50 protein-coding genes and 2 pseudogenes (1 of these 52 cut by a window edge) are annotated in these 56,356 nt (G+C 72.2%); 31 read left to right on the top strand and 21 right to left on the bottom strand.

Annotated elements, in window-relative coordinates:
* Window positions 1–427 carry the 5' portion of an amino acid ABC transporter ATP-binding protein gene (locus EOT10_RS37480; RefSeq protein WP_127832866.1) on the bottom strand. The gene continues 350 nt to the left of window position 1, outside the view, so 427 of the gene's 777 nt are visible here — the first part of the coding sequence; it begins with the start codon at window positions 425–427; the stop codon falls past the left edge of the window.
* Between the two features lie 238 nt (window positions 428–665).
* On the opposite strand from EOT10_RS37480, the gene EOT10_RS37475 reads away from it, so the two are divergent.
* Both EOT10_RS37475 and EOT10_RS37470 read left to right on the top strand, forming a co-directional pair.
* Entirely contained in the window at window positions 666–1,352 is a 687-nt protein-coding gene (locus tag EOT10_RS37475; RefSeq protein ID WP_127832865.1) for a response regulator transcription factor, read from the top strand.
* Window positions 1,353–1,361: 9 nt separating this feature from the next.
* A complete protein-coding gene (locus EOT10_RS37470; protein WP_127832864.1) occupies window positions 1,362–2,771 on the top strand; it encodes a sensor histidine kinase in 1,410 nt (469 codons plus the stop codon).
* A gap of 9 nt (window positions 2,772–2,780) precedes the next feature.
* Here EOT10_RS37470 and EOT10_RS37465 read toward each other — a convergent pair whose 3' ends face one another.
* On the bottom strand, window positions 2,781–3,776 hold the full coding sequence (locus EOT10_RS37465) for a TAXI family TRAP transporter solute-binding subunit (RefSeq protein WP_127832863.1): 996 nt from the start codon (window positions 3,774–3,776) through the stop codon (window positions 2,781–2,783).
* Window positions 3,777–3,923: 147 nt separating this feature from the next.
* Between EOT10_RS37465 and EOT10_RS37460 the strand changes: the two genes are divergently transcribed.
* Complete coding sequence (locus EOT10_RS37460; protein WP_127832862.1) at window positions 3,924–4,382, top strand: nuclear transport factor 2 family protein; 459 nt, start codon at window positions 3,924–3,926, stop codon at window positions 4,380–4,382.
* A 101-nt stretch (window positions 4,383–4,483) separates the two neighbouring features.
* On the opposite strand, the gene EOT10_RS41540 is transcribed toward EOT10_RS37460, so the two are convergent.
* The 4 genes from EOT10_RS41540 to EOT10_RS37445 all read right to left on the bottom strand — a co-directional run bounded on the left by EOT10_RS41540 (window position 4,484) and on the right by EOT10_RS37445 (window position 7,008).
* Window positions 4,484–4,633, bottom strand: coding sequence for a hypothetical protein (locus EOT10_RS41540; RefSeq protein ID WP_189492605.1), 150 nt, complete (start codon window positions 4,631–4,633; stop codon window positions 4,484–4,486).
* Between the two features lie 65 nt (window positions 4,634–4,698).
* Window positions 4,699–5,625, bottom strand: a complete 927-nt coding sequence (locus EOT10_RS37455; protein WP_223281436.1) for an MBL fold metallo-hydrolase — start codon at window positions 5,623–5,625, stop codon at window positions 4,699–4,701.
* Window positions 5,622–6,167, bottom strand: coding sequence for a flavin reductase family protein (locus EOT10_RS37450; protein WP_127832861.1), 546 nt, complete (start codon window positions 6,165–6,167; stop codon window positions 5,622–5,624). The genes EOT10_RS37455 and EOT10_RS37450 overlap by 4 nt, the downstream gene beginning before the upstream one ends.
* 55 nt (window positions 6,168–6,222) lie before the next feature.
* Window positions 6,223–7,008 (bottom strand): SDR family NAD(P)-dependent oxidoreductase, encoded by a 786-nt coding sequence (locus EOT10_RS37445; protein ID WP_127832860.1) that lies wholly within the window; start codon window positions 7,006–7,008, stop codon window positions 6,223–6,225.
* Window positions 7,009–7,213: 205 nt separating this feature from the next.
* On the opposite strand from EOT10_RS37445, the gene EOT10_RS41535 reads away from it, so the two are divergent.
* From EOT10_RS41535 to EOT10_RS37430, 3 genes are all read left to right on the top strand, one after another.
* Window positions 7,214–7,705 (top strand): SRPBCC domain-containing protein, encoded by a 492-nt coding sequence (locus EOT10_RS41535; RefSeq protein WP_189492601.1) that lies wholly within the window; start codon window positions 7,214–7,216, stop codon window positions 7,703–7,705.
* The gene (locus EOT10_RS37435) at window positions 7,702–8,862 is read left to right on the top strand and encodes an acyl-CoA dehydrogenase family protein (RefSeq protein ID WP_127832858.1); all 1,161 of its coding nucleotides are present in this window, start codon (window positions 7,702–7,704) and stop codon (window positions 8,860–8,862) included. The genes EOT10_RS41535 and EOT10_RS37435 overlap by 4 nt, the downstream gene beginning before the upstream one ends.
* Before the next feature lie 172 nt (window positions 8,863–9,034).
* A complete protein-coding gene (locus EOT10_RS37430) occupies window positions 9,035–10,300 on the top strand; it encodes a cytochrome P450 (protein WP_127832857.1) in 1,266 nt (421 codons plus the stop codon).
* Between the two features lie 70 nt (window positions 10,301–10,370).
* On the opposite strand, the gene EOT10_RS37425 is transcribed toward EOT10_RS37430, so the two are convergent.
* Genes EOT10_RS37425 through EOT10_RS37415 form a run of 3 tightly spaced genes read right to left on the bottom strand, consistent with a single transcriptional unit; the run spans window position 10,371 to window position 12,551 of the window.
* On the bottom strand, window positions 10,371–10,940 hold the full coding sequence (locus EOT10_RS37425) for a hypothetical protein (protein ID WP_127832856.1): 570 nt from the start codon (window positions 10,938–10,940) through the stop codon (window positions 10,371–10,373).
* Complete coding sequence (locus EOT10_RS37420) at window positions 10,933–12,228, bottom strand: NAD(P)/FAD-dependent oxidoreductase (protein WP_127832855.1); 1,296 nt, start codon at window positions 12,226–12,228, stop codon at window positions 10,933–10,935. The genes EOT10_RS37425 and EOT10_RS37420 overlap by 8 nt, the downstream gene beginning before the upstream one ends.
* A complete protein-coding gene (locus EOT10_RS37415; RefSeq protein WP_127832854.1) occupies window positions 12,228–12,551 on the bottom strand; it encodes a 2Fe-2S iron-sulfur cluster-binding protein in 324 nt (107 codons plus the stop codon). Before EOT10_RS37415 ends, EOT10_RS37420 begins: the two co-directional genes overlap by 1 nt.
* Window positions 12,552–12,709: 158 nt before the next feature.
* Between EOT10_RS37415 and EOT10_RS37410 the strand changes: the two genes are divergently transcribed.
* Genes EOT10_RS37410 through EOT10_RS37400 form a run of 3 tightly spaced genes read left to right on the top strand, consistent with a single transcriptional unit; the run spans window position 12,710 to window position 16,935 of the window.
* Entirely contained in the window at window positions 12,710–14,203 is a 1,494-nt protein-coding gene (locus EOT10_RS37410) for an MFS transporter (protein ID WP_127832853.1), read from the top strand.
* 21 nt (window positions 14,204–14,224) lie between these two features.
* Complete coding sequence (locus EOT10_RS37405; protein WP_223281435.1) at window positions 14,225–15,652, top strand: alpha/beta fold hydrolase; 1,428 nt, start codon at window positions 14,225–14,227, stop codon at window positions 15,650–15,652.
* Between the two features lie 47 nt (window positions 15,653–15,699).
* Entirely contained in the window at window positions 15,700–16,935 is a 1,236-nt protein-coding gene (locus EOT10_RS37400; RefSeq protein WP_223281441.1) for a cytochrome P450, read from the top strand.
* A 66-nt stretch (window positions 16,936–17,001) separates the two neighbouring features.
* Here EOT10_RS37400 and EOT10_RS37395 read toward each other — a convergent pair whose 3' ends face one another.
* Genes EOT10_RS37395 through EOT10_RS37385 form a run of 3 tightly spaced genes read right to left on the bottom strand, consistent with a single transcriptional unit; the run spans window position 17,002 to window position 19,939 of the window.
* Window positions 17,002–17,547, bottom strand: coding sequence for a VOC family protein (locus EOT10_RS37395; protein ID WP_127832850.1), 546 nt, complete (start codon window positions 17,545–17,547; stop codon window positions 17,002–17,004).
* Window positions 17,548–17,599: 52 nt separating this feature from the next.
* Window positions 17,600–18,373, bottom strand: a complete 774-nt coding sequence (locus EOT10_RS37390) for an SDR family NAD(P)-dependent oxidoreductase (RefSeq protein WP_127832849.1) — start codon at window positions 18,371–18,373, stop codon at window positions 17,600–17,602.
* A 45-nt stretch (window positions 18,374–18,418) separates the two neighbouring features.
* The gene (locus tag EOT10_RS37385; protein WP_127832848.1) at window positions 18,419–19,939 is read right to left on the bottom strand and encodes an amino acid adenylation domain-containing protein; all 1,521 of its coding nucleotides are present in this window, start codon (window positions 19,937–19,939) and stop codon (window positions 18,419–18,421) included.
* Between the two features lie 207 nt (window positions 19,940–20,146).
* Between EOT10_RS37385 and EOT10_RS37380 the strand changes: the two genes are divergently transcribed.
* From EOT10_RS37380 to EOT10_RS37365, 4 genes are all read left to right on the top strand, one after another.
* Entirely contained in the window at window positions 20,147–20,989 is an 843-nt protein-coding gene (locus tag EOT10_RS37380) for an NAD(P)H-binding protein (protein ID WP_127832847.1), read from the top strand.
* A gap of 159 nt (window positions 20,990–21,148) precedes the next feature.
* Window positions 21,149–22,354: an NAD(P)/FAD-dependent oxidoreductase gene (locus EOT10_RS37375; RefSeq protein ID WP_127832846.1), complete on the top strand. Its 1,206-nt coding sequence runs from the start codon at window positions 21,149–21,151 to the stop codon at window positions 22,352–22,354.
* A complete protein-coding gene (locus tag EOT10_RS37370; RefSeq protein ID WP_127832845.1) occupies window positions 22,351–22,647 on the top strand; it encodes an acyl carrier protein in 297 nt (98 codons plus the stop codon). The genes EOT10_RS37375 and EOT10_RS37370 overlap by 4 nt, the downstream gene beginning before the upstream one ends.
* Window positions 22,648–22,660: 13 nt before the next feature.
* Window positions 22,661–23,704 carry a ketoacyl-ACP synthase III family protein gene (locus EOT10_RS37365; RefSeq protein ID WP_127832844.1) on the top strand — a complete coding sequence of 348 codons (1,044 nt, stop codon included), beginning with the start codon at window positions 22,661–22,663 and terminating at the stop codon, window positions 23,702–23,704.
* A 57-nt stretch (window positions 23,705–23,761) separates the two neighbouring features.
* On the opposite strand, the gene EOT10_RS37360 is transcribed toward EOT10_RS37365, so the two are convergent.
* The 5 genes from EOT10_RS37360 to EOT10_RS37340 form a co-directional block, all read right to left on the bottom strand.
* The gene (locus EOT10_RS37360; protein WP_223281434.1) at window positions 23,762–24,853 is read right to left on the bottom strand and encodes a winged helix DNA-binding domain-containing protein; all 1,092 of its coding nucleotides are present in this window, start codon (window positions 24,851–24,853) and stop codon (window positions 23,762–23,764) included.
* 117 nt (window positions 24,854–24,970) lie between these two features.
* Entirely contained in the window at window positions 24,971–25,993 is a 1,023-nt protein-coding gene (locus tag EOT10_RS37355; RefSeq protein WP_127832843.1) for an MDR family NADP-dependent oxidoreductase, read from the bottom strand.
* Window positions 25,990–27,264 carry a cytochrome P450 gene (locus EOT10_RS37350; RefSeq protein WP_127832842.1) on the bottom strand — a complete coding sequence of 425 codons (1,275 nt, stop codon included), beginning with the start codon at window positions 27,262–27,264 and terminating at the stop codon, window positions 25,990–25,992. The genes EOT10_RS37355 and EOT10_RS37350 overlap by 4 nt, the downstream gene beginning before the upstream one ends.
* Before the next feature lie 47 nt (window positions 27,265–27,311).
* Window positions 27,312–28,433: an epoxide hydrolase family protein gene (locus EOT10_RS37345; protein ID WP_127832841.1), complete on the bottom strand. Its 1,122-nt coding sequence runs from the start codon at window positions 28,431–28,433 to the stop codon at window positions 27,312–27,314.
* Between the two features lie 106 nt (window positions 28,434–28,539).
* Window positions 28,540–29,766, bottom strand: coding sequence for a cytochrome P450 (locus EOT10_RS37340; protein ID WP_127832840.1), 1,227 nt, complete (start codon window positions 29,764–29,766; stop codon window positions 28,540–28,542).
* A 135-nt stretch (window positions 29,767–29,901) separates the two neighbouring features.
* Here EOT10_RS37340 and EOT10_RS37335 point away from each other — a divergent pair, with 135 nt between their 5' ends.
* The 11 genes and pseudogenes from EOT10_RS37335 to EOT10_RS42945 form a co-directional block, all read left to right on the top strand.
* Complete coding sequence (locus EOT10_RS37335) at window positions 29,902–30,948, top strand: CaiB/BaiF CoA transferase family protein (RefSeq protein WP_223281433.1); 1,047 nt, start codon at window positions 29,902–29,904, stop codon at window positions 30,946–30,948.
* Between the two features lie 96 nt (window positions 30,949–31,044).
* Window positions 31,045–32,841, top strand: a complete 1,797-nt coding sequence (locus EOT10_RS37330; protein ID WP_127832839.1) for an MFS transporter — start codon at window positions 31,045–31,047, stop codon at window positions 32,839–32,841.
* 148 nt (window positions 32,842–32,989) lie between these two features.
* A complete protein-coding gene (cimA, locus tag EOT10_RS37325) occupies window positions 32,990–34,639 on the top strand; it encodes a citramalate synthase (RefSeq protein WP_127832838.1) in 1,650 nt (549 codons plus the stop codon).
* A 17-nt stretch (window positions 34,640–34,656) separates the two neighbouring features.
* Complete coding sequence (locus EOT10_RS37320; RefSeq protein WP_127832837.1) at window positions 34,657–35,709, top strand: ketoacyl-ACP synthase III family protein; 1,053 nt, start codon at window positions 34,657–34,659, stop codon at window positions 35,707–35,709.
* A gap of 116 nt (window positions 35,710–35,825) precedes the next feature.
* The gene (locus tag EOT10_RS37315; protein WP_127832836.1) at window positions 35,826–36,815 is read left to right on the top strand and encodes an aromatase/cyclase; all 990 of its coding nucleotides are present in this window, start codon (window positions 35,826–35,828) and stop codon (window positions 36,813–36,815) included.
* Entirely contained in the window at window positions 36,802–37,434 is a 633-nt protein-coding gene (locus EOT10_RS37310; RefSeq protein ID WP_189492597.1) for an antibiotic biosynthesis monooxygenase family protein, read from the top strand. The genes EOT10_RS37315 and EOT10_RS37310 overlap by 14 nt, the downstream gene beginning before the upstream one ends.
* A gap of 290 nt (window positions 37,435–37,724) precedes the next feature.
* Window positions 37,725–37,904 carry an acyl-CoA carboxylase subunit epsilon gene (locus EOT10_RS37300; RefSeq protein ID WP_189492594.1) on the top strand — a complete coding sequence of 60 codons (180 nt, stop codon included), beginning with the start codon at window positions 37,725–37,727 and terminating at the stop codon, window positions 37,902–37,904.
* A 127-nt stretch (window positions 37,905–38,031) separates the two neighbouring features.
* Window positions 38,032–39,777, top strand: coding sequence for a fatty acyl-AMP ligase (locus EOT10_RS37295; RefSeq protein ID WP_127832833.1), 1,746 nt, complete (start codon window positions 38,032–38,034; stop codon window positions 39,775–39,777).
* Window positions 39,774–41,510, top strand: coding sequence for an acyl-CoA dehydrogenase family protein (locus EOT10_RS37290; RefSeq protein ID WP_127832832.1), 1,737 nt, complete (start codon window positions 39,774–39,776; stop codon window positions 41,508–41,510). Before EOT10_RS37295 ends, EOT10_RS37290 begins: the two co-directional genes overlap by 4 nt.
* 46 nt (window positions 41,511–41,556) lie before the next feature.
* Complete coding sequence (locus EOT10_RS37285; RefSeq protein ID WP_127832831.1) at window positions 41,557–42,807, top strand: acyltransferase domain-containing protein; 1,251 nt, start codon at window positions 41,557–41,559, stop codon at window positions 42,805–42,807.
* Between the two features lie 109 nt (window positions 42,808–42,916).
* Window positions 42,917–43,513 (top strand): annotated as a pseudogene (locus EOT10_RS42945) (4'-phosphopantetheinyl transferase family protein); the annotation flags it as partial.
* Window positions 43,514–43,642: 129 nt separating this feature from the next.
* Here the strand turns inward: EOT10_RS42945 and EOT10_RS37275 are convergent.
* The 4 genes from EOT10_RS37275 to EOT10_RS37260 form a co-directional block, all read right to left on the bottom strand.
* Window positions 43,643–44,257 (bottom strand): response regulator transcription factor, encoded by a 615-nt coding sequence (locus tag EOT10_RS37275; protein ID WP_127832830.1) that lies wholly within the window; start codon window positions 44,255–44,257, stop codon window positions 43,643–43,645.
* A gap of 21 nt (window positions 44,258–44,278) precedes the next feature.
* Window positions 44,279–45,490, bottom strand: coding sequence for a sensor histidine kinase (locus EOT10_RS37270; protein WP_189492591.1), 1,212 nt, complete (start codon window positions 45,488–45,490; stop codon window positions 44,279–44,281).
* A gap of 90 nt (window positions 45,491–45,580) precedes the next feature.
* A complete protein-coding gene (locus EOT10_RS37265; RefSeq protein ID WP_127832828.1) occupies window positions 45,581–47,857 on the bottom strand; it encodes a TOMM precursor leader peptide-binding protein in 2,277 nt (758 codons plus the stop codon).
* The gene (locus EOT10_RS37260) at window positions 47,854–48,255 is read right to left on the bottom strand and encodes a hypothetical protein (protein WP_127832827.1); all 402 of its coding nucleotides are present in this window, start codon (window positions 48,253–48,255) and stop codon (window positions 47,854–47,856) included. The genes EOT10_RS37265 and EOT10_RS37260 overlap by 4 nt, the downstream gene beginning before the upstream one ends.
* Window positions 48,256–48,505: 250 nt before the next feature.
* Here EOT10_RS37260 and EOT10_RS37255 point away from each other — a divergent pair, with 250 nt between their 5' ends.
* The 7 genes and pseudogenes from EOT10_RS37255 to EOT10_RS43305 all read left to right on the top strand — a co-directional run.
* Window positions 48,506–49,300 (top strand): AfsR/SARP family transcriptional regulator, encoded by a 795-nt coding sequence (locus EOT10_RS37255; protein WP_127832826.1) that lies wholly within the window; start codon window positions 48,506–48,508, stop codon window positions 49,298–49,300.
* Window positions 49,301–49,352: 52 nt separating this feature from the next.
* Window positions 49,353–50,942 carry an acyl-CoA carboxylase subunit beta gene (locus EOT10_RS37250; RefSeq protein ID WP_127832825.1) on the top strand — a complete coding sequence of 530 codons (1,590 nt, stop codon included), beginning with the start codon at window positions 49,353–49,355 and terminating at the stop codon, window positions 50,940–50,942.
* Between the two features lie 260 nt (window positions 50,943–51,202).
* A complete protein-coding gene (locus tag EOT10_RS37245) occupies window positions 51,203–52,468 on the top strand; it encodes a beta-ketoacyl-[acyl-carrier-protein] synthase family protein (protein ID WP_127832824.1) in 1,266 nt (421 codons plus the stop codon).
* Entirely contained in the window at window positions 52,465–53,679 is a 1,215-nt protein-coding gene (locus tag EOT10_RS37240; RefSeq protein ID WP_127832823.1) for a ketosynthase chain-length factor, read from the top strand. Before EOT10_RS37245 ends, EOT10_RS37240 begins: the two co-directional genes overlap by 4 nt.
* 93 nt (window positions 53,680–53,772) lie before the next feature.
* Window positions 53,773–54,042: an acyl carrier protein gene (locus tag EOT10_RS37235; RefSeq protein ID WP_127832822.1), complete on the top strand. Its 270-nt coding sequence runs from the start codon at window positions 53,773–53,775 to the stop codon at window positions 54,040–54,042.
* A 133-nt stretch (window positions 54,043–54,175) separates the two neighbouring features.
* Complete coding sequence (locus tag EOT10_RS37230; RefSeq protein WP_223281432.1) at window positions 54,176–55,954, top strand: acyltransferase domain-containing protein; 1,779 nt, start codon at window positions 54,176–54,178, stop codon at window positions 55,952–55,954.
* Between the two features lie 58 nt (window positions 55,955–56,012).
* Window positions 56,013–56,356, top strand: a pseudogene (locus EOT10_RS43305) (hypothetical protein); the annotation flags it as partial.

Genomic DNA, 56,356 nt, shown 5'->3' with positions numbered 1-56,356 from the left:
CGACGCCCACCCGGTCGAGCAGGGCGCGCGCCTTGTCCTCGGCCACCTTCTTGTCGGCCTTGCGGACCTTGATCTGGCCCAGCATCACGTTCTCGAGCACGGTCTTGTGCGCGAAGAGGTTGAAGGACTGGAAGACCATGCCCACGTCCGCGCGGAGGCGGGCCAGCTCCCTGCCCTCCTGGGGCAGCGGCTTGCCGTCGATCGTGATCGCACCCGTGTCGACGGTCTCCAGGCGGTTGATCGTGCGGCACAGCGTCGACTTGCCGGAACCCGAGGGTCCGATGACGACGACGACCTCACCACGCGCGATGGTCAGGTCGATGTCCTGGAGCACGTGCAGCGCGCCGAAGTGCTTGTTGACTTGGTTCAGCACGACCAGCTCGTCGGCCGCGGGAATGGCGTCCTTGGTCACCGATACATCGGTCATCGGGGTCTTGCTCCATCCTCCTCGGTTGGGAGGAATGTAATGACGCGGTACGACCAGCGTCATTACATCTGAGCGGAACTTGAGCATAACGATCCGGCTGCGGGCCGACACGATGCGTGAGGCAGGTGGCCTCGCGCGTACCGGCTGGATAACGGAAGGCTTCGGTAACCGGAACGCTCTTGACGGCGTCCTTATGTTTCGGAGTGGATGCCCAGGTGCGCTTCAGAAAGGAGCCCGGATGAGACTGCTTCTCGTCGAGGACGACGACCATGTCGCCGCCGCTCTGTCGGCGGTCCTCGCGCGGCACGGATTCGTGGTGGCGCACGCCCGCAGCGGCGAGGAGGCGCTCCGCGCCCTCGTCCCCGAGCCCGACGCCTTCGGTGTCGTCCTCCTCGATCTCGGCCTGCCCGACCAGGACGGCTACGAGGTGTGCGGCAAGATCCGCAAGCGCACGTCGACGCCCGTGATCATGGTGACGGCACGCGCGGACGTACGCTCCCGCATCCACGGCCTCAACCTCGGCGCCGACGACTACGTGGTGAAGCCGTACGACACCGGGGAGCTGCTCGCCCGTATCCACGCGGTCAGCCGGCGCAGCGTGCACGACGAGAGCGTCACGCCCGCCGAGGACGGACTGCGGCTGGGGCCCGTGCGCATCGAACTGCCCACCCGGCAGGTCAGCGTCGACGGCTCGGCCGTCCAGCTGACCCGCAAGGAGTTCGACCTCCTGGCGCTCCTCGCGCAGCGGCCCGGCGTGGTGTTCCGCCGGGAGCAGATCATCAGCGAGGTCTGGCGCACCAGTTGGGAGGGGACGGGCCGCACCCTCGAGGTGCACGTGGCGTCCCTGCGGTCCAAGCTGCGCATGCCCGCCCTCATCGAGACCGTGCGCGGCGTCGGGTACCGGCTCGTCGCGCCGGCCGCCTAGAGGCCGCGGGTGCGAGCCCGGCTCCTGCCTCTGCTCATCGTCCTCATGGCGGGCGTGCTGCTCGCGCTCGGCTTCCCGCTCGCCGTGAGCGTGGCGGCCGCCCAGCAGCAGAAGGTCGTCGTCGACCGCATCGACGACACGGCACGCTTCGCCGCGCTCGCCCAGTTCGTCACGAAGCGCCCGACGGGTTCCCGGGTCCGCGTCACGGACGAACGCCAGCAGACCCTCCAGAACGAACTCACCCGCTACTACGAGGTGTACGGGATCCGCGCGGGCGTCTTCTACCGCAACAGCGACCCCATGGGACACGCCCCCGACGGCTGGCAGCTGCCCCGCGGCGGCGCCGTGCGCGAGGCCTTCGACGAGGCCCTGTTCTCGCGCGGCAGCCACGACCCCCACCAGGTGTGGCCCTGGCAGCGCGGCGGCCGGCTCGTCGTCGCGTCACCGGTCATCAGCGACGGTGACGTCGTCGCGGTCGTCGTCACCGAGTCGCCCACCGGCGGGATGCGTTCCCGCACGCTCCAGGGCTGGCTGCTCATCGCGGCGGGCGAGTTCGCCGCGATGCTCCTGGCCGTCGGCGCCGCGCTTCGCCTGACGGGCTGGGTCCTGCGGCCCGTACGCGTTCTCGACGCGACCACCCACGACATCGCCACCGGACGACTCAAGTCCCGGGTCGCCTCGGCGGGCGGACCGCCGGAACTGAGGCGCCTGGCCCGGTCGTTCAACGAGATGGCCGACAACGTCGAGGACGTCCTGGAGCAGCAGCGCGCCTTCGTCGCCGACGCGTCGCACCAGCTGCGCAATCCGCTCGCCGCCCTGCTCCTGCGCATCGAACTCCTGGCGTTCGAGCTGCCCGAGGGGAACGCGGAGATCGCCTCCGTGCGCACCGAGGGCAAGCGGCTCGCCCAGGTCCTCGACGACCTGCTCGACCTGGCCCTCGCCGAGCACACCGAGGCGGATCTGCGGCTCACGGACATCGGCGAGCTGGTGAGCGAGCGCGTGGGCGCCTGGCGGCCCGTCGCCGACGAGAAGGGCGTACGGCTGACCGAGGACTGCCCGGCGGTCACCGGGTGGGCGGACCCCGTGGCGCTGTCGAGCGCGCTCGACGCGGTGATCGACAACGCCCTGAAGTTCACGCCCGCCGGCGAGGAGGTCAAGGTGTCCGTCGCCCGCAACGGAGAGTCCACCGAGATCGTCGTCGCGGACCGCGGACCGGGCCTGCGCGAGGACGAGCTCGCCCGGATCGGCGACCGGTTCTGGCGCAGCACCGGCCATCAGAACGTGCAGGGCTCGGGCCTCGGCCTGTCCATCTCACGGGTGCTGCTCGCCGCCGGCGGCGGCTCCCTCACGTACGCCCCGCACGAGCCGCACGGGCTGCGCGTGACGGTGGCGGTGCCGCGGACCCACCGGGAAGGCTGAGCGCGGAGGCTACGGCTTCACCGAGCGGTAGTAGCGCCGGGCGCCCTCGTGCAGGGCCAGCGGGTCCGTGTAGAGCGCCGTCCGCAGGTCCACGAGCTGGGCCGCGTGCACCTCGCCGCCGATGTGGTCACGGCTGTCTATCACCGTGCGGGTCACCGCCTCGGTCAGCCGGGGGTCCGCACGGTCCGTGGTGACCAGCAGGTTCGCCACGGCGAGCGTGGGGACCGAGACACCCTGCAGAGCGTCCGGATAGGCGTCCGCCGGCATCACGGCGGCCCGGTAGTAGCGGGACGCGCCGCCCTGCTGGTGGAGCGCGTCGATGAGGCTGCCGAGCTCGACGAGACGGATGGGGTACCTCTCGGACAGCTCGCGTACATGGGTCGTCGGCAGGCCGCCCGACCAGAAGAAGGCGTCGATGGCGCCGCTCCTGAGCGCCTTGGGCATGCCGTCGATGCCGGTGGACACGGGCTTCATGTCCTTCTCCAGGTCGAGCCCGGCGGCCCTTGCGACGCGCTCCGCGATGAGCCGGACCCCGGACCCCTCGCCGCCGACGGCGACCCGGCGGCCGCGCAGATCCTGGACCGACCTGATCGAGGAGGAGCGGGGCACGACGAGCTGCACGTAGTCGTCGTAGAGCCGTGCGCAGCCGCGCAGCCGGCCGGCTCCGGCGCCGCCCTGCAGCTTGTACTTCTCCACGGCGTCGGCCGCCGCGATCGTGAAGTCGGCCTTGCCCGTGGCGACCCGTTCGACGTTCTCCTGGGAGCCCTCGCTGTTGGTCAGGCGCACGTCGAGGTCCGGCAGGTCATGGCCGAGCGCGGTCCGCAGGAGTTTGCCGTAGAGCTCGTACACCCCGGTCCGCTGGCCCGTGCTGATCGTCACGCTCCCGCCCGGCGCCGGGTCGTCAAGCGGCAGCAGCCACCACGCGAGCAGCCCGAGGACCACGAGGGCGGCGGCCGAGCCTTCGAGGGCGCGGCGCCTGCTGACACGGGGGAGGGCCTGGGACATGCGGGCGATCCTGCCACTGCCCTCGCCGTGAAGGCCAGGGGCGTCGGGCGGTCACTGCGAGCGACTCTCCAGTGCCGCTGCAGCCGCGCCCGGCAGGCTGGTGGTGACGCCGGGCGGCCGGAAGGGCCGCCGCGAAGGGAGTTCGCCATGTCTCAGTCCGTCGGGACCCTCCGTCAGCAGGTCACGGGTGACCTGTACGCCGAGGTGCAGACGTTCTACGCCCAGCAGATGCGTCGGGTCGACGCCCTGGACATCGAGGGCTTCGCCGACACGTTCACCGACGACGGGGAGGTCGTCCACGCGGGCGGACAGCGCCAGAGCGGCCGGGTCGAGATGATCGCCGGGATGCGCGCGAACCTGCCCCGCTACCAGGACATCGCCGTCCGGCACTGGTTCGGTCACCTCCTCATAGAGGCCGACCCGCAGGACGAGGACACGGTGCGGGTCTCGTACTACACGCTGGTCACCCAGACCGACCGGGAGGGGAAGGTGTCCTTCCAGCCGACGTTCACCGTCGACGACGTGCTGGTGCGCCGCGACGGCCGGCTGCTGACGCGCTCCCGCGTCATCCACCGCGACAGCCCGGCCGCCCCGGCCGCTTCCTGACCGGCCCGTACCCCCCGGCCTTCCGGCACATGGCCGAGGGGCCCCTGCGACAGGGGCCCCTCGGCCATGTGCCGGGCCGGTGACATGTCCCGGGCGGGCGCTCAGTCGATGCCCCGGCAGATGTGCGGTTCACTCCCGTCGTCGTCCAGGTCCCCGGCCAGCAGCAGAGGCATCCGGCACGGCACGCCGTGGAACTCGAGGTGCGACGGCGGTGCTCCTTGCGTCTCGCGGTCCAGCAGGATCGTCTCCATCGACGACTCCTTTCAGTGCGGCGGTTTCGGCTCGTTGCGGTGGCTTTGGCCTCTCGGGTGCGGGGTCAGGCATGGCAGGAGGGCAGCGCCCCGTGGAAGGCGACCATCTCCTTGAAGGACGCGGCGACGTCGATACGGGCGCCCGGCGCGAGGCCCTCCAGTTCGGCGTACGCGCGGTGCAAGTTCCCGACCAGGCGCTCGGAGTCCAGGAGCCCGGCGAACGCGCCGAGGTCCGCCTCCTGCGCCGCCCGCAGCGGGCCCACGCCGCGCCGCAGGCCGTCCCGCGCCAGGTCCTGGAGCCAGCGGAGGTACGCCTCCGTCGCGTCGATCAGCTCGGGGCCGCCCACCGGACCGTGCCCGGGGACGACGACGGACGCGCCGAGCGCCCGCATCCGCTCCAGGGCCCGCAGCGAGCCGGTGACCGAACCCATCAGGATGTACGGGGTCACCCCCGACCACACCACGTCCCCGGTGAACAGCACCCCGCGCTCCGGCACCCACGCGATCACGTCGTTCGCGGTGTGGGCGGGGCCCACGTGCAGCAGCTCGGTACGCGGTCCGCCGTCCGCGTGCAGGGTGAGCTCGTCCCGGAAGGTGAGCGTGGGCAGGGTCAGCGGGGTCTCGCCCCACTCGACGTCCGGCCACAGGTGACGCAGGCCGAGGCCCGCCTCCTCCGTGTCGGACCGGGTGCCCGCGTGCGCCACGACGGTCGCACGCGGGACGAACTGCCCGTTGCCGAAGGTGTGGTCGCCGTGGAAGTGGGTGTTGACGACATAGTCCGGGCCGCCCGGCACCACGCGCTCCACCTCCTCCCGCAGCCGGCGGGTACGGGACTCCGTCGCCGCCGTGTCGACGAGGACCGCGAGGCCGCCGCCGGCGACGAGGCCCGCGTTGTTCAGGCACCAGCCGCCCTCCGGCTGTACGAACGCGTGGACGCCGTCGGCGACTTGGTGCAGGGTGCCCTGGGCGGCCACCGTTGTTGTGGTCGTCACGCGGCCGCCCCCTGAGGCTCGGCCGCGGGCAGACGGCCGAACTTGCCCTGGTGGAACAGGAGCGGGTCCGGGTGCGACGAGCCGCCGGACAGGGCGACGACCCGCCCGATCAGCAGGGTGTGGTCGCCCGCCGTGTACTCCGCGTCGAGCACGCACTCGACGTACGTCTCCGCGGCGGGCAGCACGGCGTTGCCGGTGACACCCTCGCGCGCGCCGAGCCGCAGCATCGCGGCGCTGCCCTCCGGCCGGTCGGGCTTGCAGAACGCGACGGCGAGGTCCAGCTGCGCCTCGGTGAGCACGTTCACGGCGAAGCTGCCCGCGTCCGAGATCCGCGGACGCATCCGGCCGGACGCCTTCACGGACACGAGGATCAGCATCGGGTCGAGCGACACCGAGGTCAGGCTGTTGAGCGTCATCACGATCGTGTCGTCGCCGCTTCCCTGGGTGAGCAGGGTGACGCCCGTCGGGAATCGGCCCATCGCGGTCCGGAACGCGGCCACGTCGGGTTCGGCCAGCGTCGCGCCGGCGGTCACAGCAGTCATGTCAGGTACTCCGTTTTCTGCTCGTCCATAGGGCGTCAGGGCCGTCAAGGTGGCGTCAGTAGTTGCCGAGTCCGCCGCAGACGTTCATGGCCTGGGCGGTGATGGACCCGGCCGTGTCCGACGCGAGGTAGCCGACGAGCCCGGCGACCTCTTCGGGGGTGGAGTAACGGCCGAGCGGGATCTTCGCGTTGAACTTCTCCTGGATCTCCTGCTCGCTGACCCCGTAGTGGCCCGCGTAGCCCTGCCGCACGCGCTGCGCCATCGGCGTCTCGACGTATCCGGGGCAGACCGCGTTCACGGTGATGCCGGTCGCGGCGAGTTCCTTGCCGACGGCCTTGGTGAAGCCGATGACGCCGTGCTTGGAGGCGGAGTACGGCGCGGCGAGCTCGACGCCCTGCTTGCCGCCGGTGGAGGCGATGTTGATGATCCGTCCCCAGGAGCCCTCGCGCATCAGGCCCGCGCTGAGCACCTCGCGGGTGACCCGGAACGTGCCGTTCAGGTTGGTCTCGATCACGTCGTCCCAGAGCGAGTCCGCAAGCTCCGCGGTCACGCCGCCACCGCCCCGGCCCGCGTTGTTGACGAGGATGTCGATGCGCCCGTACTCCGCGACGGCGGCCGCCACGGCCTCCCTGATCTGCGTCAGGGACGTCACGTCGCACGCCGCGCCGGCCACCTCGTGGCCCTGCTCGCGCTGTTCCTTGACCATGGCGGCGACGTTCTCCGCGTCACGCGCCACTCCGAACACCGCGACGCCCTGCCGGGCCAGCAGTTCGGTCACGGCCAGGCCGATCCCGCTGGTCGCACCGGTGACGAAGGCCACTCGTCGTCCCGCGTCTGTCATCGTGCTCTCCCCATCGCTCGTGCCTTCCGGTCCATGTCGGCTCGACGGTGAGCCCGTCGCCTTGCGGGTTTCTCGTACGGGGGTGGAGCCGGGGTGGAGGCCAGGTGTTCGAGCCGTACTCGACAGGGGGCCTAGCGCGGCACGTCAGCTTGGGGGCATTCGATGCCGTGGCCGGGCGGATACCTGGCCGGAGCGAGGAGGCCCCGTGCCCGAGCAGACGCAGACCCTGCCCGACGTCAGGAAGTCGGTGACCGTCGCGGCGACGCCCGGCGAGTGCTTCAAGGTCTTCACCGAGCGCCCCGCGGACTGGTGGCCGCCGAGCCACATCCTCGTGCGCAAGGAGCGGGCCGGCCTCGCCTTCGAGGGCGGCGTGGGCGGGCGCTACTACGAGTGGGACGTGGAGGGCACCGAGATCGCCTGGGGCCAGGTCCTGGAGTGGGAGCCGGGCCGCCGTGTCGTCATGACATGGCGCATCGACCCCAACTGGCAGTCCCTGCCCACCGATGACGGCGCCAGCCAGATCGAGGTCGACTTCGAGGCCGTCGACGCGGAGCACACCCTGGTCACGCTCGCCCACGTGAAGCTGGACCGGCACGGCCCCGGCGCCGAGCGGATCTTCAAGGCACTCGACGGGCCGAGCCCCGGCGAGACGCTGGAGCGCTTCGCCCGTGCCATCGCGAAGGGGTCCGCGTCGTGAGCGTCGACGTAGGCGTGATCGCCGCCCCCGATACCACCCCCGACGCCGTCCCGGATTTCGCCGACGCCGGGCTCGTCCCCGCCGCCGGCCGGCTCCGTGAGCTCGCGGCCCGCCACGCCGCCGACGCCGACACCGGCCGCGGCCTGTCCCGCGAAGTCACCGACGCGATACGGGAGGCCGGGTTCGCCCGGCACTTCGTGGCCGAGCGGTTCGGCGGCACGGAGGGCTCGTTCGAGGACCTGACCCGCGCCGTCATGACCGTCGGCGAGGGCTGTGCCGCCTCCGCGTGGTGCGCCTCGCTCGCCGCGTACTCGGCGCGCTTCGCCTCGCACCTGCCCGAGCAGGGCCATCAGGAGCTGTGGGGCGCGGGGCCCGACACGGTCGTCGCGACCGGCCTGATGCCCGCCGGGCGCGCCCGGCAGGCCGACGGCGGCTGGCGGGTCACCGGCGAGTGGGCCTACGTCAGCGCCGTCGACTTCGCCGACTGGGTGATGGTCTGCGCGGCCGTCGCCGGCGGCGAGGGCCCTCCGCAGCTGCGCTTCTTCACGCTGCCGCGGGGCGCGTACACGGTGCGCGAGACCTGGGACAGCGTGGGGATGCGGGCCACCGGCAGCCACACGGTCGTCGTCGACGACGTCTTCGTGCCGGCGCACCTGACCTTCGACCGCGCCGACATGCTCACCGGCCGCAACGGCTTCTCCGGGGTGTCCGCCCACAACGTGCCCTTCCAGGCGGTGGGCGGCCTCACCTTCATCGCCCCCGTCGTCGGCGCCGCCACCGGCGCGCTCGCCGCCGCCGCGGGGTCGATCACCGGACGCCGCCGCAACCAGACGGCCGAGCTGACCGTCGTGCGCGCCTCCGGCCGGATCGACGCCGCCCGCCACCTCGTCGAGGAGAACGCCCGGGTCCTGGACCGGCGCCTTTTCACCCCCGAACACATGGCGCGCAACGAGCGCAACGCCACCTTCGCCGCCGAGATCCTCCGCGAGGCCGTGACGCTGCTGGTCGGCGCCGCCGGAACCGGTGGCCTCGGCGAGGGGCACGCGCTCCAGCGCTTCTGGCGCGACATCACGTCGGCGACGAGCCACGTGGCGCTGCAGTACGACACCGCCGCCCGCAAGAACTACTCGGCGGTGCTGCTCGGCCCGGAGGGCTGAGCTCGCGCACACCTGGCACAGGGGGCGTCCGGCACCACGGACGCCCCCTGTGCCATGCCCCGGGACATCCCTTGGAGCGTCCCCAACCTGCTCTAGTTCAGGGCGACTTGGCCTCCATCGGCCGTCCGTACCGTGAGATCCGACCCGTAACGTCCCAAGCGGAGGATCTATCGTGACAGTCACCCAGGAGACAGCCAGCCAGGAGACGGCGCCCCAGGGCGCCGGCTGCCCGGTGGCGGGCGAGTTCCCCTTCAGCGGTTCGAGTTACCGCGGCCCCGCCCCGGCGTACGCCCAGTTGCGCGCCGGGCAGCCGGTGGCGAAGGTGCCCACCGCGGGAGGTGTGGACGCCTGGCTGGTCACCCGTTACGAGGACGTGCGGCGGCTCTCCGCCGACCCCCGGCTCAGCCGGGCCCAGGCCTGCGGCGAGGGGGCGCCCCGCGTGGGCGGCACGATGCACACCACGCCGGAGATGATCATCTCCCTCGACGCGCCCGAGCACTCCCGGCTGCGCAAGCTGGTGGCCGGCGCGTTCACGATGCGGCGGGTCGAGCGGATGCGGGAGAACGTCCAGAAGGTCACGGACGAACTCCTCGACGACATGGCGGCCAAGGACGGCGTCGTCGACCTCGTGCAGCAGCTCTGTGTGCCGCTCCCGCTGACCGTCATCGGCGAGCTCCTCGGCGTACCGGCCAAGGACCTGCGGCAGTTCGAGCAGTGGGCGCGCGCCTTCGCCACCGTCGACGACCGGGCGGGCGGCGAGGAGTCCCTGCACGCGCTCGGCAAGCTCAGCGAGTACATCGTCGGGCTCATCGCCGACAAGCGCGCCAACCCCACCGACGACATGCTGTCCGAGCTGATCGCGGCCCGCGACGACGACGACCGGCTCAGCGAGCCCGAGCTGGTCACCTTCGGCTTCACGCTGATCGGCGCCGGCTTCGACACCACCGCGAACCAGCTCGCCAACTCCGTCCTCGCGCTCCTCGTGGACCACCACGACCAGTGGAACTACCTCGTCGAGGACCGCTCCCGCATCCCGCGCGCCGTCGAGGAACTCCTGCGCCACGTCAACCTGTTCGCCACCGACACCTCCGGCTTCCCCCGGATCGCCGCCGAGGACATCGAGGTCGGCGGCGTGACGATACCCAAGGGCGACGCCGTGCTCCTCTCGCTCGCGTCGGCCAACCGGGACGCGGAGGTCTTCGCCGAGCCCGACCGGCTCGACCTGGCCCGGGAGCGCAACCCGCACATCTCCTTCGGCCACGGCATGCACTACTGCCTCGGCAAGCACCTGGGCCGGATGGAGATGGAGATCGCCATCGACGGCCTGGTACGGCGCTTCCCCGACCTGCGGCTCGCGGCCCCCGAGAGCGAACTGCCCTGGCACGAGGGCGAGATCAACCACACGCTCACCAGCCTTCCGGTTGTCCGGGGCGCGTGAGTACGACAGACACACGGAAAAGGTCCCGGCCCCCCGAGGGGGACCGGGACCTTTCCCGTACGGGTGGCCGTCAGGAGGACGGCACCGGGGAGACCCAGTCGGCCGTCGTGTCGACGCTGATCGGACCCTGCGGGACGCCGCCCGGCTTGTCGGTGACGAACGCGTACGCGACCGTGCTGAAGCTCTTGCCCGATATCCGGCCCAGGTGCACGGCCTGCACGTCGCCGGGGACGGCGCCGCCGACCGGGACGCCGGGGTGGGCGATGTAGAACGAGATGGTGCCGTCGCTCCTCGCGTTCCAGAAGCCGCGCTCGGTGTACATCGGCTGGCCGTTCTCGTCCAGCGGGCCCGGGGCCGACAGCTGGTGGTCCGGGGTGAACGTGAACCGCGCGTTCACCACCGACGTACCGCCGTCGGGGGTGTGGATCGTCACCGTCAGGTCCCACACGCCGGCGAGCGAGACGTTCGTGCCGGGACGGGCGGTCTCGCCCGCCGAGGCCGAGGCGACACCGAAGCCGGCCAGCAGCGCGAGCACGGCCAGCCAGACGCCGATGACCCGCAGGGCGACCGGGCGCGAGAGCCGGGACGGCGCGGGAGAGGTGAGAGTCGTGCCCTCGGGCGCCGACGGGATTTCAGGCATGGACGGACTGCCTTTCCTGAGTGGTGGTGTTGGTGGAGCGGGAGGGTGACGCGGCCTGCGTACGGGGGAGCTTCTTCAGGTCGAAGCCCGGCTCCCGGGCCGTCGCCGGTGTCAGCTGTGTGCCGTTGGTCAGCAGCCGGCGGGCGATGCCGTGGTCCGCCGGACGGTTCATGGACTCGACGCCGATCAGCCGGCCGCCCCGGAAGCACAGGACGGAGAACCGTCCCTCGTCCGGGTCGCCGACGGTCACGGTCTCGTCGTGCGCGGCCGTGAGCCCGGCCATCTGGAGCCGCATCGCGTACTGCTCGGACCAGAACCAGGGCACGGCGGCGTACGGGTACGGCTCGCCGCAGATCCCGGCGGCCACGCAGCGCGCCTGGTCGGTGGCGTTCTGGACGGACTCCAGACGGATGTGGCGGCCGGCGTGCGGGCTCGGGAAACGGGCGGCGTCACCGACCGCGTAGATGTCCGGGTCCTCGGTCCGCAGCCGCTCGTCGACGACGATGCCGTCGCCGACGACCAGGTCGGCGCCGAGCGCGACGCCGGTGTTGGGCAGGACCCCGACACCGACCACGACGAGGTCGGCGGCGATCCGCTCGCCGTCCCCGAGCTCCATGACCTGGACCCGGCCCTCCGCGTCGCTGTACAGGGCGGACACCTCGCGGCCGAGCAGCACCCGCACCCCCTGGGCGCGGTGCTCGGCCACGACCCGGTCCGACATCTGGGGCGTCAGCGCGCGGGCCAGCGCCCTCGGCTGCGCCTCGACCACGGTCACCTCGTGGCCGAGGCCCCGCGCGGTGGCCGCCACTTCGAGGCCGATGAACCCGGCGCCGACCACGACGACACTGCGCGGCGGCCCGCTGAGCCGCAGCCGCAGGTCCTCCGCGTCGGCCAGACCGCGCAGCGTCAGCACGCCGGTCAGCGCGGCGCCGGGCACGGGCAGGGTGCGCGGGCGGCAGCCGGTCGCGAGGACCAGCGCGCCGTACGGCAGCCGAAGGCCCGACTCGAGGAGGACGGTGCGGCGCTCCCGGTCGACCGAGGTGACCCGGTCGCCCGCGAGGAGTTCGATGTCCTGCGCGGCGTAGAACGACGGCGGGCGCAGCGCGATGTCGGCGGCCGGCACCGTGCCGGCGAGATAGCCCTTGGACAGCGGTGGGCGGTCGCAGGGGCCGGACGGCTCGTCGCCGACGAGCGTGATCCGGCCTTCGTAGCCGCGGCCGCGCAGGGCCGCAGCCGTCTCCAGGCCCGCCTGGCCCGCGCCGACGACGACCACCGAGTGCGGCGCCATCAGCTCTGCGCCTCGGGCAGGTGGACAAGGAGGCCGTCCAGGTCGTCGGAGACCGGCAGCTGGCAGCTCAGCCGGCTGAACTCGGTGCGCTCGCACGCCGTGCCGTACAGCACGTCGTCCTCGACGGAGTCCATCTCCGGCAGCACGACGGTGCTCTCGGCGTCGACGTACACATGGCAGGTGCCGCACTGGGCGGAGCCGCCGCACTGGGCCTCGATGCCGTCGACGTTGTTGAGCTTCGCCGCGCGCATGACCGTGTTGGGCGCCTCGACGTCGAGGATGGTGACGGTGCCGTTCGGATGCTTGTAGGTGATCTTGGCCATGGCGAGCTCTCCTCGTGGAATATCGGCCATCCGTGCGGAGGTACCGCACGGACTGTGGCGAGCAGCCCTGCAATCGCGGTGGAGGCACTCTCGATCGCCTGTGCGGGCTCGACCGGGTCGCTACCGGCGGTCGATCGGTCCGGCGCAGCGTGCCCGCCATGACTGTCACCGATCGGACCGCGAAGACGGCCGCCGAGCCCGGCGGGGGTGGTGCGGGGCACCGGCTCACCCTCGTCCTGGCCGCCTGCTGCCTGGGCCAGTTCATGAACGTGCTGGACGCGTCGGTGGTGAACGTGGCGCTGCCCGTCATCGCCGCCGACCTGCACTTCACCCAGCACAACCTGCAGCTCGTGAACAACGCCTACACGGTGGTCGTCTGCGGCTTCCTGCTGCTCGGCGGGCGCCTCGCGGACCTGTTCGGCCAGCGCCGGATCTTCCTGTGCGGGGCCGGCCTGTTCACCCTGGCCAGCCTCGTCGGGGGAGCCGCGGACGCGCCGGTGACCCTGGTCCTCGCCCGCGCCTTCCAGGGGCTAGGCGCCGCCGTCATGGCGCCCGCCACCCTCACCGTGCTCGGCACGACATTCACCGAACCGGCCGCCCGCGCACGGGCGTTCGGCTGGTGGAGCGCCGTCTCGGGGGCCGCGGGCGCGATCGGCGTACTGGCCGGCGGCGTCATCATCGAGTGGCTGTCGTGGCGCTGGATCTTCCTGGTCAACGTCCCGATCGGGCTCGTGCTGCTCGCCGGCGTCCGCTGGGTCGTCCCCGAGACCCGCCCCCGCCGCACCGGCACGCGGGGCAGCGGGCTCGACCTGCCCGGCGCCGTGACCGTCACCCTCGGCCTGATGTCCGCCGTCTACGGCGTCTCCCAGTACGCCACGCACGGCTGGGGGTCACCACGGGTGCTCGGCCCGCTGCTCGCCGGAGCGCTCCTGCTCACCGCCTTCCTGGTGATCCAGGCCAGGTTCGCCCGGCACCCCCTGGTGCCGCTCGGCATCTTCCGCAACCGTTCGGTCGCCGCCGCCAACCTCGTGGCCTTCTTCGGCATCGCCGCCCTCTTCAGCACCTTCTACTTCTTCACGCTCGTCCTCCAACAGGTGCTCGGCTACAGCCCGTTGCGCACCGGACTCAGCTACCTGCCGCTCTCGCTCGGCATGGCCCTGGGGGGCTGGGGGATCGCGCCCCTCGTGCCGAGGACGGGCCCGCGCCCGATCCTGCTCGGCGGTCTCACCCTCGCCGCCGGAGCCCTGTTCTGGCTGTCCATGGCGGACGCGGGCGCCGGCTACCTCGCCGACGTGCTCGGCCCCTGCGTGCTCCTCGGCTCGGGGATGGGCGCGGTGCTCAACGCCACGACGAACGCCGCCACCGCGGGCCTCGCCCCGCACCAGGCAGGACTGGCCTCCGGGCTCCTCAACACGACCCGCCAACTCGGCAGCGCCGTCGGCCTGGTGACCCTGGCCGCCCTGTCCGCGGCCCGCGTCGACGCCCGGACCGGGGCCGGGGCGGGCATCGTCGAGGCGCGGGCCGCCGGCTACGGCCTGGCCCTCACCGGAGCCGCCGTGTTCGCCCTCGCCGGGCTGGTGGCCGCGCTCTTCGTCCCGGTCCGGAAGCAGTCCAGTACCCCTCAAGGCGACACCGAGAAAGTTGCCGCCTGACGAGAACGGAGGTTTGCGGTGGTGAGCACGTTCCACACTCGGCGGCCGAACTGGTCGCCCGCACCGGACACGGACCACGTCGAACACGCGACGATCGAGGTCCCCCGCGACTACGCCGAACCGGAGGGCGAGCGGATCACTCTCGCCCTCACCCGCCGCCGCGCCACCGACCCGGCCCGGCGGCGTGGCATCCTGCTGGCCGTCAACGGCGGACCCGGCGGCGACTGGGGCCGCGGCCGCGACCTGCCGGCCGCCTACGCCGGCACCCCGCTCCAGGAGGTGTACGACCTCATCGGCTTCGACCCGCGCGGCATCGGCGAGTCGACCAACCTGTACGCCGAAGTCACCGTCCCCAAGGCCCCGTTCGACTCCCGCCCGCCGGACGACGCCTTCGCGGCGCTCGCTGAGGACATGCGGCTGCGCGAGGAAGCCTGCGCCCGCGCCGGCGGCGACCTGCGCCCGCACATCAGCACCCGCAACACGGCCCGCGACATGGACGTGATCCGCGCCGCCCTCGGCGAGGAGAAGATCAGCTTCGTCGGGTACGCCTACGGGGCCTACGTGGGCGCCGTCTACGGCAGCCTCTTCCCGGCCGCCCTCGACCGGCTCGTGCTCGACTCCTGCGTGGGACCCGACTGGACCTGGCGCGAACAGTTCCTCCAGCAGGGCGACGCCGTCCAGCGCAATGTCGACCTGTGGGCCCGCTGGGCCGGCGAGCGGCACGGCACCTTCGGCGCGGGCAGCACCCCCGAGCAGGTGCTCAGCACCGTCGAGGAAGTGGTCACGGCACTGGAGGCGCTCCCGGAGGACGGGGTGCGGCTGCGGACCCTGTTCGACGGCGCCGTGGGCAACCGCGCCGCCGACCGCGGCCAGTGGGAGACGCTGGGCACGCTCGTGTCGGGGCTGCACCGCGCGGCCGGCGCCGGAGACCGCGACGCCTGCCGTGAACTCCTCGCCGAACAGGGCACCTGGCGCCCCGCGGACAGCGAGGGCGACCTGCGCGTCGGCGTCCTGGAGGCCATCACCCTCGAACACGCCTGGCCCGCCGACCTGGAGGTCTACTACCAGGACATGCGGGACTTCCGGAAGCGGTTCCCGTACGGCTACGGCGTGCTGCGCGCCCAGCCGTGGGTCGGCGCCTTCCGCGCGTTCGAGGCCCCCGAGGAGCCGGTCGCCCTCACCCGCGACGGCTACCCCGTGGGCCTGATCGTGCAGGCCGACGGCGACCCCATGGACCACTACGACGGCGGCGTGGCCATGGCGGAACGCCTCGGCCACCATCTGCTCACCGTCGAGGACTCGGGGGAGCACGAGGTGTTCGTCCTCGGCGGCAACCCGCACGTCGACGCCGTCGTCCACGCCTATCTCGTGGACGGCACGCTGCCCCCCGCCCGCTCCGCCTGCCCGGGCCGCACCCCGCGCCCGGACGTCCCCGCCGACGCCGCCTGAGACCGGCGTCGCCCAACCGTGCTCCCTGTGGAGGTGCTGTCTTGAACGTGACCGAAGAGGTCCAGGAGACACAGGTGTTCCCCCTCGCCGGTTCGTCCTACCGCTGCCCCGCTCCGCAGTACGCGCGGCTGCGGGCCGAGGCTCCGGTCGTCCGCGTGCGGACGGAAGGCGGCGTGGACGCCTGGCTCGTGACCGCGTACGACGAGGCCAGGGAAGCGCTCGCGGACCCCCGCCTCAGCCGCGCCGAGACCGTCAAGCCGGACGCGCCCCGGATCGGCGGGGCGATGACCTCGACGCCCGACATGATCATTTCGATGGACGGTGACGAGCACGCGCGGCTGCGCAGGCTCGCCGCCGGGGCGTTCACCGCCCGGCGCATCGAGCAGATGAGGCCGGGTATCCAGCGGATCGCGGACGAGTTGCTCGACCCGCTCGCCGCGTCCGCGTCCGCCTCGTCGGGGCCGGTCGACCTCGTCGAGCGGTTCACCGTGCCGATGCCGCTCACCGTCATCGGGCAACTGCTCGGCGTTCCTATGGAGGTGCTGTGGCTCTTCGCCGCGCACGCGCGGGACTTTGTCACGGTGGACGACCAGGGGGAGGACTCCGACTCGGTCAACGGCCTGGCGAAGCTGACCGAGTCCATGGTCGACGTCGTCGCGCAGAAGCGCGCCCACCCCGCCGAGGATCTGCTGTCCGACCTCATCGCTGCCCGGGACAGCGGTGACCGGCTCAGCGAACAGGAACTGGTGACGTTCGCCTTCACCCTCATCGGCGCCGGCTTCGACACCACCGCCAACCAGCTGGCCAGTTCGGTGCTCGCGCTCATCGCGCACCACCGCGACCAGTGGAACTGGCTCGCCGAGGACCGCTCCCGGATCCCGCGGGCCGTCGAGGAACTGCTGCGCCACGTCAACCTGTTCTCCACCGACTCGGCCGGCAACCCCCGGATCGCGGTCGAGGACCTGGAGCTCGGCGGGGTGCGGATAGCCAAGGGCGACGCGGTCGTGATCGCCATCTCGGCGGCCAACCGGGACGGGCGCGTGTTCCCCGACCCGGACCGCCTCGACCTCGCCCGCACCCCCAACCCGCACCTGTCCTTCGGGCATGGCATGCACCTGTGCCTGGGCAAGCAACTGACCCGCATGGAGCTGGAGATCGCCGTCGACGGCCTCGTGCGGCGCTTCCCCGACCTCTCCCTCGCCGTGCCCGAGAGCGAGGTCCCCTGGCACCTGGGCGGTATCAACCACGCCCTGGAGACCCTGCCGGTCAGCCTGCGCGGCTGAGCGGAACCGGAACAGCGAAGAGCCCCGCCTTCCTCGGAGGCGGGGCTCTTCGCTGTGCGCAGGGCGTCAGCCGATGGGCGCGTCCTGCTGCACGGCCGCCGGGTCCGCCCCTGCGATCCACGCGTCCATCGACGGCTTCATGAGCTTGTTCAGGAGCTCGATCCTGATGCCGCCGAGGCCCCGGTGGTAGACCCACATCAGCTTGCCGTCGGCCTCGAAGTCGTTGGAGGCCTCCACACCGAAGCCGAGCGCGTCGAGCGCCGCCGACATCTCCACGATGCGCTCGTCCTCGGCCCAGTACCCCACGTGGTGGGCGCCGTTGCTGCCGTCGGACACCCACACCGTCCCGGGGATGGCCTCCACGAGTTCGAGCCGGGGCTCGTCCAGGGACAGCGCGAAACGCTGCGAGGCGTGCTGGAGGACACCGTCCGCGGCGCGCGCCGTCACCTCCAGTTCCATGACGGTGGTCCAGCGGTAGCCGGCGAGTTCACCGAGCGTCTTCATCGCCAGGTCGAGGTCCTCCACCACCAGTCCGGTGTGGAACAGGTCCTGAGGGCTGAGGACCGGGGCCGCCGCCGGCCCGTCGTCGTGCCGGTCCGTGGTCTGCGGCATGAGTGTGCCGTCCTTTCTTCCGGGCTCGCTCTTGAAGGGGAGGTTGCGGGGGTTAGACCTGGCGGGCCCGTACGAGGTCGGCGCCGCCGTCCATCGTCAGGATCTGGCCCGTCATCCACGCGCTGCTCGGGGCCGCGAGCAGGGTGATCCACTGCGAGACGTCCTCGGGGACGCCGGTCACGCCCAGGGGCACGGACTTGGCCGCCTGGGCGAAGAGTTCGTCGACCTGCTCCGTGGTCATGCCGTGGCTCTCGTACACCTCGGTACGCACCCAGCCCGGGGCCACCGCGTTGACGCGGATCCCCTTCGGGGCGAGTTCAAGGGCCCAGGAACGGGTGAAGGTGTTCACGGCGGCCTTGCTCGCCGCGTACACGGAGGCCATCGGCGTCGGGTTGTGGCCCGCCGGGCTGGTCACGAACACGATGCTGCCGCCGGGCGAACGCAGGCTCGGCAGCAGCCGGTTGGTGAGGATGACGGTGCCCAGGACGTTGATGTCGAAGAGGTCGCGCGCGGCGTCGGCGTCGATCTCCCCGGCGGCGCCGATGGTGTGCACACCGGCGTTGTGCACCAGCACGTCGAGGGTGCCGCCCATCGCGTCCACCGCCTCGGCGACGGTGTCCGCGCCCTCCCGGGTGCTGACGTCGGCCTGGACGGGGACGAGGGCCGGGTGCAGCGCCGCCGCCTCGGCCAGTTTCTCGGCCCGGCGCCCGGTGATGATCACGCCGGCGGCGCCCTGCTTGGCGAAGTCGAGAGCGGTGGCCAGGCCGATGCCGGTGGCACCGCCCGTGACCACGACGTACTGGTTGGTGAACGGCTGGATGGTCATGCTCCGCCTTTCGGTTCGGACATATGCGACTCAAGCGTTTCGGTGTCAGACGTAGATGGACCTGGACGTCCAGTCGGGGGTGGGCAGTGCCTTGCGGTCGGTCTTGCCGTTGCCGGTGATGGGCAGTTCGGCCAGGGCGACGAAGGCGGCCGGGATCATGTGCTCCGGGACGCGCTCGCGCAGGTAGGACCGCAGCGCACGCCGGTCGAGGCCGTCGCCGTCCGGCACCACCCACGCCACGAGGCGGCGGTCCGCCAGATGGCTCTCACGCACGCCGACCGCTGCGCTGCGCACCTGCGGATGCCCGGCCAGGGTGCTCTCCAGCTCCCCGGGCTCGATACGGAAGCCGCGCAGCTTGAACTGGTCGTCGTTACGGCCGAGGAACTCGATGACGCCGTCGGGGCGCCGCCTGGCCAGGTCACCGCTGCGGTAGAAGCGGCCGGCCGAACTGTCCCAGGGCGCCGTGACGAAGGCCTTCGCCGTGAGGTCCGGTCGCCGCCAGTAGCCACGGGACACCCCGGCGCCGCCGATCCACAGCTCGCCCGCCTCGCCGTCGGGCACGGGCCGCCCCGCGTCCCCGACGATGCGGACGTCGACGTTCTGCAGCGGGGTGCCGATCGGCACGGACTGGCCGAGGTCCTCGTGCGCGCCGATGCGGTGACAGACGGCGAACGTGGTGGTCTCCGTGGGCCCGTAGCCGTTGACGATCACACAGCCGGGCACCGCCGAGCGCAGCTCGTCGATGTGCGGGACGGAGAGCACGTCGCCGCCCGCGAGCACCGCGCGCAGCCCCGCGAACGCCTTGACGTCCACGTCGATCTGCCGGTGGAAGAGCGCGGCGGTCAGCCAGAGCACGGTGATGCCCTCGCCGTGCAGCAGGGCGCCGAGCTCCTCGGCCGGGACCTGCTGGCCGGGAGCGAGCACGAGCCGGGCGCCGTTGAGGAGGGCGCCCCAGATCTCGAAGGTGGCGGCGTCGAAGGCGACGGGGGCCAGCTGCAGGACGCGGTCGTCCGGGCCCAGGTCGACGTAGTTGGGCTCCGTGACGAGGTTGGTGATGTTGCGGTGCTCGACCATCACGGCCTTCGGACGGCCCGTGGACCCCGACGTGTACATCAGGTACGCGAGGTCGTCCGGCCGGACGGTGTACGTCTCCGGGGGAGCGGCGGCGTCCGGCGCGGGGCGGGCGGGCACGTGCAGCACCGGCACCCCGTACGGGGCGAAGCGCTCCGCGTCGTCCGGCTCGCACAGCACGGCCCGTACGCCCGCGTCCTCGAAGACCTCGGCGACGCGCTGGGCGGGATCCGTGGGACCGATGGGCACGAACGCGGCGCCGGCGCCCAGGATGCCGAGCAGCGCCGCGATCAGCTCCGGCGAGCGGTCCAGGCAGACGGCGATCCGGTCGCCGGGCGCCGTCGAGAAGCCGTCCCCGTCGACGAGCCGGCGCGTGACCTCGCGGGCCCAGCGGTCGAGCCCGGCGTAGGTGAGGCGGTCGTCACCGGCGCAGACCGCCACGGTGTCGGGGGCGTCGGCGACCCGACGGCGAAACGCTGCGACTACCGATGTCATCGGTCTGTCTCCTCTCGAAGTCCCGGGGCGGCAGGGTCCTCCGGCGGGCTCGACTGCCGGTGGAACCGGACGTATGCGCACCCGGGTCGAGGCAGGCACGAGTACCGCCCGTTTTCATGAACTGCCGGCTCCGCTTAGGGCCTGACGGAAACCTCGCCGGGCCTCCCCACCGTCCGGACCGGCACCGCACTCGACGGGAGTACCTCCGTGACCATCCTTGTAACCGGTGCACGCGGCAATGTCGGACGCCGCGTCCTGGAGCGCCTGCACGCCGCTGGGCACACCCTGCGCGCATCGAGCCGCACACCTGAGGAGTTGAGCGTTCCGGCCGGTGTGGACGCCGTCCGGCTCGACCTGAACCGTCCCGCCACCTTCGACGCCGCGCTGAGCGGCGTGGACAAGGCGTTCCTCTACGCCGAGTCCGAGGGGGCCAAGGAGCTGTTCGCGGCCGCCGCCCGCGCCGGTGTCCGGCAGATCGTCCTGCTGTCCTCCTCCGCGGTCTCCGGGCCGCACGCCGGGACCGACGCCCTTGCGGTCGCTCACGCGGCGGTCGAGTCCGCCCTGGAGGCGTCCGGGGTGCCCCGCACGGTCCTGCGGCCCGGCGCGTTCGCGAGCAACGCGTTCGGCTGGAGCCACGCCGTCCGGGCCGGAGCACCCGTACGGATCCCCTTCCCCGACGCCCACACCGCGCCGATCCACGAGGACGACATCGCCGACGTGGCCGTCGCCGTGCTCGACGGCGACGCGTACCTCGGCAGGACGCTCGACCTCACCGGACCGCGGTCCCTCACGTTCCGCGAGCAGCTCGGCATCCTCGCCGGCGCCCTCGGCCGCGACATCCCTGTCCAGGAGCTGACGCGGGATCAGGCGGTTGAGGAAATGGGGCAGTTCGTGCCCGCGCCCATCCTCGCCTCGCTGCTCGACCAGTGGGCCGAGGGCGTCGGCCGGCCCGCCACGGTCCTCGACGCCGAGCGCGTCACGGGCCGCCCCGCCCGGACCTTCGAGCAGTGGGCACGCGAACACCTGGGCGCGTTCACCGCCCAGGACTGAGCCGAAAAGGCCCTCACGCAGCCCCGGCCGTCCGGTCGAGCGGGTCTCAAGAACAGGCTGCGAAGGTGCCCTCAGATTGCCCCGAACCCCGGTGGGCCGGGCGACACCGCCCGGCCCACCGCCGAACCGCGGGGCATGTCCGTGACTTGGAGGTCCGGAATGTACGACGTCATCGTGGTGGGGGCTCGCGTCGCGGGTGCCGCCTCCGCACTGCTCCTGGCGCGGGCGGGCCATCGGGTGCTGCTCGTCGACCGGGCGCGGTTCCCCAGCGACACACTGTCCACGCACTACATCCACCAGCCCGGCATCGCACGGCTCGACCGCTGGGGCGTCCTGGACGCCGTCCGTGCCACCGGGTGCCCGGCCCTCGACCGGACCGTCTACCAGGTCGGCGACGACGTCCGCCTCGACGGCGGCACGGTCCCCCACGAGGGCCAGTCGGCCGCGTACGCGCCGCGCCGCTACCTGCTCGACCAGATCCTGGTCGACGCCGCGGTGGCCGCCGGGGCGGAGTTCAGGGACGGCTGCTCGGTGTCAGGCCTCGTCTTCGACGGGGACCGCGTCGTCGGCGTCAAGTGCCGCTCCGCGGACGGCCGGCCGGTCGAGGAGCGGGCCCGCCTGGTCGTGGGCGCCGACGGGATGCGCTCGGCCGTGGCCCGCGCCGTCGAGGCCCCGTACACCGTGCAGGACCCGCTGATGTCCTGCATCTACTTCACGTACTGGCAGGGCATCAAGTCGCAGTTCGAGCTCTATGAGCGGCCCGGCCGCTGGATCGGCGCGATACCGACCAACGACGACGCCACCCTGATCGCCGCCTACTTCCCGCAGTCCGAGTTCAACCGGGTGCGCGGCGACGCCCTCGACAACTACCTGGAGAACATCCGCACCACCGCGCCCGGCCTGTACGAGCGCGCGATGGACGGCGGCGAGCGCGTCGAGCGGCTGCGCGGCACCGGGGACCAGCAGAACTTCTTCCGGCAGCCGAGCGGACCCGGCTGGGCCCTGGTCGGTGACGCCGCCCACCACAAGGACTCGATCACCGCGCGCGGCATCAGCGACGCCTTCCTCCAGGCCGACCTGCTCGCCGCCTCGGTCGCCGGCGTCCTCGACGACCCGGCCCGGCTCGCCGAGGGCCTTGCCCGGTACGGGGAGCAGCTCCAGGACGACCTCTTCGAGGGGTACCGCAACACCCTCTTCGTGAGCCGCCTCGAAGTGACACCCGACCGGCTCGCGATGCTCCGGATGATCCAGCACTCCCCGGACCTGACGGAGCGCTACTTCGCGGTGGCCGCCGGCGGCATGTCCGTCGACGAGCTGTACGACGAGGAACTGCACGACCGGCTCGAGACGGAGGCGGCGGCATGACGACCGCTCAGCCCCCGGCGCACGACCACCCCACCCCGCAGACGCGCGAGACGACGGAGGCCCCGATGACCGTAACGCAGTGGGAGAACGAACTGCGGCTGCTGTTCGCGGAGGTGCTCGGCATGCCGGACGTGGACGCGGACGACAGCTTCTTCGACCTGGGCGGGCACTCGCTCCTGGCGTCCAAGCTGACCCGGCGCGTCCAGGAGGCCTTCGGCGTCAAGGTCCCGGTGCGCCGCATCTACCAGGTACCCACCCCCGCCACCCTCGCCGCCTACCTGCACGCGGCCTGAAGGAGACACTCACATGCGCTGGAACAACCTGTACGTCGCCGGAGTGGGCGGCTACCTGCCCGAGCGGATCGAGACCGCGCAGGAGGCGATCGCCGCGGGCCGCTACACGGAGCAGAAGCAGTCCCTGAACGGATTCCGCTCGGTCCACATCGCCGCCGACCACGAGACGGGCCCCACGATGGCGGCCGAGGCGGGACGCCGTGCGGTGGCCAGGTCGGGGCACGGACACGACGAGTTCGGGCTCGTCCTGCACAGCTACATAGGCCACCAGGGCCTCGACTTCTGGACGCCCGCCAGCTTCGTGCAGCGCGAGACGGTCGGCGGCAGCGGACCGGCCTTCGAGATCAAGCAGGGCTGCAACGGCATGCTGGCCGCCTTCGAGGTCGCCGCCTCGTACGTGACCTCGCGCCCCGACGTCACCGCCGCCCTCATCACCGGCGGCGACGCCTTCCGGATGCCCTACATCGACCGGTGGGGCTCGGACGAGCAGAACGTCGACGGTGACGGCGCGGCCGCCCTCGTCCTGTCCTCCCGCGGCGGCTTCGCCCGGGTCCGCGCCACCTACTCGCACGCGGACCCGTCGCTCGAACCGATGGGCCGCAGCGGCGCGAGCTGGACCGACGCCCCGTTCTCGGGCGGCGCGCCGGTCGGCGTCAGCGAACGCAAGTCGGACTACCTCCTCGCCGAGGACATGGACTTCGACGACGCGATCGAGAAGATCTCCTCCAGCGTGCAGCTGTCCATGAAGCAGGCGCTGCACGAGGCCGAGGTGGAGCTGTCCGACGTCCGGTTCTTCCTGCACCAGAACCTGGCGCTCTCCATCGTGACCCACGGTCTCTACGGCCTGCTCGGCGTCGACCGGGACCGCACGACCCACGAGTGGGGCCTGTCGACGGGCATGGTCGGGACCGCCGACCCGGTCCTCGGCCTCAACCGCGTGATGGAGACGGGCGACCCGAAGCCCGGGGACCTCGTCGTCCTCCAGGCGGCCGGCGCCGGCTACGTCTGGACCACGACCGTCCTGGAGATCCTCGACGTCCCGGACTGGGCGAACTGAGCACGGACACGGCGGGGGAGAGGCCGAGGGCGGTCTCTCCCCCGCCGTGTCCGTGGCTCAGTCGAAGCGGACGTCACGCGACGTGGCGGACGCCGCCGCGAACGCGAGCAGCGCGCCCGCCTCCTCGGCGAGCGCGTCGCGGTCCTTGCGGGCCAGCGGGCCGAACGGCTCCATGACGAGCACCGCCTCCTTGCGCTTCTGCTCGATACGCCACATGCCCCGCACGAAGCCGTCGACGAGGAAGGTCGGCTTGATCAGGCCGTTGCGGGTGAAGACCAGCTTGCGCTGCTCCTCGGTGATGATGCGGCCGCGGTCGGCGTGCGACAGCAGGATGTTGTCGAAGTCCGGCAGGAAGCGCACCGGGACGGGCGTGTCCGGGCCGGGCCGCGGGGCGTCGGGCAGGTCGAACAGCTCCACCCCGTTCTCGTCGCGGAACGTCCGCAGACGCGGCCGGAGCCGCTGCACGGACTCGGCGAGCCGGGTCATGCCGGACCAGGCCTGGACGTCCCTGACCGAGGCGGGCCCGAAAGCCGCCAAGTAGCGCTCGACCATGGCGTCCGGCGACGAGCTGTCCGCGAGCGGCTGCCCGAGCCACGCCTCGGCGGTCGTGTGCACGGCCTGGCCGCTCTCGCCCCACAGGCCGCGCGGCGGCACCTGCACGAGCGGCACCAGGGTGCGGACCACGTTGGCGAGGGCGAAGGGGTCCCGGTCGGGCCACCGCTCCGCGAGCAGGCTCCCGATCCCGCCCAGCGTCAGCGGCTCCCGTTCGACCAGCTCCCGGCCCTCCGCGGCCACCTTCGCGGTGTCGAGCCCTTCGAGCTTGCGGCCGAACGTGCCCTTGAGGCCCTGGCGCAGGGAGGCGTCGAGCACGGGGCGCAGCGCCAGGCAGTCGCCGGCCGTCACCAGATGGATCGTGCCCCTCATCAGCGCGATACGGACCACTTCACGTTCCCTGACGAGAGCGGCCAGGTCCTCGATACGGAAGCCGGCGATCCGCGTCCACAGGCCGACGTAGGGCGGGTTGGGCGCCTGAGCCTGCATGCCCACCAGATGCCCGACCACCTCCGCGGCCGTCCTCTGTGTCCGTTCGAGCAGCAACTGCCGGGCCAGCAGGCTGCGGTTGAGCGCCCGCCGGTCAAGCACCGGCACGTCTCCTGTCACCTCTCCTGTCGCCACTGGGGGTTCCTTTCCTCAAGTCGTCTCCACGAAAACACGGTGGTGCCCCGGACCGGGTCCGGGGCACCACCGCGGCTGACCGAACCTCGCTCAGCTCATTCTCACCAGCACCGTGCCGCTGTACTTGCGGTCGAGCAGCGCGACGAACGCCGTCGGCAGCTCCGCGACCCCGCCCTCGACGACCGTGTGCGGGAAGACGATGCGCTCCTCCCGCAGCCAGGTGCCGAACTGGGCGTTCCACTCCTCGATCTGGTCCGGGGTGTGCAGCGTCGCGAACCCGCGCAGCGTCAGGTCCTTGGTGATCGCCGACATCAGCTGAAGGCGCGGAGCGCCGCCGTCACTCGAGCCGTGCTGCCCCGAAAGCGCGCCGCACAGCGCGAAGCGGGCCCCGCGGGACGCGACCTGCACCGCGGCCTCGAACTGTTCGCCGCCGACGTTGTCGAAGACCACGTCGAGGCCGTCGGGCGCCAGTTCCGCCAACTGCTCGGCGACCGGGCCCTCGTGGTAGTCGAAGGCGGCGTCGAAGCCCAGCTCGCCGACCAGGAAGTCGATCTTCTCCTTGGAGCCGGTGCTGCCGATGACCCGCTTGGCGCCCTTGAGCTTGGCTATCTGCCCGGCCAGCGCGCCGACGCCGTTGGTCGCACCCGACACGAACACCGTGTCGCCCTCGGTGACGCCGGCCGTGCCGACCATGCCGTGCCACGCGGTGGGCCCCTGGGACAGGAAATACTCAGGGCCCGGCAGCAGCGCGCGGTCGCGCTTGAAGAATCCGTGGGCGTCCCCGGTCGCGTACTCCCGCCAGCCCGAGAAGTGCTCCACGAGGTCGCCGACGGCGAGCGTGTCGCTGTTCGATGCGACGACCGTGCCGACGGTGCGGCCCCACATCGCGACGCCCGGCTGGAAGACCGGGATCGGCAGCTTCGTGTCGGGGTTCATCTGGTCGCGGGCCACGGACCCGAGCGTCATCCAGTCGTTGCGCACGACGACCTCGCCCGCGGCGGGCGCCGCGAGCTCCGACTCGCCGAACTCGAAGTGGTCCAGGGTCACTTCGCCGTCGGGGTAGGCCGCGAGGCGGACCTCCCTGCTGACGGCGGGAAGCTCGACGCTGCTCATACGGTGCTCCTACTCACGGTGCTCTCGCTCGCGGTGTTCTTGCTCAGGTGGACGGGAAGGCTGACCAGGTTGTGGTTCACGTCGCCGGCCCGCCAGAGCAGCTCGCTCTCGGGTACGGCGAGCCGGGCGCCCGGGAAGCGTCGGGTCAACTCCTCCAGCGCGACGGCGAGTTCGACCCGGGCCAGCGGCGCGCCCAGGCAGTGGTGGATGCCGTAGCCGAAGGCCAGGTGCGGGTTGTCCGCGCGGCCGAAGTCCACGGCCTCCGGGTCGGCGAACACGGCGGAGTCGCGGTTGGCGGAGGCGAACGAGAGGAACACGGCGTCCCCGGCCGGGATCGTCGTCCCGCCGATCGTCACGTCCTCGGTGGCGATGCGCGGCAGCCCCGAGGTGTCGTTGCCGGTCAGGTTGACCGTCCGCAGCAGCTCCTCCAGGGCGGCGGGTACGTCCTCGGGGTGCTCGCCGAGCCGCGCCCACACGTCGAGGTGGCGGTCCAGGAGCGTCAGGACGAAGTTGGATATCTGACCGGCCGCCGAGTCGAACCCGCCGCCCAGCAGGGTGTAGCCGAGCCCGACGAGCTCCTCGAAGCCGAGCCGGTCCTCGCCGTCGCGGGCGGTGATCAGGTCGGACAGCACGTCGTCGGCCGGCTGCGCCTGCTTGCCCGCCACCAGGCCCGCGATGTACGCCCCGAGGTTCTCGCGGCCCTCGACGGCGAGTTCCTCGGGCCCGGAGACGTCGGCGAACTGGCGTACCCAGGTCAGGAACTGGTCGCGGTCCTTCTCCGGCACGCCGAGCAGCTCACAGATGACGCCCATGGCGAGCGGGGCGGCGAAACCCTCGACGAGGTCGACCGGGCCGTCCGCCGGCTCCTTCTCCAGGGCGTCGAGGAGCCGGCCCGCAAGCTCGCGCACCCGCGGCCGCATGCCCGCGATCCGGGCCGGGGAGAACGCCTGCTCGGCGAGCACCCGCAGCCGGGTGTGGTCCGGCGGGTCGAGCGAGATGATCATCCCGGGCGGCGCCTGGAACAGGCCGCTGAACTTCGGGGCGTCCGGCGCGTACGACGCGGCCCGGCTGAACCGGGTGTCGTCGAGCACCGCCCTGATGTCCTCGTGGCGCGTCACCAGCCAGGCATGACCGCCGCCGCTCCACCGCACCCGCACGACGGGACGGTCCGCACGCAGCCGCGTGAAGATCGGGTCGGGGCCCCGGTAACTCGTACCCGGGAACGGGAATTCGGGCAGTTCTTCACTCACCCCGGTTGTTCGGGCGGTCATGGGCAGTGCCTCCGGAAATCAGGGATCAGCGGTAAGGAGTTCGGGATTCAGGCCAACGTGCCGAAGAACGAGCGCAGTTCACCGACAAGCAGCTCGGGCTGCTCCAGAGCCGGGAAGTGGCCGCCGCTCTCGTGGTCGGTCCAGCGGCGCAGATCGGTGAAGCGGTGCTCGCACCAGGCGCGCGGCATCCGGGCGTCCTTGGGGAAGACGGCACAGGCGGTGGGCACGTCGACGCGGCCGAGCGCCATCTTGTTGTGGCTCTCCCAGTAGATCCGCGCCGACGAGGCGCCGGTCCCGGCCAGCCAGGCGAGCGTCACCGCGTCGAGCAGCCGGTCGCGCGGGATGACCTTCTCCACGTCACCGTCGTGATCGCTCCAGGCCCAGTACTTCTCGATCATCCAGGCCAGCTGACCGACGGGCGAGTCGGCCAGACCGTACCCGAGGGTCTGCGGGCGGGTGGCCTGCAGTACGGAGTACGCGCCCTCGTTCGCCTGGAAGTCCTTGAGCGCGGCGAGGCCGGCGAGGTCGCGCTCGTCGAGCGCCACCTGCTCCTGCGGCGGGCGCGCGAAGGGCATCGCGACATGGATGCCGATCAGCCGCTCCGGGACGGTCTCGCCCAGGATGGCGGTGAGGAAGGACCCCCAGTCGGTGCCGTGGGCCGCGAACCGCTCGTAGCCGAGCCGGCTCATCAGTTCCGCCCAGGCGGCGGCGGTGCGTTCCACGGTCCAGCCGGTGTCGCGGGGCTTGTCGCTGAAGCCGAAGCCCGGCAGCGACGGGCAGACCACGTGGAAGGCGTCGGCCGGGTCCTCGGGGTCCGTGAGCGGGCCGACGATGTCCAGGAACTCGACTACGGAGCCCGGCCAGCCGTGGCTGAGCAGCAGCGGCCTGGCCTGCGGGTGCGGGGACCGGACGTGCAGGAAGTGGATGCCGAGCCCGTCGATCTCGGTGCGGAACTGCGGCAGCGCGTTCAGCCGCGCCTCGGTAGCCCGCCAGTCGTACGCCGACTGCCAGTACCCGGCCAGGTCCCGGAGGTAGCCCGCCGGGACCCCCTGCGACCAGTCGTCGACGGTCTCCTTCTCGGGCCAGCGGGTCCGGGACAGCCGCTCGCGCAGGTCGGCGAGGTCCGTCTCGGGGAACTCGACGCGGAAGGGCGTCACTGCGGTGCTCATGCGTCTTCCTCCTGGGCTGCCGGAGCCGGGACTGCGGCGTCGGACGTCACGCTACGGACGGCGGCTCGAGCGCGAGTCGAACTCGCCGCCGGCCCTGTCACGGGGCTCACCACTTGACGGGCAGCTCCCACAGCCCGTAGATCACGGCCCCCTCCTTCCGGGGTATCTCCAGGAAGGGCTTGGCGAGCTGGAGGGTGGGGATGCGCTGGAACAGCTTGCTCCACACGATCTCCAGCTCCAGGCGGGCGAGGTCCGCGCCGATGCAGTGGTGCACGCCGTGCCCGAAGCCGAGGTGCTTGCGGCTGCCGCGGGTGATGTCGAGCTTCTCCGGCTCGGGGAAGACCTCCGGGTCGCGGTTGGCCGCGAGACCGAGGCACAGGATGCCGTCGCCCTTGCGGATGACCTGGCCGCCGATCTCGATGTCCTCCAGGGCGACCCGGGGCACCGCGGTGTCACCGATCGTCGCGAACCGCACCAGCTCCTCGACGGCCGGCTTGACCAACGACGGGTCCGACAGCAGGAGTTGCAGCTGGTCGGGGTTCTCCAGGAGGCAGGCCGTGCCGAGCGAGATCTGGCTCGCGGTCGTCTCGTGGCCGCCGTTCATCAGCAGCCGCACCATGTTGAACAGGTCGCGGTCGGTGTACTCCTCGCCGGACGCCTCGTAGTCGGCCATCGCGCGGCTCAGCAGGTCCTCGCCGGGCTCGCGCTTCTTCAGCTGGATGAGGTCGCTGACATACGCGTTCACCTCGACGATGGCCGCCTGCCGCTCCTCCGTGGAGCTGTGGCCGCCGAGCAGCGCCGTGCCGTGCTTGATGAAGAACTCGTGCCGGTCCTGCGGGATCCCGAGGAGTTCACAGATGACCGTCATCGGCACGGGCAGCGAGAACGCGTGGTGGAAGTCCACGACGGGCGTGCTCGCGAGCAGTTTGTCGAGGTGGTCGTCGACGATCTCCTCGATCCGCGGCCGCAGCCGCCGCACCTGCCGGCTGGTGAACGTCAGGGCGGCCTTGCGGCGCGTGTCGCTGTGCTCCTTGCCGTCGTAGCCGATGAACGACGTCTCGGTGCGGTACTCCGGCGGGGCGATGAAGTAGAAGGGGAAGTTGTCGTGCTTGCGGGACGCGCTGACGCGCGGGTCGGTCAGCAGGCTGCGAATGGTCTCGTAACCGGCGATCGTCCAGATGCGCAGGCCGGATCCCTTGAGCGTGACCTGGGAGACGTCCTTCTCGACGATCTCCCCGTACTCCTTCGGGGGCGTGAACGGGCACTGCCGCGCATACGGAAAGGTCTTGGTCTCCGCCTCCGTGGCGGCCTGCTCCGTGGCACTGGTGGTCACAGCGAATCCTTCCTCACAGACAGCGGTTGCCGGAGCACGGTGCCAGCGGGCGCTCGGGCACAGGTGGAGCCGCCGCCGGGCGCGCTCCAGCGGGACGCGAGCCGCGCTCCGGCACCCGCTCCTTAGCCTCCCGGGATGGGAATGGCGACGACAGAGGGACGGTCCTGCGGGACCGGTCCGTTGAGCGGCCTGCGGGTGGTCGAACTCGCGGCGATCGGGCCGGTGCCCTTCGCCTGCATGATCCTCGCCGACCTCGGCGCGGAGGTGATCCGCGTCGACCGCGCCGACGGCCGGCGCTCCTTCGAACAGTGGCACCGCGAACTCGACCGGGGCCGCGGCCGCATCGCCCTGGACCTCAAGAACCCCGACGACGTCACGGAACTCCTGGCACTCGTGGAGAGCTCCGACGTCCTGGTCGAGGGCTTCCGGCCGGGCGTCGCCGAGCGCCTCGGCATCGGGCCCGACGTGTGCCTCGGGCGCAACCCGGCCCTGGTCTACGCCCGGATGACGGGCTGGGGCCAGGACGGGCCGCTCGCCGCGGCGCCGGGTCACGACATCAACTACCTCGCCCTGACCGGCGCCCTGGACGCGATCGGGGAGGCCGGCGGCCCGCCCGTCGTCCCGGTGAACTTCCTGGGCGACTTCGGCGGCGGCTCCATGTTCCTCCTCGCCGGCGTCCTCGCGGCCCTGTACGAACGCGGGTCGACCGGGGCCGGCCGGGTCGTCGACGCCGCGATCGTGGACGGGGTCGGCGCGATGCTCGGCATGCTCGTCGGCATGCGGTCGGCCGGACAGTGGCGCCACGAGCGCGGCACGAACCTCCTCGACGGCGGCGCCCCGTTCTACACCTGCTACGCCTGCGCCGACGGCGGGTACGTCGCGGTCGGCGCCCTGGAGGAGCGCTTCTACACGGCCCTGGTGCACGGCCTCGGACTCGACGCGGCGGCGCTGCCCGACCGCGACGACCCGCTCAACTGGCCTGCCCTGCGACGGGAGTTCGCGAACCGCTTCGCCGGCCGCGGGCGCGACGACTGGGCACGGCATTTCGAGGGGACGGAGGCGTGCGTGACACCCGTGCTGAGCGCCGCCGAGGCCGCGTCCCATCCGCACCACCAGGCACGGGGAAGCGGTCCCGCCGCGGTGGCCCCGCGCTTCAGCCGCACTCCAGCGGAACTCCACTGACGCCGGGCATCCTGCCGTCCTGATGGTCCGAGGCCGTCCGCCCAAGCGGTGTTTTCCGAGGACTGTCCGGTCCCCCCCAATCCTGAGAGGTACACCATGGCTATTTCCTCCGAGCAGGCTCCGCCCAAGGAGAGGGAGGGAGCACGGGACGAATCGGCCGCGGGCACGCACGACGCCGCGGACACACACAACGACGCGGCGGCGCCCGACCCGAAGCGCTGGATGGCCCTGCTGGTGCTGCTCGTCGCCGCCTTCATGGACATGCTGGACGGCACCATCGCCAACGTGGCGTCGCCCGCCATCCAGAAGGGCATCGGCGGCGGCTACTCCGTCATCCAGTGGGTGCTGGTCGGTTACCAGCTCAGCTTCGCGCTGCTCCTGATCCTCGGTGGCCGCCTCGGCGACATCTACGGACGCAAGAAGATGTTCCTGCTCGGTGTCGCCGGCTTCACGTTGGCCTCGCTGGGAGCGGGCGCCGCCCACGAGCCCTGGCAGCTCGTGGCCTCCCGCATGATCCAGGGCGCCTTCGCCGGCATCATGGTGCCGCAGATCCTGGCCATCATCCACGTCACGTTCTCCGCCAAGGAGCGCGCCGGCGCCTTCGCCATGTACGGCGGTGTGGCCGGTATCGCCGCCGCCGTCGGCATGGGCGCGGGCGGACCTCTCGCCGAGTGGGACCTCTTCGGTCTCGGCTGGCGGCTGATCTTCCTCATCAACATCCCGGTCGGCATCCTCGGCCTGATCTACGCCCCGCGCGTCCTGCGGGAGTCCAAGGCGCCGCACGCCCTGAAGCTCGACGTGCGCGGCGTCGTCCTCGCCACCGCCGGACTGCTGCTGCTGATCTTCCCGCTGCTCCAGGGCCGCGAACTGGGCTGGCCGCTGTGGGGCTTCGTGTCGATGGTGGCCTCGGTCCCCGTCCTCGCGGCGTTCATCCTGTGGCAGAAGCGCAAGACGGCCCTCGACGGTTCGCCGCTGATGGAGCTGGCGCTCTTCCGCATCCGCAGCTTCACCTCGGGTCTCGGCGTCAACCTCGCCTTCTACATCGGCATCGGCATGTTCAACATCGGCTGGACCGTCTACATGCAGGTCGGTCTCGGCTGGTCGCCGATGCGCGCCGGTCTCACCAGCCTCTCGTTCTGCATCGGCGCCTTCCTGACCTCCTCGGCCGCGATGATCGCGCTGGTCCCGAAGTTCGGCCGCAAGGTGCTCCAGGCCGGCGCAGTCGTCACCGTGGCCGGTGCGCTGAGCTTCCTGTGGGCCGCGGGCCACTACGGCAGCGAGATCAGCTCCTGGCACCTCGTCGTGCCGATGCTCCTGGTGGGCCTCGGCTTCGGCCTGATCGCCGCTCCGCTGCCGCAGATCGTCATCTCCGAGGTGCCGCAGAAGGACGCGGGCTCCGCGTCCGGCATCGTCCACACCAACGCCCAGCTGGGCTTCGCCATCGGCGGCGCCCTCGTCAGCGTGGTCTTCTTCGCCGGGCTCGCGGGCAACACCGGCTCGTCCATCGACGACCAGGCCGCGCACCTGCGCAAGGACCTCGTCGCCACCGCCCAGCTGACCCCGGGTCAGGCCGACGCGACCGTCGCGGCCTACCGGGCCTGCGCGGTCGACCGGGTCGCCGAGAAGGACCCGGGCGTCGTGCCCACGAGCTGCACCGCTCCGGAGCTCCGGAACCAGAAGGCGGCCCCGGTCCTGGCCGGGTACGCCAAGGAGTCGACGGGCAAGTCGTTCGCGCTCAGCCTGCAGACCACGCTCTGGGTCTTCGCCGGCGTCGTCGGCCTGGCCTTCCTGCTGATGCTGGCGATCCCGCGGCAGATGCGCCTGGAGGCCCCTGAGGACGAGGACGCCGCAAGCACGGACGGCAAGGAGCCCGAGGCCGCCCCGGCGGTCTGACACACCCGCCCCGCATGCACCACCCCGCTCACGGCGCGGCCCGGGTCCGGTCCATCACCGCTCAAGGCGTTCTCCGGGCCGCCGCCGGACGGTGGGGTCAGCATCCGGAGGCCGGTACCACCGGCGCACACAGGACAAGGGAGGGGCGATGGCCGAGCAGAGCTTCCAGCTCTACGACACGACCCTGCGCGACGGCGCCCAGCAGGAAGGCATGGTGCTGACGGTCGAGGACAAGCTCGCCGTCGCACGTGAACTCGACACACTCGGCGTCGGATTCATCGAGGGCGGCTGGCCCGGGGCCGTACCCAGGGACACCGAGTTCTTCCGCCGGGCCCGCACCGAACTCGACCTGAAGCACGCCGTCCTCGCCGCGTTCGGAGCCACCCGCAGGCCCGGCGTCCCGGCCCCCGTCGACCCGCAGGTCCGCGCCCTGCTCGCCGCCGAGACCCCCGTGATCACCCTCGTCGCGAAGAGCCACACCGGCCATGTGCGCGACGCGCTGCGCACCACCCTCGCCGAGAACCTCTCCATGATCGGCGGCACCGTACGCCACCTCGTGCACGCCGGACGGCGGGTGTTCGTCGACGCGGAGCACTACTTCGACGGCTACCAGCTCAACCGCGAGTACGCGCTCGCCGTCGTCCGCACCGCCGCCGAGGCCGGCGCGGAGACCGTCGTCCTGTGCGACACCAACGGCGGCTCCCTGCCCGACGAGGTCGCGGCCGTCGTCGCCGAGACCCGCGCCCTGACCGGCGTACAGCTCGGCATCCACTGCCACAACGACACCGGCTGCGCCGTCGCCAACACCATGGCGGCGATCGACGCCGGCGCCGTCCAGGCCCAGGGCACCGCCCACGGCTACGGCGAACGGTGCGGGAACGCCGACCTGTTCACCGTCATCGCCAACCTCGTCCTCAAGCGCGGCCGTGAGGTCGTCCCCCTGGAACGGCTCGCGGGCCTCGCCGCGACCGGCCGGGCCATCGCCGAACTGACCGAACTCCCCAGCAGCGCCGCCGCCCCCTACATAGGTGAGTCGGCCTTCACCCACAAGGCCGGCCTGCACGCCTCCGCCCTGCGCGTCGACCCCGACCTCTACCAGCACACCCGCCCGGAGCTCGTCGGCAACGCGATGCGCACCCTCGTCTCCGACATGGGCGGTCGCTCCTCGATCGAACTCAAGGCACGCGAGCTGGGCTACGACGTGGAAGCGGGCTCCGACGAGGTGGCCCGCGCCGCGACCCGCGTGAAGGAACTGGAGAGCAACGGCTACAGCTTCGAGTCCGCCGACGCCTCGTTCGAGCTGCTGCTTCGCGAGGAACTGACCGGCGCCCCGAGAACCCGGCCGTTCGAGGTCGAGTCGTGGTCCGTGAGTGTCTTCGGCGGCAGCGGGGCCGGCGGGCCGCACGACGAGGCGGTCCGCACCGAGGCCACCGTACGGCTGTCCGTCCTGGGCCGGTCCATCACCGCGACCGGGCACGGCAACGGCCCGGTCAACGCCCTCGACACCGCCCTGCACGCCGCCCTCGACCCCTGCTTCCCGGCCCTCGCCCGGCTCCAGCTCGTCGACTACCGCGTCCGCGTGCTCAGCGGCGAGACCGGCAGCAGCGCCGCCGCCCGCGTCCTCATCTCCTACCAGGACGGCAACCGCCGCTGGGGCACCGTCGGCGTCGACGCCAACACGACCGCGGCCAGCTGGCACGCGCTCCTCGACGCCGTCCACTACGTCCTGCTCGACGACCCGGCCCGCCCCGCCCTGGCCGTCGGCGCCACCGAGCCGCTCGAACCGTTCCGCCCCTGACCTTCCTTGGAGAGCCAGTGCGTCTGGAAGACGTCTACATACGGGGGACCTCCACACGGCTTCCCGCCCGCATCCCGCTCGCCGACGCCGTGGCCGCCGGGCACTGCCCGCCGGGCACCGCCGCGGCCACCGGCATGGAGTCGGTGGCGTTCTCACCCGACGAGTCGGCCGCCGAGATGGCGGCCGCCGCCGCGCGGACCGCGCTCGCCCGCGCCGACACCGACGGCGGCGACGTGGACCTCCTGCTGCACGCCGACACCTACCACCAGGGCCAGGACCTGTGGCCGGTCGCCTCGTACATCCAGCGGGAGACGCTCGGCAACACCTGCCAGGCCGTCGAGATCCGGCAGATGTCCAACGGCGGGCTCGCCGCCCTCGACCTGGCGAGCGCCTACCTCACCGCGGGCCACGGCCACAGCGACGCCCTCATCACCACCGCCGACCGGTTCTGCGCCCCCGGCATCGACCGCTGGAAGACCGACCCCGGCACGCCCTACGCGGACGGCGCCACCTCGCTCGTCCTGTCCAGGCGCGGCGGCTACGCCCGCCTCGTGTCGCTCGCCCTGCACGCGGACGCCGAGCTCGAACCGCTGCACCGCGGCGACGACCCCTTCACCACGGCGCCGTTCGGCCACCGCATCCCCGTCGACTTCGAGGCGGCCAAGCGCGCCTTCGTCGGCCGCGCCGGAATGTCCTTCGCGATCTCCCGGGCCCACCACGGCCAGCAGACCGTGATCAAACAGGCGCTCGCCGACGCGGGATCCGAACTCGCCGAGGCCGACTGGGTGGTGCTGCCGCACTTCGGCCGGCGGCGTCTGACGTCCATCTACTACAAGCCGTTCGGCATCGACCCCGCCCGCACCACGTGGGACTACAGCCGCACGGTCGGACACCTCGGCGCGGGCGACCAGTTCGCCGGCCTCGACCACCTGACCGTCTCCGGACGCGCGCAGCCCGGCGACCGCGTCGTCCTGGTCAGCGTCGGCGCCGGCTACAGCTGGGGCTGCGCGGTCCTCGACATCCTCGAACGGCCCGACTGGGCAACGGAGTTGTCCGCTTCGGCGGCCTGACGCCCCATATCGCCACCCGGCACCCGGGACCGGTCCACCGGTTCTCAAGTGCCGCTCGATCACCTCATGCCAACCTTGTGATCCGCCCTGCAGCGGACAGTCCGAAGGGAATTGCCGTGGCGCCGACCACCACCACGACCGAGACCGCAGCACTCCACGTCACGGAGCACTCCATCACCGTGGCCGCGCCGCCCGCCGCCGTGTACGCCCTGGTGGCCGATGTCGCCGAGTGGCCGCAGGTGTTCGGCCCCACCGTGCACGTCGAAGTGCTCGAGGAGGCCCCCGCCGAGGGCGGCGAGCAGCTCCTGCGGATCTGGGCCGTCGCCGGCGACAAGGTACGCACCTGGACCTCGCGCCGCGTCCTCGACCCCGCGGCCCGCAGCATCACCTTCCGCCAGGTCGTCACGGCCGCCCCCGTCGCCGAGATGGGCGGCGAGTGGCGGATCCAGGAGCTGGAGGACGGCACCACCCGGGTCACGCTGCTGCACGACTACCGCGCCGTCGACGGCGACCCGGCCGCCGAGGAACTCATCGAGCAGGCCGTCGACGGGAACAGCCGCGCCGAGCTCCTCGCCCTGAAGAACACCGCCGAACTCGGCGACGCGCGCGAGGAACTCCACTTCACCTTCAGCGACTCCGAGACCGTCTTCGGCGCGGCCGGCGACGTCTTCGCCTTCCTGGACCGCGCCGACCTGTGGCCCGAGCGCCTGCCGCACGTGGCCCGCCTCGACCTCACCGAGGACGAGGCCGGCATCCAGCACATGGACATGGACACCGCGAGCCCCGACGGGTCGACGCACAACACGACGTCCGTCCGCGTCTGCTTCGAGGACCGCAAGGTCATCGTCTACAAGCAGCTCAGGGTGCCGGTCGCGATGAGCGGCCACACCGGGCGCTGGGTCATCGAGTCGCTGGGCGACGGCACGGTACGGGCCACCTCGTGGCACACCGTGACCCTTGACCCGGGCGGTGTGCGCACCGCCCTCGGCCCCGAGGCCACCCTCGCCGAGGCCCGCGCCCTGGTGCGCAAGGCGCTCGGGACCAACAGCTCCACCACGTTGCGTCATGCCAAGCAGTTCGCGGAGGAAGTGCGTGCACAGTCGTAGTCAGGACACACCGATCACGGTGGTCAACCGCTTCGAGGTCAAGGGCGACGCCGAAGGGTTCGAGCGCGAGTTCCGGGACCACTCCCAGTACCTGCGCAGACGCGAGGGCTTCGACTTCCTGGTCACCGTCCAGCTCGTCGAACGCCCTGACGTCTACGTCCACCTCGGGCACTGGCGGACCATGCGGGGCTTCCTCGACACCGTGCACGACGACACCTTCCAGGCCCACGTCAAGAAGCTCGGCCCGCTCGTCAACACCGAGGTGGACCAGGCCGTGAGCGTGGGCCGGGTGCTCAAGGAGAACGCCGTCGTGGGAGCGCAGAACGTCGTCCTGACCCAGGCCAGGACCTTCGGCGCCACCTCGTCCGCGTTCGAGCAGCTGTTCGCCGAGACCGGTGAGCACTTCGCCCGGCTCGGCGGCTTCGGCGGCAGCGACCTCCTGCGCTCGACGCTGCGCCCCGACACGTACACGGGCATCCAGTGGTGGCGGGACACCGCCGACTGCGAGCGGGCGCTCGCCGACCGGGGCCACCGCGCCCAGGCCGAGCAGCTGCGCCGCATGGCCGACGTCGAAGTGCTGCGGACCCGGCACATCGCGTACGAGAGAGTGGTCGCCTGACCCGGCGGCTGTTCCGCAGGGCCTGTCGTCAAATTCCCGCCTGCCCTGCGGCGTCTGGCACGCACGCTCGCGGCGTTGCCGAAACGCCCGAGTAGCTCCGCTACTAGGGCGCTCCGGCGCCTTGCGATCGCACGCACCAGACGCCGCCGGGCCCGCCCTTCGGGCGGACGACGGGAATTTGACGACAGGCCCTACCGGAGCCGAGGGCCGACAGGTCCTCGGCTCCGGCGCGTGCGGGGCACGAGCCCGCTTCGAGCGGGTGCGCGCACGCTGTCCTCATGGTGAACCAGATGCGTATCACTGTGGTCCGCGGCCGGCCCGACGAGGCCGAGCTGGCGGCCGTGACCGCCGTGCTGCTCGCCCTCGTGCGGCGCGCGGGCGAGCCTGACGACGCGACCAAGGCCGCGTACGCGGGCTGGACCGTCAAGGGCGGCGGACACGCGCCGCAGGCCGTGGGAAACGCACCGTGAACGCGAGTTCGCCGTACATCCACCGGCGAGGCGGACGTCCCAGCGGGACACACCGCCGCCCCGCCGACAGCAGAGCCGGCCGTCGGCCGTCCCCCGAGGACGGCGCCACGGCAGGGGAGGGGGAGGCGTGAGCGGTCAGCAGACCTTTACGGAGCACATCCAGGCCCAGGCGGCCGAGACGCCGGACCGGGAGGCCTTGATCCTCCTCGCCGAGCACGAGGGCGCACTGCGGCCCGAGACCATCACCTACGGCCAACTCGACCGCGCCGCACGCAATTTGGCGGCCGCGCTCGCCCGGCACGTCGGCCCGGGGGACCGGGTGATCGTCGCGCACCGCTCCCGCGCCCTGTTCGTCACCAGCTTCCTGGCCTGCCTCTACTCGGGAGCGATCGCGGTGCCGGTCGCCCCGACCGGCGGGCGCGGCCACCACGACGACCGCTTCGCCGGCATCGTCAAGGAAGCCGCCGCCGCGTGCGTGCTGACGTCCACGACGGAGGCGGCGGACGTCTCCCAGCTGCTCGCGAGGACCGGACACGGCGAGGTCGTCTGTCTGCCCGCCGACGGCGCCGCCGCGGTCGCGGACGCCGGGCCGTGGGAGCCGTTCGCCCCCGGCGCCGACACGGTCGCCTACCTCCAGTACACCTCGGGCTCGACCCGTGACCCGCGCGGCGTGATCGTCACCCACCGCAGCCTGCTCGCCAACCAGCGCGCCATCCAGGAAGCCCTCGGCACCCGCCCCGGCGCCCGGCTCGGCGGCTGGCTGCCGCTGCACCACGACATGGGCCTCGTCGGCCAGTTGCTGCACGCGCTGTGGCTCGGCGGCACCGCCGTCCTGCTGACCCCGACGGCGTTCGTCAAGCGCCCGGCGAACTGGCTGGAGACGATCTCGCGGTACGGCGTGACCGTCAGCGGCGCCCCCGACTTCGCGTACGAGATGTGCGTGCGCCGGATCAACGACTCGCAGCTCGCGGGCCTCGACCTGTCCGGCTGGGAGACCGCGGTCGACGGCGGCGAGCCGATAGACGCCGCGACGCTCGACGCGTTCGCCGAACGGTTCGCCCCGGCCGGGCTCCGCCCGGGCGCCCTCGCGCCCTGCTACGGCCTGGCCGAGGCGACCCTCATCGTCTCCGGCACCCGCACGGCACCCGCCGCGGCCGGGCGCGCCGTGGACGCCGCCGCCCTGGAGAGCGGCCGCCTCACCGACCCCGTCGGCCCCGGCCGCACCGTCACCCACTGCGGCCCGCCCGCCTCCGTCGACGTACGGATCGTGGACCCGGACACCTGCGCCGAGGTGGCGGACGGCGTGATCGGCGAGATCTGGGTCCGCGGCGAGAGCGTCGGACCCGGCTACTGGGCCCGCCCCGCCGAGACCGCCGCGGCGTTCGGCTGCCGGATCAGCGGCGGCGGCAGCGGCTATCTGCGCACCGGCGACCTCGGCGCGGTCCAGGACGGCCTGCTCCATGTCACCGGCCGCCTCAAGGACATGATCGTGATCGCCGGCCGCAACCTCTACCCGCAGGACCTGGAGCGCACGGTCCAGCAGGTCAGCGGCCTCTTCGGCGCCGCCACCGCCTTCGCGCTGCCCGGCACCAGGGAACGGATCGTCATCATCCAGGAACTGCGTGCCGGCAGCCGCTACGACATCGACCTCGCCGGACTCGCGGCCGCCGTACAGCAGCGCATCAGCGAGGAGTACGAGGTACGGACCGCCGGCGTCGTCCTCGTCAGACCCGGCACGGTCCGGCGGACCACGAGCGGCAAGGTGGAGCGCGCGGCCATGCGCCGGCTCTTCCTGCGCGGCGAACTCACCCCGCTGCACCAGCGGATGGAACCCGAGGTGGAACAGCTGATGGCGCCAGGGAGGCGGCGATGACGACGGCGGAGGACCGGATCGATGCCCTGGAGCTGGCCTTCGGCTCCCTCGACGACCCCGGCAACCCGCTCGGCGCCGCCGCCCTGCTCGCCGCCGACGCGGCCGGCGCGGTGCTCCCCGAGGCCGAACAGGTCCTCGACGCCTTCGGCCTCAACGCCGAGTTCGTGCCCGCCGACGTCGGGGGCAGGCTGGAGCGGATGGACCTGCTCGGCCGGCTGCTGCGCCCGGTGTTCCGCCGCGACGCCTCCCTCGGCTTCGGCTACGGACTCAACTGCTTCTTCGCCGCGACGCCGGTGTGGACCGCGGGCGACGACGCGCAGCGCCGCCTCGCCGCCCGGCTCCTCCTGAGCGGCCGCCGCGTCGCCGTGGCCCGGCACGAGGTCGCCCACGGGAACGACTTCGTCCGCGACGAGTTCACCGCGAGGGCCGTCCCGGACGGGCTGGTCATCGACGGCAGCAAGTCCGCCATCGCCAACGCCTCGCGCGCCACCGGCCTGGTCGTCTTCGCCCGCACCGAGGGAGCCGCGCGCGGCCGCAGCCACACCGTCCTGCTCCTCGACCGCGACGAACTCCCCGCGGACGCCGTGGAGAACCTCGCCCGCCGGGAGACGACCGGGATGCGCAGCGCCGAGTTCGGCGGGCTGCGGATCACCGACTGCCTCGTCCCGCGCAGCGCCGTCGTCGGCGAGGTCGGGGACGGCTACGAGCTGTCGCTGCGCTCCTCGCTCCTCATCCGCGGCCTCATCCCGTCCATCGTCCTCGCGGGCGCCGACACCGCGCTGCGCACGGTGGCCCGATTCGCCAACCGTCGCCGCGAGGACGGCCGTTCGTCCCTCGACGTGCGCCATGTGCGGGACGTGCTCACCGGCGGCTTCCTCGACCTGCTGATCATCGACTGCCTCGCCCTGGTCGCGACCCGGGCCCTGCACCTGCTGCCCCGGCAGATGAGCGCCTACGCGGCGGCCGCCGCCTATCTCGCCCCGAAGCTCGTGGCCGAGAGCATGGACGAGATGTCGGCGGTGCTCGGGGAGGAGACGTTCGCCCAGGACGGCGCGTACGCCATGTTCCAGAAGCAGCGGCGCGACCTGCCCGTCACCTCGCTCGGGCACGCGGGCAGCGCCGGGCGGCAGGTCAGCATCCTGCCCCAACTCCCTTATTTCGCACGGCACGCCTGGTTCGCCGACCCCGAGCCGCCGCCGGACCTGTTCCGGCCGGACCGCGCGCTGCCGCCGCTCGACCTGTCCCAGCCGGTGCTGCTCGGTGACGGCGACCCGCTCGCCGCGACGCTCGTCGCCTGCACCGACCTCCTCGAAGCAGCCGAGCCGCAGGACGAGACCGGCCTGGGCGGCCCGGCCCTGCGCTTCCTCACCCGGGTCCTCACCGGTGAACTCGCCGAACTGAAGAAGGCGTTCGAGAATGTCGCGGAGGGCGACCGCGAGGCCCTGTCCAGCCCGCAGAGCTTCGGCCTCGCCGACCGGTACACCCTCGTCCTCGCGGCGGCGGCCTGCCTCGGCGTGTGGCGCGAACAGCGCGCGGCGACCGCCGAAGGCCGCGCGGACGCGTTCCTCGCCGCGCCGGCCTGGGTCACCGCCGTCCTCTACCGCCTCGTCGCGCGACTCGGTCTGCCGCTGCCCGACCGGCCCGCCGAACCGGAGCGCCTTGTGCTCGACGAGGTCGTCGCCCGGCTGCACAACCGCCGCAGCTACGACCTCTACGCCTCGCCGCTCGCCTGACTCTCGCCCCCACCCCCCACCCCAGAGCCCGACAGGGAGCACACCCATGCAGGAGCAGTCCCCCAGCGCCCAGCAAGACTTCGCGGTCGCCCACCGCGAATGGCTGACCGAGCGGGTCGCCCACTATCTCGGCCGCGCGGTCGAGGACACCGTGCCACTGACCGAGGAGGGCCTCGACTCGGTGGCGGCCCTCAGCCTCTACGGAGACATCGAGGAAGAGTTCGGCTCGCTCATCGAACCGGACGACATCTGGGCGTTCCCCACCGTGCGCCAGCTCTCCAACCTGCTGGCGATGCGTGACGCCGGCCGGGGCGGCGGCCAGGTCAGGGCCGCGTTCGTCTTCACCGGGCAGGGCTCCCAGCACCCCGGGATGACCTCCGGCCTCTATCTGAACTCCACCGGGTACCGCACCTTCCTCGACGAGGCCGACGCGGCGATCCGTCCGTGGACCAAGCAGTCCGTGGTCGAGCTGATCCTTTCCGACGACCCGCGCATCCACCGCACCGCGCTCACCCAGCCCGCCCTGTTCGCCGTCGAGTATGCGCTGGCCCGGACGCTGGAGGAGGCCGGGGTGCGCCCTGCCGCCGTCCTGGGCCACGGGGTGGGGGAGTTCGCCGCAGCCACGATCGCCGGCGCGCTCACCCTCGCCGACGCCGCGAAGCTGGTGTCCATGCGCGGCGCCTTCATGCAGTACCTGCCGCCGGGCGGCGGCATGATGGCCGTCTGCATCACGCCGTACGAGGCCGCCGAACTCGTCTCCGCCGAACCGGCCGTCGGCATCAGCGCCATCAATGCCGCCAAGGCGATCGTGCTCTCCGGCGACCGGACCGCGCTGAACCGCATCGAGGCCCGCCTCGGCGAGCGCGGCATCCGCTGCCGTCACCTGGCCGTCTCGCACGCCTTCCACTCGCCGCTGATGGCGCCCGTGGTCCCCAAGTTCGAGGCCGTCGTCCGCAAGATGCCCGGCGGCACCGCCCAGGTCCCGTTCTACTCGACGGTGTACGGCCGCCTCACCACCGAGCCGCTCTACGCCCCGTACTGGGCCGAACAGATCACCGCGCCCGTCCGGTTCGCCGACGCCGCCCGCAGCCTGCTCGTCCAGCAGGCGCCCACCCACGTCGTGGAGATCGGCCCGCAGGCCGTCCTCACGCCGTATCTGCGGCGGATGGGCGGCGGCCTGCGCGGGCCCGCCTGCATCCCGGTGTGCCAGGGGCCGGAGAGCGACGCCGTCGACCTGGCCGGTGTGATCTCCGCCCTCGACGCCGGACCGCTGGCCGCGGCCCTGCCCGGAGCCTGAGGTGGGCGAACGGGTGGGACGCCCGTTGCCCGCGCCGGGACCCGACGAACCCTGGGGCGCCATCCACGGCGAGCTGCGGCGCACCGGCAGCGTCGTGCTGTTCGCGTCGATGCCCGACTGGCTGCCGGCCGACGGCACGGAGAGCGAGCTGCGCCGCCGCCTCGGACGTGACTGGCGGCGCTACGAGAGCCTCGCCCAGCCTCGTACCAGAGAGCGCTTCGTGGCCTCGCGGCTGCTGCTGCGCTACTCGGCGGCGGCGGTCCTCGGCACCGCCCCCGACCTGGTGGACCTGGCCTACCAGCCGGGCGGGCGCCCCTACGTCCGCGGCTGCGACCAGATCGACGTCAGCCTGAGCCACACCGAGGAGATGATGGTCGTCGGGATCACCCGGCGCGGGCGCATCGGCGTGGACGTGGAGCGGGCGGACCGGCGGCTCGCGCACACCGGCTCGGAGCGCCAGGCGTGCACGCCCTACGAGAAGGCGTGCCTCGACTCGGGCGGTGACGAGGCACGCAACGACACGATGGTGCGGCTGTGGACGCTCAAGGAGGCCTACAGCAAGGCCCTTGGGCAGGGACTGCGGTTCCGCTTCACCGAGTTCGGCTTCGCGCTCGACGACGGGGAGCCCCGCCTGACCAGACCCGACGGCTCCCGGGTGCCGGGCGGCGAGTGGCAGTTCGGCACCTACCCCGCCGGGGCGGGATACGTGATCGGCGTCGCCGTCTGCGACGCGGGCTTCGGTGAGCTCGCGGACCTGTCGGTCGGGACGACGCTGGACGACGGCATGTTCGACGCGCTGCTCGGGGCACCCGGCCCGGCCCGCGCCGCGGGTCCGTCAGGGGAGCCAGCCGGCCTCTTCGGCGATCCGGATGGCGTCGATGCGGTTGCGCGCGCCGAGTTTGCCGACGATGGCCGTCAGGTAGTTGCGGACGGTGCCTTTGGACAGATAGAGGCATCCGGCGATCTCGGCGGCGTCGGCGCCCCGGGCGGCGAGGCGTAGGACCTCCAGCTCGCGCGGGGACAGTGGGTTCTCCGGCGAGTCCCAGGCGGACAGCGCGAGCTGGGGGTCCACGACCCGGCGCCCCGTCGCCACCGACCGTACGGCCAGGGCGAGCTGGCTGGGCGGGGAGTCCTTGAGGAGGAAGCCGGACACCTGCGCGGACAGGGCGCGCCGCAGGGTGCCGGGGCGTCCGAGCGAGGTGAGGATCAGCGTGCGGCAGCTGGGCAGCCGTTCATGGAGCTCGGCCGCCGCCGTCAGCCCGTCGATGCCGGGCAGATCGATGTCGATCACCGCGACATCGGGTTTGGTCTCGAGTGCGGCCGCGACGATCGTGTCGCCCCGGTCGACGGTGGACACCACGTGGAGATCCGGCTCCAGCTGGAGCAGCGCGACGAGCGCGCCCTGGATCATGTGAACGTCCTCGGCGAGGAGGATCCTGACGGACAACATCTTTACCCCCGGTGAGATGTGTCAGGCTACGGCGGTTCTCTCCGGGCGCGTGGGCTCGAACACCAGTAGCTCGTTCTCGTCGTGGCCCGTGGGTCTGAGCGGTGCCCAGACCTCCAGGTGGAACCGGCCGTCCTCCCGCAGACCCGCGGAGAGCCCGCCGCCGATGGCGGCGAACCGGCAGCGCAGATTGTCCAGACCCGTGCCGCCCGAGCGGGCGGAGGCGAGTTCGCGCTGTTCGTGCGGATGATCATTGGTGAGGCCGAGCCGGACCGTTTCTTCTTCAACCTCCGCCTTGATGGTGCAGACGCGCACCTGGCTATGCCGGAGGATGTTGGTGACCCCCTCCCGAAGTGCCGTGGCGAGCACGGTGTCGACCACCGGATGCAGCCGGCCGCACTCGACCTCGACCTCCGCGCGGATGTCGGCGGCGGAGAGCACCGTCCCCGTGGATTCCGCCTCCTCGACGAGAGACATGTTGCGGTACCCGCTGGAGACGAGTCGTACGTCGGCCAGGGCCTGCCGCGCCACCTGGAGGACCGCGAGGGTCTCCTGACGGGCCTTGTCCGGACGGGTGGTGATCAGCCGCTGGATCAGCTCCCCCTTGAGCGTGATCGCGGACAGACTGTACCCGAGCAGGTCGTGCAGGTCCCGGGCGAACCTCAGGCGCTCCTGCTGGACCGCCATCCGGGCCAGTTCCTCACGGTTCTCGTGCACCTCGCTGACCAGGTCGGTGAGCCGGGTCAGGCCGTAGATGACGAGACCGGTGAGGGTGCTGGCGATGGTGAAGTAGAGCACCAGGTCGACCGGCGCCCCGGCCAGCACGTTGTACACCGGGATGAAGGCGATCAGCAGCCCGTAGCTCGGCCAGGCGAACCGGGCCGGCAGGGTCAGCAGCAGCGAGGCGGCCAACGGACCTTCCATGCTGCCCCAGTTGATGCTGAACCAGACGAGCGGCCCGAACGTGAGCACCGCCTGGAGCAGCAGGACGAGCGCCTTGCGCCGGGTCGGCCACCGGCGGGCCTGCGGCGAGGACACCGCCAACTGCGTGCCGAACAGCGCCAGTACGAGGGCGACGCACAGGACGAGTTCCCCCGGACCGGGCCGCGTGCGCACCACGTTCAGTACGGTCATGGTGGCGTAACAGACCAGGGCCGCGACGATGATCGCGTGGGCCAGCCGCGGGGCGGGCGCCTGGGACCGTGGTGTGAACGGAACGACGTCCCTCGTCGGCATTGCCGCCTCCTCGCGAGGATCGGTAGTGGCGGACGGCATGTTATGTCGATTCGCTGGTTCCGAACCAGTGAAACGAGGCGAAGGCCGAACTCAGACGAACAGGGGAATCGGGTTGATTTCCTCATAGGGGAGAGGGCGTGAGCGGCGTCCGAGCTCCACCGGTGTGTCGAAGAGGCGGCCCGGTGCGAAGCGTGCCCAGAAGTGCCGCATTCCCGGAATGATCACCTTCACAACAGGAAGTCCCACGTCGGGGCGTGTCTGGTCGAGAATCAGCATTTCCATGCCATGGGTGCGCACGAGGGTTTCGGCCAACTCGACGTCGTCCCGCAGGTCGTTGTGTTCCGGAAAGGAATAGGACCCGGGAGTGCGCGGAGCTTCGGCTGGATCCGCGCGAACGTATGGCTGATTTTCCACCGTCGCCCCCTGCCACCAGGCAGAAAGATCAGGATCCGCCGACATGAATTCGGCCGAGTCCCCCTCCGGCGGAAGCAGTTGAGCCATTTCCGTCACCGCCCGGCGCAGCGCGAGCCGGGGATCGAAATGAGCCCCGAACCCGAACGAGATCCCCTGGGCCGGCCCTTCGGCGCGCCGGGACATCGCCACCATGACCGGAATACCGAAGTCCGCGGTGAGGTCGAGCACCCACACCTCCCGGCGCAGCCGCTCGTACGTCTGCCGGGTGCGCGCCAGCCACGGCTCGTCGAACGCGTCCAGGTCCACCGCAGGCTGGCGGGTGCGGTTGTACCACCACAGCGCCACCGCGTCCCGCTCCACCAGCTCCAGGAAGCCCTGCACGACCGCGTCCTCCGGGCTGCTGCCCGCCGCGTTGCCGTTGGAGTCGGCCCACGGCGCGGCCGTCACCCCGTCGGGGCCCGGCCCGAAGTACAGCATCGACGTCGGCAGCAGCCGCTGCCTGCCCGACGTGAGCGACCACACCGGCGTCCAGTCGGCCGGCGCCCCGGGATCGAGCGGCGGCGGTACCTGCTGGAAGCGCGAGTGCCGCGGATTCCACAGGTGCCGCTCCCGGAACTGCCGGTCGGCGAACAGCTGGCAGGAATTGGGGTGCAGGGCCGCCTCGCCCAGACCGGCCAGGGTGTCACGCACCGTGGGCTCGTCGCCCTGCCGGCTGCCGCAGTAGCGTTCCAGCGCCTCGCACAGCGCGCCGACCTCGGCCTCCTGCGGCGTCGTGCCCTTGCCGCCGCTCTGGCCGCGCAGCCCCCCGCGCAGCCCGGCCAGGGAACGGCTGTCGCCGAGGGCGAGGTTGCGCCCCGCGACATACCGGTTGAGCCCGTCCGGGGAGCCGGGGGCCGGCCGGAGCTCGGACACCACGCCGGTCACCGGGTCGGCCAGATGCCGGTAGCGCGACAGCACCGTCTCCGCGCTCAGCGAGCGGTGATTGCCGCCCACCGTGCGGGACTTGGGGCTGGAGCGCGGCGTGAACGGCCGGCCCACCAGCGCCGCGACGAGCCCCGGATCCCCGCACGTCGGGCACTGCGGACGCCGGGTCACCGGATGCCGGCGGGTGGCCAGGGTGCGGGTGTCCAGGGTGCAGACGGCGCGCTGGCCGTCGTAGCGCATACCGGCCACCCACTTCGTCGCCTCGAGGACCGCCGTGTGCAGCCCGAGGGCGCGCACGGTGGCGAACGAGGCCTCGGGGACGGGCACCATGTTCCCGAGCCCCAGGGCCTGCCGGACCGGGGCCGTGGACGACCGGTGGCCGCGCAGCCGGTGCGCCAGACACTCCCAGCACGCGTCGTCCGCCCCGCCGAACACCGGGCCCACCCAGGTCTCCGCGCCGCTCGGCTTGGCCAGCAGCCAGGCACGGCCCGACGCCCGGTGCCGGGCGTCGACCTCGGCGAGACGGGGGTCCAGGTAGTCGTCGCACAGGACGAGGGAGACCTCGGCCGTGTCCTCGTCACCGGGACCGGCCATCCGCAGGCCCGCGGCCAGGCACTCGGCCCGGGCCGCCGCCGGATCGCCCTTGCCCAGGTGCACGAGCGCCACCCGGGTCGCCCGGAACGAGGCGGAGGCGCTGGGGCCGTGCACGCCGGCGATCTCCCAGTACGCCTCCGTCGAGGCGTCTGTGGCCGGGTCGTGATAGCCGACCAGATCGGCCCGGGCGAGCTCGGCGATCATGCGGGCCGCGGTGTTCGGCGGCAGGGTCGCCGCCGCCTCCCGCAGCACGTCCGCCAGAGTGCGGGTGCCGTCCAGCAGAGCCGCCAGCTGCTGGACCTCACGGCCCTGCAAGGCCGTCGTCCCGCGCTCCGACAGCAGGTAGACGGCGTCCCCTTCGATCGCCTCCACCCGCAGGTGTCTCTTGAAGCCCACCGGCAGTTCGGCGAGCTGTCTCCCCCCGGATGTGTTCATGCACGCGCCGTCCCGGCCTCTTCGCCGGGCAGGGGCGCCATGCCGGTGGCGCAGCCGTACATCATGACGGGGCCGGACCGGTCGAGGTGATCGATGACCATGCCGAGTTCCGCTTCGGTGGGCAGGGGGGCCATGCCGGTCGCGCAGCCGTAGAGGGTGACGTCGGACGGCCGGTCCAGGTGGTCGATGGCCAGGCCGCGGCGACCGCCCCGGTACCCGTCCCCGAACAGCCCGGCGAAGTCGTCGCCGTACACCGGCTCCATGGCGGGGAGGCCGAACTCGGAGAGCACGGAGACCGGGTCGCTCGTGTAGCGCTGGGCCAGGTCGGGCTCGAGGCCGGCCCGGGCGGTGAGCAGTGCGAACTGGTGATCCGAAGACAGCTGAACCGTGGTGTCCATGGTGATCCCCCTGCTGAGTTGATCCTGCTGAGCGGTTGTCCGCTTGCCGAATGCCAGGATTCTGCGGCCCGCCCCGTCACACGGCACAGTGCCGGGCTCACCATCGGGGCATGACATTTTCACGCCCGGCCTCGTGACCACCTCACTGGGACTCGAACGCCGCCGGTGCGAGGCTCGGCGCAGACTCCGCAACCCGTGCAGGACCGCCGACGGACCTGCCGCACCAGCGCACGAAGGGGAGGGCACCATCATGGAGATCAATGTCCTGGGGCCGTTGACGGCCCGTGAGAACGGGGTGTCCGTCGTACCGACAGCCGCCAAGCCGCGTCAGATCCTCTCGCTGCTAGCCCTGCAGGCCGACCGGGTCGTGACCGTGGCGACGCTCATGGAGGAGATCTGGGGCGAGGACATCCCGCGCAGCGCGGCCACCACCCTGCAGACGTACATCCTGCAGCTCCGCCGCAAGATCGCCGCCGCGCTCGACGGCGACCCGTCACGCCAGGCCAAGGACGTCCTCGTCACCCAGCACGGCGGCTATCTGCTCCAGGTGCAGCCGGGCCAGGTCGACGCCCACGAGTTCACCCGCGTCACCGCGTCCGGCCGGGCCGCGCACGAGGCCGGCGACTACCACGCGGCCTCCGAACTCCTCGGCCAGGCCCTGAAGATGTGGCGGGGCAACGCACTTGTCGACGTACGCGTCGGGACCGTCCTCGAACTCGAGGTGCTCCGCGTGGAAGAGGACCGCATGGCGGCTCTGGAGCGGCGCATCGACGCCGACCTGAAGCTCGGCCGGCACACCGAGATCGTGCCGGAGCTGCGCGTCCTGGTGGCCCGGCACCCCATGCACGAGAACTTCTGCGCCCAGCTGATGACCGCCCTGCACCGGTCGGGCAGCGCCTGGCGGGCCCTCGAGGCGTATCAGCGTCTGCGCGTCACCCTCGTCGACGAGCTGGGACTCGAACCCTCGGCCCGGCTGCAGCAGCTCCACCAGGCGGTGCTGTCCGCCGACCCGGCCCTGGACGTCCAGGTGCCTGCGTCCGGCTGACCTGCCAGGCCCTCTCCAGCACGTCTCGAGCCGGCGTTCCTACGTTTCGCCGATGACGATCCTCGACGACCTCACCGTCACCCAGCTGGCCCCCGACCTCCGCCGTGCCACCGCCGAACTGCGACGGCTCAAGGAGGAGGTGAGCCGCGGCCCCGACCCGGCGGCCACCCGGCGCCAGCACGAGAAGAACAAACTCACCGCGCACGAGCGCCTTGGACTCCTCTTCGACGAGGGCACGTTCACCGAGATAGAGCCGCTGCGCCGGCACCGCGCCTCCGGGTTCGGACTCGAGGACCGCAAGCCGCACGGCGACGGGGTCGTGATCGGCTGGGGCCTGGTCCACGGCCGGACCGTCTTCGCCTACGCGCACGACTTCCGCGTCTTCGCCGGAGCACTCGGCGAGGCGCACGCCGAGAAGGTCCACAAGGTGATGGACCTCGCGGCCGACGCGGGCGCACCCCTCGTCAGCCTCAACGACGGGGCGGGAGCCCGTATCCAGGAGGGCGTCACCGCCCTCGCGGGCTACGGCGGCATCTTCCGCCGCAACGTCGCCTCCTCGGGCGTCATCCCGCAGATCAGCGTGATGCTCGGCCCGTGCGCCGGCGGAGCCGCGTACTCGCCGGCCCTGACCGACTACGTGTTCATGGTCCGCGACACGGCCCAGATGTTCATCACCGGACCCGACGTCGTACAGGCCGTGACCGGCGAGAAGATCACCCACAACGGCCTCGGCGGCGCCGACGTGCACGCCACGACCTCGGGCGTCTGCCACTTCGCCTACGACGACGAGACGGACTGCCTGGAGGACGTGCGCTTCCTCATCGCGCTCCTGCCGTCCCACAACCGTGAGATGCCGCCCACGGTGCCCTGCGACGACCCCGCCGACCGGCGCACCGACCGGCTCGTCGACCTCGTGCCGGCCGACCCCGGGCGCAGCTACGACATCCGCGCGGTCATCGAGGAGATCGTCGACGACGGCGAGACCTTCGAGGTCCACGAGGCGTGGGCGCCCAACATCGTGTGCACCCTCGCCCGCCTCGACGGCCGCACCGTCGGCATCGTCGCCAACCAGCCCGCGGCACTCGCCGGCGTGCTCGACATCCACGCGAGCGAGAAGGCCGCGCGCTTCGTCTCCACCTGCGACTCGTTCAACATCCCGCTCGTCACCCTGGTGGACGTCCCCGGCTTCCTGCCCGGCGTCGACCAGGAGCACAACGGCATCATCCGGCACGGCGCCAAGCTCCTGCACGCGTACTGCAACGCGACCGTGCCCCGGATCTCCCTCGTCCTGCGCAAGGCGTACGGCGGCGCGTACATCGTCATGGACTCCCGCTCCATCGGCGCCGACCTGGCCTTCGCCTGGCCCACCAACGAGATCGCCGTGATGGGCGCCGAGGGCGCGGCGAACGTCATCTTCCGCCGCGAGATCGCCGCGTCGGACCACCCCGAGGCCCTCCGCGCCCAACGCGTCGACGAGTACAAGACCGAGCTCATGCACCCCTACTTCGCGGCGGAACGCGGCCTGGTGGACGACGTCATCGACCCCGCGGACACCCGCTCCGTCCTCATCCGCGCGCTCGCGATGCTGCGCACGAAGAGGGCCGAAGTACCGGCCCGCAAGCACGGAAATGTCCCTACATAGTGCGCCGTTCAACAGGTCCACGCGCACACGAGTCCGGTTCTAGGGCACGGACGTTCCATAGCTTCACCGGTCAGGGCGGCACGCTACGAGCGAGTCGCCGACCGGGACAGGCCGGCCGAGGGGGTTCCCACCCCGAACCCCCTCCGGCCGGCGCGAACGCCCCACGATCAGCACGGACGAAGGGATCGACAGTGACCCCCAGAGTGCCAACCGGCCGGTGCGCGGCGACGCGCACGGCCCCGTCGAAGGCCAGGTAGACCATGCGACGAGTCGCCATCACCGGCCTGGGCGTCGTGGCCCCGGGCGGGGTCGGTGTCAAGGAGTACTGGGAGCTGCTCACCGCGGGCCGCACCGCCACCCGCCGGATCTCCTTCTACGATCCCTCACCGTTCCGCTCGCAGGTCGCCGCCGAGGTCGACTTCGACCCGTTCGCGGCGGGCCTCTCCCAGCAGGAGACGCGCCGGCTCGACCGGGCCGCCCAGTTCGCGGTCGTCTCGACCCGTGAGGCCCTGGCCGACAGCGGCCTGGAGATATCCGCGCTCGACCCCGGCCGCATCGGCACGGCGGTCGGCAGCGCGGTCGGCTGCACCACCAGCCTGGAACGCGAGTACGCCGTCGTCAGCGACGGCGGCCGCAAGTGGAACGTCGACCACGAGTACGCCGTACCCGAGCTGTACCGGCACTTCGTGCCCAGCTCGCTGGCCGCCGAGGTCGGCATGGCCGCCGGGGCGGAGGGACCGGCCGCCGTCGTCTCCACCGGATGCACCTCCGGCCTCGACTCGCTCGGCCACGCCGTGGAACTCATCCGCGAGGGCACCGCCGACGTCATGATCGCCGGAGCCACCGAGGCGCCGATCTCGCCGATCACCTCGGCCTGCTTCGACGCCATCCTCGCCACCACGCCCCGCAACGACACCCCGGAGAGCGCCTGCCGGCCCTTCGACAAGACCCGCAGCGGCCTCGTCCTCGGCGAGGGCGCCGCCATCCTGGTCCTGGAGGAGCTGGAGAGCGCGAAGCGCCGCGGCGCCCACATCTACGCCGAGATCTCCGGGTTCGCGTCGCGCTGCAACGCGTACCACATGACCGGACTCAAGCCGGAGGGCCTGGAGATGGCGGAGGCCATCGACGCCGCCCTCGCCGAGTCGCAGCTCGCCCCGGAGTCCGTCGACTACGTCAACGCCCATGGCTCCGGCACCAAGATGAACGACCGTCACGAGACGGGCGCCTTCAAGCGCAGCCTCGGCGAGCACGCCTACCGCACCCCGGTGAGCTCCATCAAATCGATGATCGGCCACTCGCTCGGCGCCATCGGCTCCCTGGAGATCGCCGCCTGCGCCCTCGCGATGAAGCACGGCGTCCTGCCGCCCACCGCGAACCTCCACGAGCCGGACCCCGAGCTCGACCTCGACTACATCCCGCTCGTCGCCCGCGAGCAGCAGACCGACGTGGTCCTCAGCGTGGGCAGCGGGTTCGGCGGATTCCAGAGCGCCATGGTGCTGGCCCGCCCGGACAGGAGGACCGTATGACCGCCGCAGTGGTGACCGGCCTGGGCATCACCGCCCCCAACGGCCTCGGCACCGAGGAGTTCTGGAAGGCCACCCTGGCCGGCGAGTCCGGCCTCGGACCCGTCACCCGGTTCGACGCCGCCCAGTACCCGTCCCGCATCGCGGGCGAGGTCCCCGGCTATGTCGCCGAGGACCACATCCCCAGCCGCCTCATGCCGCAGACCGACCACATGACGCGCCTCGCGCTCACCGCGGCGGACTGGGCGCTCAAGGACGCCGGGATCGACACCGAGGAACTCCCCGAGTACGGCATCGGCGTGGTCACGGCCGCGTCCGGCGGCGCCGTCGAGTTCGGCCAGCGCGAACTCCAGAACCTGTGGAGCAAGGGCAAGGAGTACGTCAGCGCGTACCAGTCCTTCGCCTGGTTCTACGCGGTCAACACCGGCCAGATCTCCATCCGGCACAAGCTGCGCGGCCCCAGCGGCGTCCTGCTCACCGAGCAGGCCGGCGGCATCGACGCCATCGGGCACGCCCGCCGGCACATCCGCAAGGGCTTCCCCGCCGTCATCGCGGGCGGCGTCGACGCGGCCATCTGCCCCTGGGGCTGGGTGCCGCAGATCGCCTCCGGCCTGATGAGCACCGTCGACGACCCCACCCGGGCCTACCTCCCGTTCGCCGCCGAGGCCAGCGGATACGTCCCGGGCGAGGGCGGCGCCATCCTCCTCGTCGAGGAAGCCGGCTCGGCCGGCGCCCGCAGCGCCGCCCACGTCTACGGCGAGATCGCCGGCTACGCCGCGACCCTCGACCCGGCCCCCGGCACCGGCCGCCCGCCCGGGCTGCGCAGGGCCGCCGAGAACGCCCTCGCCGACGCCGGGATCACCCCCGGTGACGTCGACGTCGTCTTCGCGGACGCCTCCGGCGTACCCGACCTGGACCGGGCCGAAGCCCAGGCCCTCACCGAGCTGTTCGGCCCGGCCGGCGTCCCCGTCACGGCCCCCAAGACGATGACCGGCCGCCTGCTCGCCGGCGGCGCCGCGCTCGACGCGGCGACCGCGCTGCTCGCCCTGCGCGACGGCGTCATCCCGCCCACCGCCCATGTGACGGCGCCCGCCCCGGAACACACCATCGACCTGGTCACCGAGGCACGCGAGGCCGACCTGCGCACCGCACTCGTCCTCGCCCGCGGCCACGGCGGCTTCAACGCCGCACTCGTGGTCCGCCGCACGGCCTGAACCGGCCCGCGGCACCCCGCACCAGCACATCCGCTCATCCCACCGCTCCATCAACCAGCACCAGTGCGCCCAACCGAGAGGACGGCACCAACCATGACCACCTCCACCGCCACCGTGACCCTGGCCGACCTGACCCGCATGCTCCGCGAGAGCGCGGGCGAGGAAGAGGGCATCGACCTCGACGGCGATGTCATCGACACGCCGTTCATCGACCTCGGCTACGACTCCCTCGCCCTGCTCCAGGTCATCGGCGAGATCCAGCGCGACTACGGCATCAGCATCCCCGATGACGCCGTGGTCGACGCGGAGACCCCGGGCGCGCTCCTCGCCCTCATCAACTCCGGCCGTACGCCTGCCGCCTGAGGTTCCGTCAGGCCCGAGCCGGACACCCCGCGGCCGCCCTGCCCTCGTTCCCCCGGCAGGCAGGGCGGCCGTTTCTCCGCCCCGATCCCTTGACATCCATGCGGCCGGAGCCACGGTCCACGAGGAGGGAACCATGTCACTCACGTCCCACAGCGCGGTCGTCCGCCGGCTGATCGTCAGCCCCGGCCCGGCTCCGCGGGAGCAGACGCCGGTCGTGGCATCGGCCACCGCCGTCTCGGCCGTCCTGCGCGCCTTCGGCCGTTCCCCCGAGGACCTGCCGGCCCGCACCGTCGTCCTCATCGGCGCCACCGCGGTCGACCCCGGCCTGGGCGCCGAGCACGAGGGTTTCACCGTCCGGACGGCGGCCACCCCCGCGATCGCCCTGCGCCGCGCCCACCACGAACTCCACGAAGGCACCGCCGACCTCGCCCTCGTCGCGGGCTTCGGCGAACCCGACGCCCACACCATCACCGTGTACGCCGTGAAGCGCGCCGCCGAGGCGGTCGCCGACTCGGACGCCGTCCTGGGAGTCCTCGACGTGACCTCCCCGGCCGGCATGCCGCCGCTGCGGCCCGTACCGCAGAACCCGCGCGGCACCGACCCCGACCGCCACCGCCTCATCCTCTGGTCCGGCAAGAACGCCGTGGACGAGGTCCGCGTACGCGGCGAACTCCTCCCGATGCTCAGCGGCCTCCACCGCGAGGCCTACCCCGCCCTGCCGACCGCCGTGCCCTGCGGCACACCTCCCGGACCGGTACGCGGCGCGGCCGTCGCCGTGTCCGCCCTCGCCGCCCGCACCGTCCACCAGGCCCGCGCCGTCGACGTGTCACGCCCGCGCCCCGTCGTCCTGCTCTTCCCCGGCCAGGGCTCACAGCACGCCGGCATGGCCGCCGGCCTCTACCGCCGCGAGCCCGTGTTCACCGCCGCCGTCGACGCCGCCCTTTCCCACATGGGCGAGGAAGGCTCCCGGGTACGCGCCGACTGGCTCGACCCGCAGCGCGCCGCGATCGACATCGACGACGTACGCCGCGCCCAGCCGCTCCTGTTCGCGATCGACTACGCGCTGGGCCGCATGATCCTCAGCTGGGGAGTACGCCCCACCGCGTTCCTCGGCCACAGCGCGGGCGAACTCGTGGCGGCCACCTTCGCCGGAGTCGTCTCCCTGCGCGACGCCGTCACGATGGTGATGGCCCGGGTCCGGGAAGCCGTGAAGATCCCGGCCGGCGGCATGCTCGCCGTCGCCGCGAGCGAGGAGCAGCTGCGCCCCTACCTCAAGGACGGCGTCGGCATCGCGGCCGTCAACGCCAACCAGCAGGTCATGCTGGCCGGTTCGCGAGGGCCCCTGACCGACGTCGCCGACCGCCTGCGCGCCGACCGGTTCACGGTGGTGACGGTCCCCGCCACCAGTCCCTTCCACTCCCCGGCGATGGCACCCGCCTCGGACGCGATCGAGACCGACTACCGCGCCATCCCGCTCCGCGAGCCCAAACTGCCCCTCTACTCCGGCTACACCGGCACCCTGATGAGCGCCGAGGCCGCGACGAGCCCGCGCTTCTGGGCCGACCAGATCACGGACACCGTCTTCTTCCGCAACGCCCTCGACGAGCTCCTCGCGGCCGACGACGTCCTCCTCGTCGAGGCCGGCCCCCGCCAGACCCTCACCGCCTTCGCCCGCAGGCACCGCTCGGTCCGCCTCGGCGCGGGCGCGGTCTCCCCGCTCCTGCCGGCCCGCGCGGGCACCCCGGAGGCCGACCGGCAGTCCGTGCTCAACGCGGCTGCCCGCATCTGGACCGAGGGCCACGACCTGGACCTCAACGCGATCGCCCGGCTGTGGACGTGGAGCGACGAGGCCGCCCCCGCGGCGACCGGCAGCACGGCGTCGCGCATACCCGCGGAGGCTCTGGTCGCATGAGAATCGTCAACAAGGTCCTGCGCGAGATCTACCACTCGCTGACCGCCGCCGGCTGGATCTGGCTGGGCATGTCCACGCTCGGCCCACCGCCGGTCCGCCCGGAGCCGAGCCTGCACGAGCCGCCCCAGGGACACCCCGAGCGGCTCCGCCCGGACATCGCGCTCACGACGACCGAACTCGCGCTGCAGAAGCAGCTCATGGCGCCGATCGGGGATCAGTGGTGAATCCTGGAGCAGTGGCCGAGCCCGACGTGGTGGCCAAGGAGATCCGCCGTGTGGACCGGGTGATCATCCGGTTTGCGGGTGACTCGGGTGACGGGATGCAGCTGACGGGGGACCGGTTCACGTCGGAGACGGCGTCGTTCGGGAACGATCTGTCGACGTTGCCGAATTTCCCGGCGGA

Origin of the sequence: Streptomyces antnestii, assembly GCF_004005495.1 — a bacterium.
GTDB lineage: Bacteria > Actinomycetota > Actinomycetes > Streptomycetales > Streptomycetaceae > Streptomyces > Streptomyces antnestii.
Note: the sequence above shows the minus strand (reverse complement) of the source record. Positions and strands in the feature narration are given on the sequence as shown.

Excerpts from the sequence above, each read along its gene's own strand:
- EOT10_RS37250 (WP_127832825.1), top strand. The coding sequence starts at position 49,353 with ATGACGATCCTCGACGACCTCACCGTCACCCAGCTGGCCCCCGACCTC.
- EOT10_RS37465 (WP_127832863.1), bottom strand. The coding sequence starts at position 3,776 with ATGTCCCAGGCCCTCCCCCGTGTCAGCAGGCGCCGCGCCCTCGAAGGC.
- EOT10_RS37290 (WP_127832832.1), top strand. The coding sequence starts at position 39,774 with ATGACGACGGCGGAGGACCGGATCGATGCCCTGGAGCTGGCCTTCGGC.
- EOT10_RS37260 (WP_127832827.1), bottom strand. The coding sequence starts at position 48,255 with ATGGACACCACGGTTCAGCTGTCTTCGGATCACCAGTTCGCACTGCTC.
- EOT10_RS37285 (WP_127832831.1), top strand. The coding sequence starts at position 41,557 with ATGCAGGAGCAGTCCCCCAGCGCCCAGCAAGACTTCGCGGTCGCCCAC.
- EOT10_RS37375 (WP_127832846.1), top strand. The coding sequence starts at position 21,149 with ATGTACGACGTCATCGTGGTGGGGGCTCGCGTCGCGGGTGCCGCCTCC.
- EOT10_RS41540 (WP_189492605.1), bottom strand. The coding sequence starts at position 4,633 with ATGGAGACGATCCTGCTGGACCGCGAGACGCAAGGAGCACCGCCGTCG.
- EOT10_RS37390 (WP_127832849.1), bottom strand. The coding sequence starts at position 18,373 with ATGACCATCCAGCCGTTCACCAACCAGTACGTCGTGGTCACGGGCGGT.
- EOT10_RS37230 (WP_223281432.1), top strand. The coding sequence starts at position 54,176 with ATGTCACTCACGTCCCACAGCGCGGTCGTCCGCCGGCTGATCGTCAGC.
- EOT10_RS37410 (WP_127832853.1), top strand. The coding sequence starts at position 12,710 with ATGACTGTCACCGATCGGACCGCGAAGACGGCCGCCGAGCCCGGCGGG.
- EOT10_RS37345 (WP_127832841.1), bottom strand. The coding sequence starts at position 28,433 with ATGAGCACCGCAGTGACGCCCTTCCGCGTCGAGTTCCCCGAGACGGAC.
- EOT10_RS37240 (WP_127832823.1), top strand. The coding sequence starts at position 52,465 with ATGACCGCCGCAGTGGTGACCGGCCTGGGCATCACCGCCCCCAACGGC.
- EOT10_RS37460 (WP_127832862.1), top strand. The coding sequence starts at position 3,924 with ATGTCTCAGTCCGTCGGGACCCTCCGTCAGCAGGTCACGGGTGACCTG.
- EOT10_RS37385 (WP_127832848.1), bottom strand. The coding sequence starts at position 19,939 with ATGACATCGGTAGTCGCAGCGTTTCGCCGTCGGGTCGCCGACGCCCCC.
- EOT10_RS37415 (WP_127832854.1), bottom strand. The coding sequence starts at position 12,551 with ATGGCCAAGATCACCTACAAGCATCCGAACGGCACCGTCACCATCCTC.
- EOT10_RS37370 (WP_127832845.1), top strand. The coding sequence starts at position 22,351 with ATGACGACCGCTCAGCCCCCGGCGCACGACCACCCCACCCCGCAGACG.
- EOT10_RS37235 (WP_127832822.1), top strand. The coding sequence starts at position 53,773 with ATGACCACCTCCACCGCCACCGTGACCCTGGCCGACCTGACCCGCATG.
- EOT10_RS37300 (WP_189492594.1), top strand. The coding sequence starts at position 37,725 with ATGCGTATCACTGTGGTCCGCGGCCGGCCCGACGAGGCCGAGCTGGCG.
- EOT10_RS37395 (WP_127832850.1), bottom strand. The coding sequence starts at position 17,547 with ATGCCGCAGACCACGGACCGGCACGACGACGGGCCGGCGGCGGCCCCG.
- EOT10_RS37475 (WP_127832865.1), top strand. The coding sequence starts at position 666 with ATGAGACTGCTTCTCGTCGAGGACGACGACCATGTCGCCGCCGCTCTG.
- EOT10_RS37265 (WP_127832828.1), bottom strand. The coding sequence starts at position 47,857 with ATGAACACATCCGGGGGGAGACAGCTCGCCGAACTGCCGGTGGGCTTC.
- EOT10_RS37445 (WP_127832860.1), bottom strand. The coding sequence starts at position 7,008 with ATGACAGACGCGGGACGACGAGTGGCCTTCGTCACCGGTGCGACCAGC.
- EOT10_RS37335 (WP_223281433.1), top strand. The coding sequence starts at position 29,902 with ATGGGAATGGCGACGACAGAGGGACGGTCCTGCGGGACCGGTCCGTTG.
- EOT10_RS37425 (WP_127832856.1), bottom strand. The coding sequence starts at position 10,940 with ATGCCTGAAATCCCGTCGGCGCCCGAGGGCACGACTCTCACCTCTCCC.
- cimA (WP_127832838.1), top strand. The coding sequence starts at position 32,990 with ATGGCCGAGCAGAGCTTCCAGCTCTACGACACGACCCTGCGCGACGGC.
- EOT10_RS37270 (WP_189492591.1), bottom strand. The coding sequence starts at position 45,490 with ATGCCGACGAGGGACGTCGTTCCGTTCACACCACGGTCCCAGGCGCCC.
- EOT10_RS37350 (WP_127832842.1), bottom strand. The coding sequence starts at position 27,264 with ATGACCGCCCGAACAACCGGGGTGAGTGAAGAACTGCCCGAATTCCCG.
- EOT10_RS37420 (WP_127832855.1), bottom strand. The coding sequence starts at position 12,228 with ATGGCGCCGCACTCGGTGGTCGTCGTCGGCGCGGGCCAGGCGGGCCTG.
- EOT10_RS37275 (WP_127832830.1), bottom strand. The coding sequence starts at position 44,257 with ATGTTGTCCGTCAGGATCCTCCTCGCCGAGGACGTTCACATGATCCAG.
- EOT10_RS37330 (WP_127832839.1), top strand. The coding sequence starts at position 31,045 with ATGGCTATTTCCTCCGAGCAGGCTCCGCCCAAGGAGAGGGAGGGAGCA.
- EOT10_RS37355 (WP_127832843.1), bottom strand. The coding sequence starts at position 25,993 with ATGAGCAGCGTCGAGCTTCCCGCCGTCAGCAGGGAGGTCCGCCTCGCG.
- EOT10_RS37245 (WP_127832824.1), top strand. The coding sequence starts at position 51,203 with ATGCGACGAGTCGCCATCACCGGCCTGGGCGTCGTGGCCCCGGGCGGG.
- EOT10_RS37450 (WP_127832861.1), bottom strand. The coding sequence starts at position 6,167 with ATGACTGCTGTGACCGCCGGCGCGACGCTGGCCGAACCCGACGTGGCC.
- EOT10_RS37255 (WP_127832826.1), top strand. The coding sequence starts at position 48,506 with ATGGAGATCAATGTCCTGGGGCCGTTGACGGCCCGTGAGAACGGGGTG.
- EOT10_RS37365 (WP_127832844.1), top strand. The coding sequence starts at position 22,661 with ATGCGCTGGAACAACCTGTACGTCGCCGGAGTGGGCGGCTACCTGCCC.